This window comes from Streptomyces sp. NBC_00005, from assembly GCF_045160215.1.
GTDB lineage: Bacteria > Actinomycetota > Actinomycetes > Streptomycetales > Streptomycetaceae > Streptomyces.
On sequence record NZ_CP108316.1, the window covers coordinates 3,009,119 to 3,066,789 of the forward strand.

The 57,671-nt window shown below is 69.4% G+C and carries 42 protein-coding genes (2 of these 42 running past the window's edge); 16 read left to right on the top strand and 26 right to left on the bottom strand.

The genetic code is table 11. From position 1 onward, the window contains the following. On the bottom strand, positions 1-820 hold the 5' portion of the coding sequence (hemG, locus tag OG303_RS14025; RefSeq protein WP_405868403.1) for a protoporphyrinogen oxidase. It extends 698 nt beyond the left edge of the window; only the first 820 of its 1,518 coding nucleotides appear in the window; the start codon lies at positions 818-820; its stop codon lies off the left edge, out of view. Positions 821-978: 158 nt separating this feature from the next. Here hemG and OG303_RS14030 point away from each other — a divergent pair, with 158 nt between their 5' ends. After that, on the top strand, positions 979-1,956 hold the full coding sequence (locus OG303_RS14030) for a DUF4349 domain-containing protein (protein ID WP_405868404.1): 978 nt from the start codon (positions 979-981) through the stop codon (positions 1,954-1,956). 39 nt (positions 1,957-1,995) lie between these two features. Beyond that, positions 1,996-3,381, top strand: coding sequence for an FAD-dependent oxidoreductase (locus OG303_RS14035; protein ID WP_405868406.1), 1,386 nt, complete (start codon positions 1,996-1,998; stop codon positions 3,379-3,381). Between the two features lie 3 nt (positions 3,382-3,384). Here OG303_RS14035 and OG303_RS14040 read toward each other — a convergent pair whose 3' ends face one another. Then, complete coding sequence (locus OG303_RS14040; RefSeq protein WP_405868408.1) at positions 3,385-3,723, bottom strand: hypothetical protein; 339 nt, start codon at positions 3,721-3,723, stop codon at positions 3,385-3,387. Between the two features lie 125 nt (positions 3,724-3,848). Here OG303_RS14040 and OG303_RS14045 point away from each other — a divergent pair, with 125 nt between their 5' ends. Beyond that, complete coding sequence (locus OG303_RS14045) at positions 3,849-4,673, top strand: rhomboid family intramembrane serine protease (protein ID WP_405868410.1); 825 nt, start codon at positions 3,849-3,851, stop codon at positions 4,671-4,673. A 213-nt stretch (positions 4,674-4,886) separates the two neighbouring features. Here the strand turns inward: OG303_RS14045 and hemE are convergent, their stop codons facing one another. Next, positions 4,887-5,954, bottom strand: a complete 1,068-nt coding sequence (gene hemE, locus OG303_RS14050; protein ID WP_405868412.1) for a uroporphyrinogen decarboxylase — start codon at positions 5,952-5,954, stop codon at positions 4,887-4,889. Positions 5,955-6,115: 161 nt separating this feature from the next. On the opposite strand from hemE, the gene OG303_RS14055 reads away from it, so the two are divergent. The 3 genes from OG303_RS14055 to OG303_RS14065 all read left to right on the top strand — a co-directional run bounded on the left by OG303_RS14055 (position 6,116) and on the right by OG303_RS14065 (position 9,136). Then, on the top strand, positions 6,116-6,784 hold the full coding sequence (locus tag OG303_RS14055) for a DUF3000 domain-containing protein (protein WP_405868414.1): 669 nt from the start codon (positions 6,116-6,118) through the stop codon (positions 6,782-6,784). Between the two features lie 198 nt (positions 6,785-6,982). Continuing rightward, the gene (locus tag OG303_RS14060) at positions 6,983-7,645 is read left to right on the top strand and encodes a response regulator transcription factor (protein ID WP_030939825.1); all 663 of its coding nucleotides are present in this window, start codon (positions 6,983-6,985) and stop codon (positions 7,643-7,645) included. Positions 7,646-7,843: 198 nt separating this feature from the next. Further along, positions 7,844-9,136 carry an HRDC domain-containing protein gene (locus OG303_RS14065; protein ID WP_405868416.1) on the top strand — a complete coding sequence of 431 codons (1,293 nt, stop codon included), beginning with the start codon at positions 7,844-7,846 and terminating at the stop codon, positions 9,134-9,136. Between the two features lie 58 nt (positions 9,137-9,194). Here OG303_RS14065 and OG303_RS14070 read toward each other — a convergent pair whose 3' ends face one another. The 3 genes from OG303_RS14070 to OG303_RS14080 are packed head-to-tail and all read right to left on the bottom strand — an operon-like array spanning position 9,195 to position 12,288. After that, positions 9,195-10,025: a carbohydrate ABC transporter permease gene (locus OG303_RS14070; RefSeq protein WP_405868418.1), complete on the bottom strand. Its 831-nt coding sequence runs from the start codon at positions 10,023-10,025 to the stop codon at positions 9,195-9,197. Further along, positions 10,022-10,975, bottom strand: coding sequence for a carbohydrate ABC transporter permease (locus OG303_RS14075; RefSeq protein ID WP_405868420.1), 954 nt, complete (start codon positions 10,973-10,975; stop codon positions 10,022-10,024). Before OG303_RS14075 ends, OG303_RS14070 begins: the two co-directional genes overlap by 4 nt. Then, complete coding sequence (locus OG303_RS14080) at positions 10,975-12,288, bottom strand: ABC transporter substrate-binding protein (RefSeq protein ID WP_405868422.1); 1,314 nt, start codon at positions 12,286-12,288, stop codon at positions 10,975-10,977. Before OG303_RS14080 ends, OG303_RS14075 begins: the two co-directional genes overlap by 1 nt. Positions 12,289-12,439: 151 nt before the next feature. On the opposite strand from OG303_RS14080, the gene OG303_RS14085 reads away from it, so the two are divergent. The 4 genes from OG303_RS14085 to OG303_RS14100 all read left to right on the top strand — a co-directional run bounded on the left by OG303_RS14085 (position 12,440) and on the right by OG303_RS14100 (position 19,418). Beyond that, positions 12,440-14,839 carry a glycoside hydrolase family 2 protein gene (locus tag OG303_RS14085; RefSeq protein WP_405868424.1) on the top strand — a complete coding sequence of 800 codons (2,400 nt, stop codon included), beginning with the start codon at positions 12,440-12,442 and terminating at the stop codon, positions 14,837-14,839. Beyond that, on the top strand, positions 14,836-15,864 hold the full coding sequence (locus OG303_RS14090; protein ID WP_405868426.1) for a LacI family DNA-binding transcriptional regulator: 1,029 nt from the start codon (positions 14,836-14,838) through the stop codon (positions 15,862-15,864). The genes OG303_RS14085 and OG303_RS14090 overlap by 4 nt, the downstream gene beginning before the upstream one ends. Before the next feature lie 204 nt (positions 15,865-16,068). Then, positions 16,069-17,295: a thiolase family protein gene (locus OG303_RS14095; RefSeq protein ID WP_405868428.1), complete on the top strand. Its 1,227-nt coding sequence runs from the start codon at positions 16,069-16,071 to the stop codon at positions 17,293-17,295. Continuing rightward, positions 17,292-19,418, top strand: a complete 2,127-nt coding sequence (locus tag OG303_RS14100) for a 3-hydroxyacyl-CoA dehydrogenase NAD-binding domain-containing protein (protein ID WP_405868430.1) — start codon at positions 17,292-17,294, stop codon at positions 19,416-19,418. The genes OG303_RS14095 and OG303_RS14100 overlap by 4 nt, the downstream gene beginning before the upstream one ends. A 188-nt stretch (positions 19,419-19,606) precedes the next feature. On the opposite strand, the gene OG303_RS14105 is transcribed toward OG303_RS14100, so the two are convergent. After that, on the bottom strand, positions 19,607-20,623 hold the full coding sequence (locus tag OG303_RS14105) for a hypothetical protein (RefSeq protein ID WP_405868432.1): 1,017 nt from the start codon (positions 20,621-20,623) through the stop codon (positions 19,607-19,609). Positions 20,624-20,785: 162 nt separating this feature from the next. On the opposite strand from OG303_RS14105, the gene OG303_RS14110 reads away from it, so the two are divergent. Together OG303_RS14110 and OG303_RS14115 are read left to right on the top strand one after the other, a co-directional pair. Further along, on the top strand, positions 20,786-21,676 hold the full coding sequence (locus OG303_RS14110; protein ID WP_405868433.1) for an NAD(P)-dependent oxidoreductase: 891 nt from the start codon (positions 20,786-20,788) through the stop codon (positions 21,674-21,676). A gap of 35 nt (positions 21,677-21,711) precedes the next feature. Continuing rightward, positions 21,712-22,086, top strand: a complete 375-nt coding sequence (locus OG303_RS14115; RefSeq protein WP_405868435.1) for an NTP pyrophosphohydrolase — start codon at positions 21,712-21,714, stop codon at positions 22,084-22,086. 124 nt (positions 22,087-22,210) lie between these two features. Here OG303_RS14115 and OG303_RS14120 read toward each other — a convergent pair whose 3' ends face one another. The 9 genes from OG303_RS14120 to ngcE all read right to left on the bottom strand — a co-directional run bounded on the left by OG303_RS14120 (position 22,211) and on the right by ngcE (position 34,198). Beyond that, entirely contained in the window at positions 22,211-23,707 is a 1,497-nt protein-coding gene (locus OG303_RS14120) for an amino acid permease (RefSeq protein WP_405868437.1), read from the bottom strand. A gap of 138 nt (positions 23,708-23,845) precedes the next feature. Continuing rightward, on the bottom strand, positions 23,846-25,771 hold the full coding sequence (gene dxs / locus OG303_RS14125; RefSeq protein ID WP_405868439.1) for a 1-deoxy-D-xylulose-5-phosphate synthase: 1,926 nt from the start codon (positions 25,769-25,771) through the stop codon (positions 23,846-23,848). Positions 25,772-25,960: 189 nt separating this feature from the next. Further along, entirely contained in the window at positions 25,961-27,253 is a 1,293-nt protein-coding gene (locus OG303_RS14130; RefSeq protein WP_405868441.1) for a sugar ABC transporter permease, read from the bottom strand. Then, complete coding sequence (locus OG303_RS14135) at positions 27,250-28,041, bottom strand: ATP-binding cassette domain-containing protein (protein ID WP_405868443.1); 792 nt, start codon at positions 28,039-28,041, stop codon at positions 27,250-27,252. The genes OG303_RS14130 and OG303_RS14135 overlap by 4 nt, the downstream gene beginning before the upstream one ends. A 187-nt stretch (positions 28,042-28,228) precedes the next feature. Beyond that, a complete protein-coding gene (locus OG303_RS14140; protein WP_405877257.1) occupies positions 28,229-29,326 on the bottom strand; it encodes a sugar ABC transporter substrate-binding protein in 1,098 nt (365 codons plus the stop codon). A 133-nt stretch (positions 29,327-29,459) separates the two neighbouring features. Further along, positions 29,460-30,659 carry an ROK family protein gene (locus tag OG303_RS14145; protein ID WP_405868445.1) on the bottom strand — a complete coding sequence of 400 codons (1,200 nt, stop codon included), beginning with the start codon at positions 30,657-30,659 and terminating at the stop codon, positions 29,460-29,462. Positions 30,660-30,839: 180 nt separating this feature from the next. Next, on the bottom strand, positions 30,840-31,763 hold the full coding sequence (locus OG303_RS14150; RefSeq protein WP_405868447.1) for a carbohydrate ABC transporter permease: 924 nt from the start codon (positions 31,761-31,763) through the stop codon (positions 30,840-30,842). Positions 31,764-31,767: 4 nt separating this feature from the next. Then, positions 31,768-32,694, bottom strand: coding sequence for a carbohydrate ABC transporter permease (locus OG303_RS14155; RefSeq protein ID WP_405868449.1), 927 nt, complete (start codon positions 32,692-32,694; stop codon positions 31,768-31,770). Between the two features lie 49 nt (positions 32,695-32,743). Beyond that, entirely contained in the window at positions 32,744-34,198 is a 1,455-nt protein-coding gene (gene ngcE, locus OG303_RS14160) for an N-acetylglucosamine/diacetylchitobiose ABC transporter substrate-binding protein (protein ID WP_405868451.1), read from the bottom strand. A gap of 439 nt (positions 34,199-34,637) precedes the next feature. Here ngcE and OG303_RS14165 point away from each other — a divergent pair, with 439 nt between their 5' ends. Beyond that, complete coding sequence (locus tag OG303_RS14165) at positions 34,638-38,381, top strand: GH92 family glycosyl hydrolase (protein WP_405877259.1); 3,744 nt, start codon at positions 34,638-34,640, stop codon at positions 38,379-38,381. Between the two features lie 20 nt (positions 38,382-38,401). Further along, positions 38,402-40,372, top strand: a complete 1,971-nt coding sequence (locus OG303_RS14170; protein WP_405868453.1) for an alpha-glucuronidase — start codon at positions 38,402-38,404, stop codon at positions 40,370-40,372. Positions 40,373-40,419: 47 nt separating this feature from the next. On the opposite strand, the gene OG303_RS14175 is transcribed toward OG303_RS14170, so the two are convergent. The 6 genes from OG303_RS14175 to OG303_RS14200 form a co-directional block, all read right to left on the bottom strand. Then, positions 40,420-42,456, bottom strand: coding sequence for a beta-galactosidase (locus OG303_RS14175; RefSeq protein WP_405868455.1), 2,037 nt, complete (start codon positions 42,454-42,456; stop codon positions 40,420-40,422). Further along, entirely contained in the window at positions 42,453-43,136 is a 684-nt protein-coding gene (locus OG303_RS14180) for a hypothetical protein (RefSeq protein WP_405877261.1), read from the bottom strand. The genes OG303_RS14175 and OG303_RS14180 overlap by 4 nt, the downstream gene beginning before the upstream one ends. A gap of 452 nt (positions 43,137-43,588) precedes the next feature. Beyond that, a complete protein-coding gene (locus OG303_RS14185; RefSeq protein ID WP_405868457.1) occupies positions 43,589-45,106 on the bottom strand; it encodes a GH39 family glycosyl hydrolase in 1,518 nt (505 codons plus the stop codon). Further along, entirely contained in the window at positions 45,103-46,773 is a 1,671-nt protein-coding gene (locus OG303_RS14190) for an extracellular solute-binding protein (RefSeq protein ID WP_405868459.1), read from the bottom strand. Before OG303_RS14190 ends, OG303_RS14185 begins: the two co-directional genes overlap by 4 nt. Positions 46,774-46,826: 53 nt before the next feature. Further along, positions 46,827-47,708 carry a carbohydrate ABC transporter permease gene (locus tag OG303_RS14195; protein WP_405868461.1) on the bottom strand — a complete coding sequence of 294 codons (882 nt, stop codon included), beginning with the start codon at positions 47,706-47,708 and terminating at the stop codon, positions 46,827-46,829. Then, positions 47,702-48,688 (bottom strand): ABC transporter permease, encoded by a 987-nt coding sequence (locus tag OG303_RS14200; protein ID WP_405868463.1) that lies wholly within the window; start codon positions 48,686-48,688, stop codon positions 47,702-47,704. The genes OG303_RS14195 and OG303_RS14200 overlap by 7 nt, the downstream gene beginning before the upstream one ends. 226 nt (positions 48,689-48,914) lie before the next feature. Between OG303_RS14200 and OG303_RS14205 the strand changes: the two genes are divergently transcribed. Beyond that, positions 48,915-49,907 (top strand): acetylxylan esterase, encoded by a 993-nt coding sequence (locus OG303_RS14205; protein ID WP_405868465.1) that lies wholly within the window; start codon positions 48,915-48,917, stop codon positions 49,905-49,907. Positions 49,908-49,916: 9 nt separating this feature from the next. On the opposite strand, the gene OG303_RS14210 is transcribed toward OG303_RS14205, so the two are convergent. Further along, on the bottom strand, positions 49,917-53,192 hold the full coding sequence (locus tag OG303_RS14210) for a GH92 family glycosyl hydrolase (RefSeq protein WP_405868466.1): 3,276 nt from the start codon (positions 53,190-53,192) through the stop codon (positions 49,917-49,919). 665 nt (positions 53,193-53,857) lie between these two features. On the opposite strand from OG303_RS14210, the gene OG303_RS14215 reads away from it, so the two are divergent. Continuing rightward, positions 53,858-54,874 (top strand): hypothetical protein, encoded by a 1,017-nt coding sequence (locus OG303_RS14215; protein ID WP_405868468.1) that lies wholly within the window; start codon positions 53,858-53,860, stop codon positions 54,872-54,874. Positions 54,875-54,950: 76 nt separating this feature from the next. On the opposite strand, the gene OG303_RS14220 is transcribed toward OG303_RS14215, so the two are convergent. The 3 genes from OG303_RS14220 to OG303_RS14230 all read right to left on the bottom strand — a co-directional run. Then, positions 54,951-56,036 (bottom strand): lytic polysaccharide monooxygenase, encoded by a 1,086-nt coding sequence (locus tag OG303_RS14220; protein ID WP_405868470.1) that lies wholly within the window; start codon positions 56,034-56,036, stop codon positions 54,951-54,953. Positions 56,037-56,247: 211 nt separating this feature from the next. Continuing rightward, a complete protein-coding gene (locus OG303_RS14225) occupies positions 56,248-56,850 on the bottom strand; it encodes an HD domain-containing protein (RefSeq protein WP_405868472.1) in 603 nt (200 codons plus the stop codon). Positions 56,851-56,897: 47 nt separating this feature from the next. Further along, positions 56,898-57,671, bottom strand: partial view of an ATP-binding protein gene (locus tag OG303_RS14230; protein WP_405868474.1) — the 3' portion only. It continues 762 nt past the right edge of the window; 774 of the gene's 1,536 nt are visible here — the last part of the coding sequence; the start codon falls outside the window, past its right edge; it ends in the stop codon at positions 56,898-56,900.

The window sequence follows — 57,671 nt, forward strand, 5'->3', positions numbered from 1 at the left end:
CACTTTCACCGGCGCCTACTGCGCTGCCGTCCTGCTCCGTCCGCTCGATGCGGCGAAGCTCCTTGACCGGCATCCCGGTCAGGATCTCGCCGCCGCGCGCCCGCACCGACTCCGCCACCGCGAGCGGCAGGCTGCCCACGCCGCCCTCGATGCCCATGAAGACCGGGCCGGTCTGCTGAGCCGCGGCCGCCTTGGCCTGGATCTCGCGGACGCCCTCCGTGAGCGAGTCGTGCGTCTTCGCGACCTGGTAGAGCTGCGGGACCGCCGAGCGCATCGAGATGCGGTACGCGTCGCCCGCGTACACACCGCCGAGGAGCGGTTCCACCAGGCGGTCGACGACCTCGCGGCCCAGCCGCGCCGCCACGAACTCCCCGACCGCCACGTCGTCGCCGACCTCCGTGCGGGGCAGGTCGGCGTCGCGCTCGATGCGGGCGAGGCCCTCGTCGGACAGGACTCCGGCCAGGGCGGCGGAGGTGCCCGGGACGCCCATGACGTGGCCCTTGGGCATGGGGCGCAGGGCGCCGCGGGTCCAGATCGAGGCCGTCGCGGTGGACGGCGGCTGGAGGCGGTCGTCGAGGCCCACCTCGCGCGCGAGGGCGACGGCTTCCGGCCTGCGGGCGAGCATCGACTCGGCGCCGAAGTCCACGCGCGCGCCCGCGATCTCGCCGGGCAGCAGCTTGCCGCCGACACGGTCCGACGCCTCGAGCACGGTCACCCGCGCACCGCGCTGCAGCAGCCGGTGGGCCGCGGCCAGCCCGGCGATTCCGGCTCCGATGACGACGACCTGCCCGGTGCCCGTACGGGTCTCCACTTCGCGCATGTCCCCAGCCTCTCAGACCCCACTGACAGCCCGTCCGCACCCCGGTGTCCTTCACGAGTCCCGACCGTGACCGCATCGGGACCGTCCGGATCCAACCTCCGGGCCCCTCCCGGCGTCGAAGGAGCGTCAGTCGTCACGACCCTCGGGGGTAGGCCCACATGCGCGCACGACGTTCCGTACGACCCGTCCCGGCCCTGGCCGGGATCCTGCTGGCCACCGCGCTCGCGCTGACCGGATGCGGCGGGAGCAGCAGCTCCGATTCCGGAAACAAGTCCGCCGCCGACGGCGCCGCCGCCCAGAGCGACGCGAAGGGGGCCGCACCGGGCGGAGAGCAGGACGCGAGCGGCGCCAGGGCGACCCGGGCGCCGAAGCTGACCGCGAGCCACATCATCCGCACCGCCTCGCTGACCGTGCAGGTCAAGGAGGTACCGAAGGCCCTCGACGACGCCCGCACCACCACGGAGAACGCGGGCGGCTACGTCGGCAACGAGACCACCAGCCGCGACGAGGAGGGCCACGAGCGCACCCGTGTCGTGCTGCGCGTGCCGGTCGACAAGTACGACGAGGTGCTCGCCGACCTGCAGGGCGCGGGCAAGCTCCTGGACCGCACCGCGAAGGCCGAGGACGTCACCGACCAGGTCGTCGACGTGGACAGCCGCATCAAGTCGCAGCGCGCCAGCGTGGCCCGGGTCCGCGAGCTGATGGACCAGGCGACCAAGCTCAGCGACGTGGTGGAGCTGGAGGGCGAGTTGAGCACCCGGGAGGCGGACCTGGAGGCGCTGCTCGCCCAGCAGGCGTCGTTGAAGGACCGCACGAGCCTCGCCACGATCACCCTCTCGCTGTCCGAGACGCCGGTGAAGAAGGCGGCCAAGGACGACGATCCCGGGTTCCTGGACGCCCTGGCCGGTGGCTGGGGCGCGTTCGTGACGATGCTGCGCTGGCTCGCGGTGGCGTTCGGCGCGGTGCTGCCGTTCGCCGCGGTGGCGGCCCTGATCGTGCTGGTGTGGCTGCGGCTGATCCGGCCCCGGCTGCCGCGCCGCCCGGCCCACGTGCCCGCGGCGAGCGCACTGGGCCCGCTGCCGACGGCTCCTCCCGCGCCGCGGGACCCGAGCACTCGCGAGGGCGACAAGGACTGACGACGGGCCTGAAATGCCCTGCCCCCGTAGCGTGTTCACATGGACATGAGCACTGCGCGGGAACGACTGGTCGTGATCGGCGGCGACGCCGCGGGGATGTCCGCGGCGTCGCAGGCACGCCGGCTGAAGGGCCCCGACGAGCTGGAGATCGTGGCGTTCGAGCGCGGCCACTTCACCTCCTACTCGGCGTGCGGCATCCCGTACTGGGTGGGCGGCGACGTCGAGGAACCGGACGAGTTGATCGCCCGTACGCCCGAGGAGCACCGCGCGCGGGACATCGATCTGCGCATGCGGACGGAGGTCACGGAGATCGACGTGGCGGGCGGCCGAGTACGCGCGCGTGACGTCGATTCCGGCGCCGAGTCCTGGACGTCGTACGACAAACTCGTGATCGCGACCGGCGCGCACCCGATCCGCCCGGACATGCCCGGTGCCGACGCCCCCGGTGTGCACGGGGTGCAGACGCTGGACGACGGCCAGGCGCTCATCGACTCGCTCACGCGCACGCGTGGCCGTCGCGCGGTGGTCGTCGGGGCGGGCTACATCGGCGTGGAGATGGCCGAGGCGCTCATCAACCGCGGCTACGAGGTGACGGTCGTCAACCGCGGCAGCGAGCCGATGGCCACGCTCGATCCGGACATGGGCCGCCTGGTGCACGAGGCGATGGAGGGCCTGGGCATCACCATGGTCAACGACGCCGAGGTGACCAAGCTGCACACCGGTGAGGACGGCCGGGTGCGGGCGGTGGCCACGGAGGATGCCGAGTACCCGGCGGACGTGGTCGTGCTGGGCATCGGCGTCCGTCCGCAGACGGCGCTCGCCAAGGCTGCCGGACTCCCCCTCGGCGCCCACGGCGGTCTGCTCACCGACCTGTCGATGCGGGTGCGCGGGTACGAGAACATCTGGGCCGGCGGTGACTGTGTCGAGGTCCTCGACCTGGTCTCCGGCCAGGAGCGCCACATCGCGCTGGGCACCCACGCCAACAAGCACGGCCAGGTCATCGGCACCAACGTCGGCGGCGGCTACGCCACGTTCCCCGGCGTCGTCGGCACCGCGGTGTCCAAGGTGTGCGACCTGGAGATCGCCCGTACCGGTCTCCGCGAGAAGGACGCCCGCCGGGCCGGCCTCCAGTTCGTGGCGGTCACCATCGAGTCGACCAGCCGCGCCGGTTACTACCCCGGCGCCTCCCCGATGACGGTGAAGATGCTCGCCGAGCGACGGACGGGCCGTCTGCTCGGCGTGCAGATCGTCGGCAGGGAGGGCGCGGGCAAGCGGGTCGACATCGCGGCAGTGGCGCTCACGGCCCGCATGACGGTGGAACAGATGACAGCCCTGGACCTGGGCTACGCCCCACCGTTCAGCCCCGTCTGGGACCCGGTACTGGTAGCGGCCCGCAAGGCCGTGGCCAAGGTGCGGGCTTCCTGACGGCTACGCCGACCCGTTGATCCGCTCGATCGCCTGCCGGGCCTGCTCCGCCGGCGGCCGCGCCGGCAACGAGGACACCGACGCACTGGTGGACACGGCGGCACCGGACGACACGGCGACCGGCTGCTCCCCCGCCGGCTTCGCATGCGAGGCACTCCGCACGGACCGCAGACGGTGGCTCACCGCCTCGTCGAGGGTCACCGGCCGCTGCATCTGCGCAGCCAGTCGTCCGGCTTCCTGGCCGAGCCGGGCGACGTCCTCCCACGGCAACTTCACCACCAGGGAGATCTCGGCCTCACCGTCCGGTGTGGCCTGCATCGGAGGAGTAACTCGGTCGTTCATCGCCTGTTCCTCACGTCGTCCCCGCGACCCGCCTTCCCCGTGCCGCGGGCGGTTGAGGAGTCATACGCACGCGCGCGTGCCCGTGTTCACCGATTCGCCCGGCCCTCCGGGGGCACTAATTCCTTGTGGTCATCCCCGTCCATGACGTGAACCCGGTGCGCCGCACCCCCTGGGTGACGTATGCGCTGATCGCCGCGAACTTCCTCGTCTTCCTGTCCACGCCGGGCCTCGCCGGTTCCGTGGCGGGCGACAGCGGCCTGTCCCAGCTGTGCCATCTGCAGGCGTTCCTGGACCACTACGCGGCGGTACCGCGGGAGTTGATCCACCATCAGCTGCCGTCGGCCGTCCCCACGGGCGCGGTCGGCGCGGGCACGCACGGAGCGGGCTGCGTGGTGGCCCCGCCGAGCTACGACAAGTCCCCGGCCGTCAGCGTCTTCACCGCGATGTTCCTGCACGGCGGCTGGCTGCACCTGCTCGGCAACATGCTCTTCCTGCTGATCTTCGGCAACAACGTCGAGGACCGCATGGGTCACATCAGGTACGCGCTGTTCTACGTCGTCTGCGGCTACGCGGCGGCGTACGGCTTCGCGCTCCTCAACGCCGACTCGGGCGACCCGCTGATCGGCGCGTCCGGGGCGATCGCGGGTGTCCTGGGCGCGTATCTGGTGCTGTATCCGAAGGCCAGGGTCTGGGTCCTGGTGCCGTTCCTGATCTTCCTGCCGCTGAGACTGCCGGCCTGGCTGGTGCTGGGCTTCTGGTTCGTGCTCCAGGCCGTGTACTCGTCCGGCGAGGGCATCTCCGGCGCGGGGACGGTGGCGTACGCGGCGCACGTCGTCGGCTTCCTCGCCGGCATGCTCCTCGCCTGGCCACTCAAGCCGGGCACTCCCCCACCGCCGGAACCGCGCGGCCTGCTGTTCGGCAGGCGGGCACGGCCCCGGCACACGTGGTGAGGCGCCGGAAGCGGATCTAGTGCCCCGGCAGGCAACGTTTGCCCGAAAGGAGCGGCGTCCGGTGCGTGCTCTCGGCGTGCCGGCTGGAAGCCCTCGTACTGGACGTACTTGGGCTTTCGGCCGGTGCGGCGAGTGGGGGCACCTCCCACGCCCTTAAGGCAGTGGGGGAGCGTGCCGGGCGTCGCGACCGGGCGAACGTTGCCTGTTGGGGCACTAGCGGGCGGTCTGCGTGTGGACGTACTCCACGAGGCGGGTCAGCGCGTCCGGGTCGGTGGACGGCATGACGCCGTGGCCGAGGTTGAAGACGTGGCCCTCCAGGCCGGTGGCCGAGTCGAGGACCTCGCGGGTCTTGGCCTCGACGGCCTCCTTGGAGGCGAACAGGACGGTCGGGTCGAGGTTGCCCTGGAGCGCCTTGCCGGGGCCGACCCGACGGGCCGCCTCGTCGAGCGGGACGCGCCAGTCGACGCCCACGACATCCGCGCCGGCCTCGCCCATGAGCTTGAGCAACTCGCCGGTGCCGACGCCGAAGTGGATGCGCGGGACGCCGTATCCGGAAACGGCCTCGAAGACCTTGGCGGAGGCGGGAAGCGCCGAGCTGCGGTAGTCGACCGGGGCGAGGGCGCCGGCCCACGAGTCGAACAGCTGGACCGCCGAGGCGCCGGCCTCGATCTGCACTTTCAGGAACGCAGCGGTGATCTCCGCGAGACGGTCGAGCAGGTCGGCCCACAGCTCGGGGTCGCCGTACATCATCGACTTGGCGTTCTCGTACGTGCGCGACGGACCGCCCTCGACGAGGTAGCTCGCGAGGGTGAAAGGCGCGCCGGCGAAACCGATGAGCGGGGTGGCGCCGAGCTCGCCGGTGAGCAGGCCGATGGCCTCGGTGACGTACGAGACGTCCTCGGGGGTGAGGTCCCGCAGCTGGGCCAGGTCGGCGCGGGTGCGGATCGGGCGCTCGACGACCGGGCCGACGCCGGGTTTGATGTCGAGGTCGATGCCGATGGCCTTGAGCGGGACGACGATGTCGCTGTAGTAGATCGCCGCGTCCACGCCGTGCCGGCGCACCGGCTGAAGCGTGATCTCGGCCACCAGCTCGGGCCGCGTGCAGGACTCGAGCATGGGGATGCCCTCGCGCACCTTGAGGTACTCGGGCAGCGAGCGCCCGGCCTGCCGCATGAACCAGACCGGGGTGTGCGGCACGGGCTCACGCCGGCAGGCCCTGAGAAAGGCGGAGTCGTACGTCGCGGTCGGCGGCTGGCCCACGGGGCTCTCGTTGGAACTCACGGGGAAAGTCTCGCACGGTGCCGACCCCGCGTTTCGACCCCGGTCGTCACGCCCGGCCCGGCAGCGGGGGGCCGGGGCGGCAGCCCCCGGCGACGGCCACCCCCACGCCGGTCACGGGGTGTCTGGCCCGCACCGAGCCACCGTTCCCCTAATCTTCCCGCATGGCTGCGGCTCAGGGACGACTGTCGGACGGCGCTGACGGAATGGACGACTCCAAGGAGGGGGACCGGGATGGGAGCGGTACGGCTCCGCCGGCTTTCCAGGCCGCGGTCCAAGCCCTGCGCAGCAGCCGACTGAGGCCGCAGATCGAGGTCGAGGCGACGCGCGCGCCACAGCGACTCGCCCCCTTCGCGTACGCACTGGAGGCCACGGTCGTCGACGGCGACCAGGACCTGGCCGACGGCCGCCTGGTGCTGCTGCACGACCCGGACGGGCACGAGGCCTGGCGGGGCGCCTTCCGGCTGGTGACGCTGGTGCGCGCGGAGCTGGAGCCGGAGATGGCCGCCGACCCGCTGCTGCCCGACGTGTGCTGGTCGTGGCTGACGGGCGCGCTCCAGGCCCGCGGACTGTCGTACGGCGAAGCGAGCGGCACCGTCACACGGGCGAGCTCCCACTACTTCGGCGGTCTGTCGGAACGCCCGGCCGCCTCACAGATCGAGATCCGCGCCTCCTGGACGCCCCGCGAGGGTCTGGGCGGTGTCCCGGACACGGCGGCGCACCTGACGTCCTGGTGCGATCTGCTGGCCCAGGTCGCGGGTCTGCCGCCGGCCGGTCCGGGCGACGCGTCGATCGTGACGCTGCCGCAGCGGCGGGACCCGCAGTCACGCTGACCGTCACTTTGTCGATACGGCCACTTTCAGTCACGAACAGGGCCTCGAACGAAACGAATCGTTCAGCAATTGATCGATCGCGCGTCCGAATTGCACTGATTGTTACTCACTAAATCGTGATCTTTCCCTAAAGGACTTCGGGTTTGATGCCGAAGACGACTGTGACCTTGAAAGTCGTCCCACACCCCAGGAGGCCTGGTGTCCGTTCTCCTCGAGCAGCCCGCAAGCCTGGTCGCCTACCGCCCGAACAAGCCGACCGCCATGGTGGTCGTGGCCGACCCGCGCGTCCGCTCCACCGTCACCCGCCACCTGTGGGCGCTCGGTGTGCGCGACGTCATCGAGGCCTCGTCCATCGCGGAGGCTCGTCCCCGCATCGGCAACCCTCGCGACATCTGTGTCGCAGACGTCCACCTGCCCGACGGCTCCGGACTCACCATCCTCTCGGAGACCCGCGCGGCGGGCTGGCCCAACGGCCTGGCCCTGTCCGCCGCCGACGACATCGGCGCCGTACGCAACGCCCTCGCGGGCGGAGTCAAGGGCTACGTCGTCACCGGCACCCGTACGAACGTCGGGCTCCCCACCCGGCCGGGCGCCGCCCCCATCGGATCCGCCGCCGCCCGTATGCACCGCCGCCCCCCGGGTGCCCCGAGTCACCCGGGTGGCTATCGCGAACTCTCCGGCCGTGAGGTCGAGGTGCTGCGACTGGTCGCGGAGGGCCAGTCGAACAAGGCGATCGGCGTCTCGATGGGCCTGTCCGCACTGACCGTCAAGAGCCACCTCGCCCGCATCGCCCGCAAGCTCGGCACGGGTGACCGCGCCGGGATGGTCGCGGTGGCTCTGCGGACCGGCATCATCCACTGACCCTTACCCCACACACACACTGACCCGTACATCACTGCCATTCACGGACGTGAACAGGATCGGCCGCTGGTTCCTCGTCCGTGTCCCACCTGTCGTGAACCGGATCTTTCACCGACCTGACTGGTTTACGACCCCCAGGCGCCCGTCGACGGAACGTTACGTCGGCGGGCGCTGTCCATACACAGATACCCTTGACAGGTGACCGACGCCCAAGACACCGCAGCAGACAGCTCACTGCGAACCGCCGGAGGCGCCCCTCCGGAAGACGGCGGAACTTCTGTTACGGGGGCGCCCGATCCGGAGCCGATCCCTTTGCTCGAGCCGCGCGAGGGCATTCCGCCCGTGATCGCCGACGCGGACGCGCTCGCGGAGGTGGTCGCCGCCTTCGCGGCCGGTTCCGGCCCAGTAGCCGTCGACGCCGAACGCGCGTCCGGCTACCGCTACGGTCAGCGCGCGTATCTCGTGCAGCTGCGCCGCGAGGGTGCGGGGACCGCGCTGATCGATCCCGTGGCCTGCCCCGATCTGTCGGGGCTCGGTGAGACGCTCTCCGGCGTCGAGTGGGTGCTGCACGCGGCCACGCAGGACCTGCCCTGTCTGCGCGAAATAGGCATGGTGCCGACGCGACTGTTCGACACCGAGCTCGCGGGACGCCTCGCCGGGTTCCCCAGGGTCGGCCTCGGCGCCATGGTCGAGGGCGTCCTCGGCTTCGTACTCGAAAAGGGGCACTCCGCCGTCGACTGGTCGACGCGTCCGCTGCCCGAGCCGTGGCTGCGGTATGCGGCGCTGGACGTCGAGCTCCTCGTCGATCTGCGGGACGCGCTGGAGAAGGAGCTGGACCGGCAGGGCAAGCTCGAGTGGGCGCGGCAGGAGTTCGACGCGATCGCTTCGGCTCCGCCGCCGGAGCCCCGTAAGGACCCCTGGCGGCGTACGTCCGGGATGCACAAGGTGCGGCGGCGCCGGCAGCTCGCCGTGGTGCGCGAGCTGTGGCAGACGCGGGACCGGATCGCCCAGCGGCGGGACGTGTCGCCGGGGAAGGTGCTCAGCGACGCCGCCATCGTGGAGGCCGCGCTGTCGCTTCCGGCCAACGCGCACGCGCTGGCCGCCCTGACCGGGTTCGGGCATCGCATGGGGCGCCGCCAGCTCGAGCAGTGGCAGGCCGCGGTGGATCGCGCCAAGGAGCTGGCCGAGACGCAGTTGCCGGCGCCTGGGCAGCCGCTCACCGGTCCTCCGCCGCCGCGGGCCTGGGCCGACAAGGACCCTGCGGCCGCGGCTCGCCTCTCGGCGGCGCGGGCTGCGGTTTCGGCGCTGGCAGAGCAGGTGAACATGCCGCAGGAGAACCTGATCACGCCGGACACCGTGCGGCGGGTCTGCTGGGAGCCGCCGAGTGTTGTCGATGCGGAGTCCGTGGGGGCTGCGCTGGCGGGGTTCGGTGCGCGGCCCTGGCAGGTCGAGCAGGTGACGCCTGTGCTGGTGGCCGCGCTGTCCGCCTAGCCGCCGTCGGGTCCCCCTCGTGCGACGGCCGCGGGTTCGTCGTGGCCTGTCGCGCCCCTTACCTCGTCGCTCCTCTCGTGAAGCCGTTGTAGATGTAGCGCTGCAGGCACAGGAAGACGATCAGGGTCGGCAGGATGACGAGGATCGCTCCTGCCGAGATCGTTTCCCAGTGGGCGCCGAAGGGGCCCTTGAAGCGGAACAGCGACGTCGAGATCACGCCAAGATCCTGGGACGGCATGTAGAGGAAGGGGATGTAGAAGTCGTTGTAGACGGTGATCCCCTTCACGATCACCACCGTTGCGATCGCCGGTTTCAGGAGCGGGAAGATGATCTTTCGGTAGATCGTGAAGGCGTTGGCGCCGTCGATGCGGGCCGCCTCGTCGAGGGAGGTCGGGATGGATCGTACGAACTGCAGGAAGATGTAGATCGAGACGATGTCCGTGCCCATGTAGAGCGCGATCGGCGCCCAGAGGGTGTTGAACATCCCGAAGCTGTTGACGATCTGGAAGGTCGCCACCTGCGTGGTGACGCCCGGGACGAGGGCCGCCAGCAGGAAGAGTGCGACCACCAGCTTCTTGAAGCGGAAGGTGAAGCGGTCGATGGCGTATGCCGTCATCGAGCCGATGAGGACCGTGCCGCCGACGGCGAACACCAGGATGAAGGCCGTGTTGCCGAAGGCCGAGAGCATCCGGCCGTCCTGGAAGGCCGTCACGTAGTTGCGCAGGTTGAACAGGTCGTCGGGGAGCGTGAGGGCTCCGCTGCCGTTCGCCATCTCCTTGTCGGACTTGAGGGACGTCAGCAGGACCACGCCGAGGGGCAGCAGGACGACCACGGCCGCGGCGATCAGCGACAGGTACATCAGGGTGCGGGCAACGGCTCGGCGTGTCATACGAGGTCCACCTTGTCGTCGGGGACGAGGCGGCGCTGCAGCCAGGTCACCGCCAGGATGATCAGCAGCAGCACGACGGCGGCCGCCGAGGCGAGCCCCGTCTTGTTGAACTGGAAGGCCAGCTTCACGGTCTGGATCACGAAGGTCTCGGTGCCGGTCGCCCCGCCGGTCATGATGTACGGGACCTCGAAGGCCGACAGCGAGCCCGAGATGGACAGGATCACGGTCAGGGCCAGGACCGGCCTGATGCCGGGCGCGATGATGTGGCGGAACTGCTGCCAGCGGCCCGCGCCGTCCAGTTCGGCCGCCTCGTACAACTCCCCCGGGATGGACTGGATCGCGCCCAGGAACAGGACGAAGTTCAGGCCCATGTAGCGCCAGACCGAGACGCCGGCCAGGGAGACGTTCGCGGAGACCGGGGTGCCCAGCCAGGCGTGGTCCGAGTGGTGGCCGACCAGGCTCAGCACCGAGTCGAGGGTGCCGCCGTCCTGGAAGAAGTAGAGGAACACGAAGCCGATCGCGACCCCATTGATCAGGTACGGGAAGAACAGCACGCCCTTGAAGAAGTTACGGAAGCGGACGTTGAAGCTCAGGACCGTCGCGAAGTAGAGGGCCGCGACGATCTGGACGACCGAGGCGGCCAGGTAGTAGCCGCTGACCCAGAACACCTCGAAGAGTTCCGGGCGGGTGAAGAGTTCGGAGTAGTTCTGGGCGCCCGTGTAGTGCAGTTCGGGGCTCACTCCGTCCCAGTCGGTGAAGCTGTACGCGACCATGTTGGCGATCGGCGCGTAGGTGAAGGTGATCAGCAGGGCCAGCGGGGCGAGCAGGAACAGCCAGGGGGTGAGGCCCCGCCACACACGCGTGCGGCGCGGGGCGGGGGCCGCCGCCGGGCCGGTCGGCGGCGGCCCCGCGACGGCCCCGACGGCCGCCTTGTGCGTGGTGTCCGTCATCAGGACCCCACGGTCTTCTGCGCCTCGGTCCACTTCTTGCCGAGGTCGGCCAGGAAGCCGTCGAGGCTGCCCTTCCTGGCGCCGCGCGCGAGGTCGACCAGGTCCTGGCGGTAGTCGGGCTTGTAGATGCCGACCTCCGACTGGTTGTCGATCTCCTTGACCTGGGCGCCCTTGGCGTCGTTGACCTCGATGAACTTCACGCCCTCGTCCTCGTACGGCTTCAGGACGGAGGGCAGGGGCGCGTCCTTGAGCGGTGAGATCGCCAGGTTGTCCTTGTCGTAGCCGGACTTGTCGGTGAACCAGTCGATCCAGGCGCGGGCCGCTGCCTTGTGCTGGGAGTTGACGTTGACGGCCTGGTTGTAGTCAGGTGCCACAACTGCGCAGAATTTTCCGCCCACTTGGGCCGGGAACGGCATGAAGCCGATGTCGTCGGGGCTCACGCCGGCCTTCCTGGCGGCGTCCTGGAACTGGATGATCGCCCAGGTGCCGAGCCACTCCGTGGCGATCCGGCCCTTGGCCAACTGGGGCTTGGACAGCTCCCAGTTGGTGGTCGCCGGGTCCTTCTCGACCAGGCCCTGGTGCACGATGTCGTACAGCAGCGTGTCGCCGACGCGCAGGTCGGTGCCCTTCGCCCACGGGTCGCCCTCGGCCAGTTTGGTGGTGGCCTGGGTGTCGCAGTTGACGGAGCCGTTGACGTACGTCCAGGAGGTCAGCGGCCACTGGGCGGCGAAGTTGGTGTAGTACGGGGTCGCGTCGGTCCTGGACTTGATGGCCTTCAGATCGGCGAGGAACTCGGCAGGTGTGGTGGGCCACTTGGTGACGCCGGCCTGCTGCCAGACCTTCTTGTTGTAGACGAAGCCGGGGGTCACGCCGATCGGGCTCTGGCCGTAGACCTTGCCGTCGACGGTGGTGAAGTCGGTGAAGCGGTACTTCTTGCTGCGTTCGGCTTGAGTGCCGAGCGAGGCGAAGAACTTGGGGTAGTCGTTCTTCTTGATGACGGCCGGGATCAGCAGGACGTCGCCGTAGTCCTTCGTGTTCATCCGGATCTTGACGTCGGCCTCGTAGTTTGTGAGGGCCTCGAACTCGACCTTGACCTTCGGATACGTCTTGTTGAACGCGGCGGCGTACTTCTTCATCGTGCCGTCCTGCACGAGGTCGGTCCGCTGGGTGAGGACCTTGATGGTGCCGGTCACTTTTGATGGATCGTCAGGGGCCTTGGCCTCCGCGCCCTTTGACGTTCCTCCGGTGCCGGTGCATCCCGAGAGCAACAGGGCGGTTCCGGCGGCGATGGCGAGGACTGTACGGCGGTTCATGTGCATCAGCTCCGTTCACGGGACGGACGAGCACGAGCGGGTTGGCTGGTTCGGAACTCTGACAGCGCTTCCTTAACCGGTAAAGTCCCTATTCCGCCAAGGCTGGAGAAAACTTCTCGCTGACTGGGCTGAAACGGTTTAGGGAGTGTGCATGCTGGAGGCGACACCGCTCACCGAGGGATGGGTCCTGCGGCACGAGGGGGACGGGCTCGCGGCCGTGGTGCCGGGCTGCGTGCACACCGATCTGCTGGCGGCCGGGGTGATCCCGGATCCCTTTCTCGGGCGGAACGAGGCCGAGGTGGCGTGGGTGGGGCGCCGGGAGTGGACGTACGAGACCGTCCTGCGGGCCGGTTCGGGGCACGGTTCGGGGCACGGTTCGGGGCGCGGGCATGAGCAGACCGATCTCGTCTTCGAGGGGCTCGACACCGCCGCAGAGATCCTGGTCGACGGTCAACTCCTGGGCCGGACACGGAACATGCACCGGTCCTACCGCTTCGACGTGACCGGAATGGGGGGCCGGCTGTCGGTGCGGTTCGTCTCCGCGTACGCCGAGGCCGAGGCGGTGCGCGGGCGGGTCGGCGAGCGGCCCGCCGCCTACGCCGAGCCGTACCAGTACCTGCGCAAGATGGCCTGCTCGTTCGGCTGGGACTGGGGGCCGACGCTGGTGACGGCCGGAATCTGGCGGCCGGTGCGGCTGGAGCGGTGGTCGACGGCCCGGATCGCGCGGGTGCGTCCTGTCGTGACCGTCGAGGGCGGCGAGGGGGTGGTCGAGCTGCACGTGGAGGTGGAGCGGACCCGGGTCGAGGCGCCGCTCACCGTCGAGGCGACCGTCGGCGGGGTGCGGGCGCGCGCGGAGCTCGACGGGACGGCGGGGGTCGTACGGCTTCGGGTGCCTGACGTACGGCTGTGGTGGCCGCGCGGATACGGTGAACAGCCTTTGTACGACGTCGAGTTGACGCTTCTGCACGGCCACGAGCCGCTGGATGCGTGGCGGCGGCGGGTCGGCTTCCGGACTGTCGAACTGGACACCTCGGCCGACGCGCACGGCACGGGATTCACCCTCGTCGTCAACGGCGAGCGGCTCTTCGCCCGGGGCGTCAACTGGATCCCGGACGACGTGTTCCCGTCCCGGATCACCCGCGAGCGGTACCGGGAGCGGCTCGGGCAGGCCGCCGGAGCGGGTGTCGATCTCGTACGGATCTGGGGCGGCGGGATCTACGAGAGCGAGGACTTCTACGACGCCTGTGACGAACTGGGGCTGCTGGTCTGGCAGGACTTCCCGTTCGCGTGCGCGGCCTACCCGGAGGAGCAGCCGCTGCGGGGCGAGGTGGAGGCCGAGGTGCGCGAGAACGTCGTACGGCTGATGCCGCATCCCTCGCTCGTGCTGTGGAACGGCAACAACGAGAACCTGTGGGGGTTTCGGGACTGGGGGTGGGAGGAGCGGCTGGGCGGGGACTCGTGGGGCGAGGGGTACTACCTCGGCGTACTGCCGCGGGTGGTGGCGGAGTTGGATCCGACGCGGCCGTACACGGCGGGCAGTCCGTGGTCGGGATCCTGGGACCGTCATCCGAACGATCCGGCGCACGGCACGCACCACTCGTGGGAGGTGTGGAACCGGGAGGACTACGCCGAATACCGGAGTGAAGTGCCGCGGTTCGTCGCCGAGTTCGGGTGGCAGGCGCCGCCCGCGTACGCCACGCTGCGGCGGGCGCTGCCCGGTGAGGAGCTCGCGGCCGGCTCCCCCGGCATGCTGCATCACCAGAAGGCGGACGACGGCAACGGGAAGCTGGAGCGCGGGCTCGCGCGTCATTTCGCCGTGCCCGAAGGAGACTTCGACCGGTGGCACTACCTCATGCAGGTCAACCAGGCGCGTGCCGTCGCCGCCGGGATCGAGCACTGGCGGTCGCACTGGCCGGTGTGCGCGGGCACGGTGGTGTGGCAGCTCAACGACTGCTGGCCGGTGACGTCGTGGGCGGCGATCGACGGCGACGGGCGGGAGAAGCCGCTGTACCACGAGCTGCGGCGGCTCTACGCGGACCGACTGCTGACGCTCCAAGTGCGGGATTCCGGGCTGGTGTTGGCGGCCGTCAACCAGGCTGCCGAGGCATGGACGGGCACGCTGGTCCTGCGGCGGATGTCGGTCGAGGGTGCGGTGGTCGGGGAGGCGAGCGTGGGGCTGACCGCCGAGGCGCGGGCGGTGGGCGTCGTCGGCATTCCCCGGGAGCTGGAACCGACCGGTCCCAAGGAGTTCCTGGTGGCGGACGCGGACGGGCTGCGCGCCGTGCACTTTCCCGTGCCGGACCGTGAAGTCCCTTATCCACGGGCCGAGTTCAACGTGACGGTGTCGCCGGGTGCCATCACGGTGACGGCCCACACCCTCGTACGGGATCTGCTGTTGCAGGCCGACCGGCTGGACCCGCGGGCGCGCGCCGATCGCGGGCTCGTCACGCTGCTGCCCGGGGAATCGGTCACGATCGGCGTGCGGGGCTGGGAGACTCCTGATCCGGATGCCGCCCGATCCGCCCTGTACTGCCTGGAGACCGCCCCATGACCACGTCCCGCGTCACCATCAAGGACGTCGCCGCGCGCGCCGGGGTGTCCAAGGGTGCCGTGTCGCTCGCCTTCAACCACAAGCCGGGGCTGTCGGACGCGACCCGGGACCGGATCTTCAAGGCGGCCCGGGAGCTGGGGTGGGCGCCGAACCTCACCGCGCGGACGCTGGCCGGGTCGCGGGTGGACGTGGTGGGCCTCGCGATTTGTCGCCCGGCGCGGCTGCTCGGGCTGGAGCCCTTCTACATGGAGTTCGTGTCGGGGGTGGAGAGCGTGCTGACCGAGCACTCCTGCTCGCTGCTGCTCAGGCTCGTACGCACGGTGGAGGAGGAGGTCGGGCTGCAGGAGGCGTGGTGGCGCGGGCGGCAGGTCGGCGGATCGATCCTCGTCGACTTCCAGGCGAACGACGACCCCCGGGTGGCGGCGGCCGAGCGGCTCGGGATGCCAGTGGTGGCCGTCGGGCACCCTTCGCTGACCGGCTCCCTCACCTCCGTGTGGACCGACGACGCCACCGCCGTGACGGAGGCCGTGCGGTACCTCGCGGCGCTGGGGCATCGGCGGATCGCCCGGGTGGGCGGGGCGGCGGCGCTCGGGCACACGGCGATGCGGTCCGCCGCCTTCGACGAGGCGGCACGGATCCTTGAACTGGCCGGCGCCTGGCAGGTGACCACCGACTACTCCGGGGAGGCGGGAGCGCGGGCAACCCGGTCGCTCCTCGCTTCCGCTCCGCCGGACCGTCCGACGGCGATCGTGTACGACAACGACATCATGGCGGTGGCGGGGCTTTCGGTGGCCGCGGAGATGGGGCTGTCGGTGCCGGGGGATGTTTCGTTGCTGGCGTGGGACGACTCGCAGTTGTGCCGGCTCACGCATCCGACCCTGTCTGCCATGAGTCATGACGTGCACGGATTCGGGGCGGATGTGGCGCGGACCTTGTTCGGGATGATCTCCGGGGACGGGGCCGGGTCGCATCCCGTGCCGACGCCTGTACTGACTCCTCGGGGGTCCACGGCGCCGCCTCGGTGAGGGTTTGTCCGGGGTGCGGGTCCGATGTGGCTTGTCGGGCAGTCCCCGCGCCCCTGAAAAGTCCGCCCTGCCCGATGTGACGTTCGCCGCTCCAGGCGTCAGGGGTGTGCAGCTACGTTACCCGTAAGTAGCATGGGTCCTGAGCGCGCGCTCAGTGCAGCGCATCGCAGCAGTGCAGATCCCGCACCCTGGAGGAGAGCCATCGTGCCTCGTACCGTCAGGGACGTCGTCTTCGTCGACGGCGTCCGCACCCCGTTCGGCAAGGCGGGCCCGAAGGGCATCTACCACGAGACCCGGGCCGACGACCTCGTCGTGAAGGCGATCCGGGAGCTGCTGCGCCGCAACCCCGGTCTCGACCCCAAGAAGATCGACGAGGTCGCCATCGCCGCGACCACGCAGATCGGTGACCAGGGCCTGACCATCGGCCGCACGGCCGGGATCCTCGCCGGCCTTCCGCAGTCCGTCCCGGGCTACTCCATCGACCGCATGTGTGCCGGCGCGCTGACCGCCGTCACCGCGGTCGCCGGTTCCGTGGCCTTCGGGGCGTACGACATCGCCGTCGCCGGTGGTGTCGAGCACATGGGCCGCCACCCGATGGGCGAGGGCGTGGACCCGAACCCGCGGTTCGTCAGCGAGAAGCTGGTCGACGAGTCCGCGCTGTTCATGGGCATGACCGCGGAGAACCTGCACGACCGGTACCCGCAGATCACCAAGCAGCGCGCCGACGAGTACGCCGTGCGCTCGCAGGAGAAGGCCGCCAAGGCGTACGCCGACGGCAAGATCCAGGCCGACCTCGTTCCGATCTCCGTGCGTCGCACCAACCCGGAGGCCGGTGAGACCGGCTGGGGTCTGGTGACCGCCGACGAGCCGATGCGGCCGGGGACCACCCTGGAGAACCTCTCGGGTCTGAAGACGCCGTTCCGTGTCCACGGGCGGGTCACCGCCGGTAACGCGGCCGGTCTGAACGACGGCGCCACCGCCTCGCTCATCGCCTCCGAAGACTTCGCCCGTGAGAACAACCTGCCGGTGAAGATGCGCCTGGTCTCGTACTCCTTCGTGGGTGTCGAGCCCGAGGTCATGGGCTACGGCCCGATCCCGGCCACGGAGAAGGCCCTCGCGCAGGCGGGGCTCAGCATCTCCGACATCGGTCTGTTCGAGATCAACGAGGCGTTCGCCATCCAGGTCCTGGCGTTCCTGGACCACTACGGCATCGCCGACGACGACGCGCGCGTCAACCAGTACGGCGGCGCCATCGCGTTCGGTCACCCGCTCGCCTCCTCGGGTGTGCGTCTCATGACGCAGCTGGCCCGCCAGTTCGAGGAGCAGCCCGAGGTCCGCTACGGCCTCACCACCATGTGCGTCGGCTTCGGCATGGGCGCCACGGTCATCTGGGAGAACCCGCACCACAAGGACGCCGGAGGCGACAAGTGAGCACCACCGAACTCCTGAAGGGCGCGGCCGAGCTGTTCCCCGACGAGGTCGTGACGTCCGCGCACGTACGCCACCTCGACCTGCCGTTCGGCGCCGGGCGCTTCGCCCTGGTCACGCTGGACAACGGCTTCGACCACACCAAGCCGACCACCTTCGGCCCGGCCTCGCTGGCGAACCTGAACACCGCCATCGACCAGGTCGAGAAGGAGGCCGCGGCCGGCGAGATCGTCGGTGTCGGCATCACCGGCAAGCCGTTCATCTTCGCGGTCGGCGCCGACCTCAAGGGCGTCGAGCTCCTCAAGGAGCACAAGGACGCGCTCGCCATCGGCAAGGGCGGCCACGAGGTCTTCAAGCGCCTCGCCGGCATCGCGGTCCCGACCTTCGCGTACTACAACGGCGCGGCGATGGGCGGCGGCGTCGAGGTCGGTCTGCACTGCGAGTACCGGACCGTCTCGAAGGCGCTCCCGGCCTTCTCGCTCCCCGAGGTCTTCCTCGGTCTGGTCCCCGGCTGGGGCGGCTGCACGCTGCTGCCGAACCTGATCGGCGCCGACAAGGCCGTCTCGGTGATCATCGAGAACAGCCTCAACCAGAACAAGCAGCTCAAGGGCCAGCAGGTCTTCGACCTGGGCATCGCCGACGCCATCTTCGAGGGCGCCGACTTCCTGGAGCAGTCGCTGCTGTGGACCGCCCAGGTGCTGAAGGGTGACGTCGAGGTCGAGCGTCCGGTGATCGACCGTGGTGAGGCCTGGGACCAGGCCGTCGCCAAGGGCCGTTTCATCGCGGACTCGAAGGTGCACGGTGCGGCCCCGGCCGCCTACCGCGCGCTCGACATCATCGCCGCCGCCAAGAACGGCGACCTGCAGCAGGGCTACGACGCCGAGGACGTCGCGCTCGCCGACCTGATCATGGGTGGCGAACTGCGCGCCGGCATCTACGCGTTCAACCTGGTGCAGAAGCGCGGCAAGCGCCCGGCCGGCGCCCCGGACAAGTCCCTGGCGCGTCCGGTCACCAAGGTCGGCGTCGTGGGCGCGGGCCTCATGGCCTCGCAGCTCGCGCTGCTGTTCCTGCGCCGCCTCGAGGTACCGGTCGTGCTGACCGACATCGACCAGGAGCGCGTCGACAAGGGTGTGGGCTACGTCCACGCCGAGATCGACAAGCTGCTCGGCAAGGGCCGTATCAACCAGGACAAGGCCAACCGCCTCAAGGCCCTGGTCAGCGGTGTGCTGGACAAGGCCGAGGGCTTCTCCGACGCGGACTTCATCATCGAGGCCGTCTTCGAGGAGATCGGCGTCAAGCAGCAGGTGTTCGCCGAGGTCGAGGCGGTCGCCCCGGCGCACGCGATCTTCGCGACGAACACCTCCTCGCTGTCGGTCACCGAGATGGCGTCGAAGCTGAAGAACCCCGAGCGGGTCGTCGGCTTCCACTTCTTCAACCCGGTCGCGATCCTGCCGCTCCTCGAGATCGTCCGCGGTGAGCAGACCGACGACGCGTCGCTCGCGACCGCGTTCGCCGTCGCCAAGAAGCTGAAGAAGACGGCGGTTCTGGTCAAGGACGCCCCGGCGTTCGTCGTGAACCGCATCCTCACCCGCTTCATGGGCGAGATCCAGAACGTCATCGACGAGGGCACCCCGGTCGACATCGCCGAGAAGGCGGTGGAGCCGCTGGGCCTGCCGATGTCTCCTCTCGTCCTCCTGGAGCTGGTCGGTCCGGCCATCGGCCTGCACGTCTCGGAGACCCTCAACCGGTCCTTCCCGGACCGCTTCACGGTCTCCCCGAACCTCGCGGCCGTCGTCAAGGCGGGCAAGCGCGGCTTCTACGTCTACGACTCCGGCAAGCCCGAGCTGGACCCCGAGGTCGCCGCGCTCCTGAAGCAGGGCGACAGCGTCCTGACGGAGGAGCAGGTCCGCGACCGCGTCCTGGACGCGGTGGCGCAGGAGATCGGGCTCATGCTCGACGAGGGCGTCGTCGCCGAGGCCCAGGACATCGACCTCTGCCTGATCACGGGCGCCGGCTGGCCCTTCCACCTGGGCGGCATCACGCCGTACCTGGACCGCGAGGGTGTCTCGGAGCGCGTGAACGGCAAGAAGTTCTTGGCTCCGGGTGTGGCGTCGGTTCCGGCATAACGGCGTAGCACGGCAGCACAGGTGAAGAGGGGCCTCCGCCGGCGGGCGGAGGCCCCTCTCTCGTGCACGAAGGGCGGCTACGACCGCCAGGGCCCCAGCGGGGCGCCCGTCGCGTCGTAGGCCATCGCCGGGGCCGGGCGACCCGGCAGGCACCGGCCGGCCCTCACGCGGCCGCCGCACGGGCCCCGTCACACCTCCCGCCACGCCTCCAACGCCAGCCCCGGCTCGTCCTTGCGGCGAGTCAGGAGCAGTTGTCCGGTCGACGGGGACAACGTTGCCGCCACCACTCGGCCGTCCTCGTCCACCGCCAGTGACACCCCGGCGTCCAGGGGGAGTTGGGGTCCCGACTCGGTCCACCAGGCGCCCGCCGACTCCTGTTCGGTGGGATACGCGGCGAAGGCCACTCGGCCGCTTGCCGAGCGTTGGGCGAGCAACGTGCAGTCGTGGCCGTCGAGTTCGCAGCGGACGGCGGAGACGGGGCCCGGTCCGGCGGACGGCAGGAGCGCGACCGGCTTGCCACCGGGGCGCCAGGCGCACAGGTCGCCCGAGTCGTCGGTGTAGAAGAGGGTGGTGCCGTCCGCGGAGGTGGCGAGGGCACGCAGGGTGCCGGGGCGGACCGGGGCCTCCATCGCCTCCTCCAGGGCGGGCTGCGCCCCCGGCTCCTCCTGCCGCCAGTGCAGGATGCCGCCGGGGACGGCCGCGTACACCTCGACGCGTCCGGACTCGCCCGTCACGGCCGCCAACTCCTCTTGTACGTCACGCCCCTTGAGGTCGCGCCAGGGATCCCAGCCGCCCTTCTCCCGCTGGGCGAGCATGCTCACCCCGCCGCCCTTGTTGCGGACGAAGACATGGGCGCGCCCCTCGGCGTCGACCGCGACGGCGGGAGTGCCGGTGTGCTCGCCCTTCTTGTCGGGGTGCCCGACGGAGGCCCAGTCGAGGGCCGCGAGGCGGGGCCGGAAGTGGGTGGAGTGGACGAGGCCGGACTCGCCGGAGGCGGTGGGCCGCCAGGAGACCAGATGGGCGTAGGAGTCGCTGCCCTGCCCGACGGCGGGTGCGAGGCGCAGCTTCTGGTCGCCGCCGACCTTGTGCGGGGGTGACCAGGGGCCGCCGGGTCCGCGTTCCGCGCGGCACAGGACGGCGTCGTCCGTCGGCAGGTAGACACTGAGCCGGCCGTCGCGGCCGCGTATGAGCCAGTCGCCGTTCACCGGTTCACTCTATGCGGGACGGCATCGCGACCGCGGCTCGGCCCCCGGGTGACGCGCACCTCCACGCGGGTCCCTTGAGCACGGTGGGGCGCCGAGCGGGCAGGCTGTTCCCAGCAATCACCGCACGCGTGCGGCCACCGCACGAGTAAGGAAGCCGACCTCATGACCGACAAGCTCACCGTGAGTGTCCTCGGCACGGGCATCATGGGCGCCCCGATGGCCCGCAACCTCGCCCGCGCCGGACACACCGTCCGCGCCTGGAACCGCACCCGCGCCAAGGCCGAGCCGCTCACCGCCGACCGCGTCCACGTCTATGACTCCCCCGCCGAGGCGGTCCAGGGCGCCGACGTCGTCCTGACCATGCTCTACGACGGTCCGGCCGCCCTGGACGTCATGCGCGAGGCGGCCCCCGCCCTGCGCCCCGGCGCCGCCTGGGTGCAGTCGACCACCGCCGGCATCGAGGCGATCGACGACCTGGCCGCGTTCGCCCGCGAGCACGAACTCGTCTTCTACGACGCCCCCGTGCTCGGCACCCGCCAGCCCGCGGAGGCCGGTCAGCTGACCGTGCTGGCCGCCGGGCCCGTCGAGGGCCGGAAGGCGGTGGAGCCGGTGTTCGACGCGGTCGGCACCCGCACGGTGTGGACCGGTGAGGACGGGGCGGCCGGCAGTGCGACCCGGCTGAAGCTGGTGGCCAACAGCTGGGTCCTCGCCGCCACCGCGGCGACCGGCGAGGTGCTGGCCCTGTCGCAGGCCCTCGGCGTCGACCCGCAGGACTTCTTCGACCTCATCGCCGACGGCCCGCTCGACATGGGCTATCTGAAGGCCAAGGCGGGCCTGATCCTGAACGACCGGCTCTCTCCGGCCCAGTTCGCGGTGGGCACGGCGGCGAAGGACGCCCGTCTGATCGTCGAGGCCGGCCGGAACAACGGCGTCCGGCTGGACGTCGCGGCCGCGAGCGCCGCACGTATGGAGCGGGCTGCCGCGCAGGGCCACGCAGACGAGGACATGGCGGCGGCGTACTTCGCAAGCTTCGACGAGAAGCGGGACGACTGACCCGGCGCCGGCACCGGCTGTGCGAGCCTTGCCGCATGGACGAGACCTCCCCCCTGCTGGTGATCGTCGACGCCGCGAACGTCGTCGGGTCGGTCCCCGACGGCTGGTGGCGCGACCGGCGGGGGGCCGCGGAACGTCTCCGCGACCGGCTCGCGGCCGACGGTCTCCCGGGCCGCTCCGGCCCCGTGGAGATCGTCCTCGTGGTGGAGGGGGCGGCGCGCGGGGTGGAGTCGGTACCCGGCGTCCAGGTCGAGTCGGCGCCGGGCAGCGGGGACGACCACATGGTCGACCTGGTCGCCGGGGCGGGCGAACGCTCGGTACTGGTGGTGACGGCGGACCGCGAACTGCGCCGGAGGGTGGCGGAGTTGGGGGCGGAGGTGACGGGACCGCGGTCCGTCAGGCCGGCGTGAGCACCGCTCCCACCGCGCCCGGAACGCCGACCGGCCCCGCGGCCCCGCCGGAGCGGGACATACGGGGCCGGAGTGTCGGGGCGTGGCGAGAAGGTCGGCTGCTTCTCGTTGCCGCCCGGCGGGTTCAGGAGTTCGCCGACTCCGCGGCCTGCTGGCGTCCGAGGCGGCTGTGGGAGCGGCCGTAGAAGAAGTACACGACGAAGCCGATCACCATCCAGATGCCGAACCGGAGCCAGGTCTCGGCCGGCAGGTTCAGCATCAGCCACAGCGAGGCCAGCACCGACACGATCGGCAGGAACGGCACCAGCGGGGTGCGGAAGGTGCGGGGCAGGTCGGGACGGGTGTTGCGGAGGATGATCACGCCGATCGCGACGACGATGAACGCGAACAGCGTGCCGATGTTCACCAGTTCCGCGAGTTCGCTCAGGCTGGTGAAGCCGGCCAGGATCGCGATGACCACGCCGAGCAGGATGGTCGGCCGGTGCGGGGTCTTGAACCGCGGGTGGACGTGGGAGAAGAACCGCGGCAGCAGTCCGTCGCGGCTCATCGCGAAGAAGACCCGGGTCTGGCCGAGGAGCAGGATCATGCAGACCGTGGTCAGGCCGACCGCGGCGCCGAAGCTGATGAAGCCGGCGAACCAGGGGTGCCCGGTGGCCTTGAACGCGTCGGCGAGCGGGGCGTCCACGGACAGCTTGGTGTAGTGCTGCATGCCGGTCACGACGATCGACACGGCGACGTAGAGCGTGGTGCAGATGATGAGCGAGCCGATGATGCCGCGCGGCATGTCCCGCTGCGGGTTCCTGGTCTCCTCGGCGGCGGTGGCGACGACGTCGAAGCCGATGAAGGCGAAGAAGACGACGGACGCGGCGGTGAAGATGCCCATCACGCCGAAGTTGGAGGGTGCCCAGCCGAACATCAGCTGGATGAGCGGCGACTGGAGACTGTCACCGGCCGGGACCTCCTGCGCCTTCGGGATGAACGGGTCGTAGTTGTCGCTCGTGATGAAGAAGGCGCCCGCGATGATCACGGTCAGGACGACGGTCACCTTGATGGCGACCACGACGGCGGTGACCCGCGCGGAGAGCTTCGTGCCGACCACGAGGACGGCGGTGAGCACCAGCACGAGAGCGGCGGCGAGGATGTCGAAGCCGAAGCCGTCGGCGCCCTCTCTCCCGGTGAGCGACGCCGGCAGGTGCCAGCCCGCGTTGTCCAGCAGCGAGGCGATGTAGCCGGACCAGCCGACCGCGACCACCGCGGTGCCCAGCGCGAACTCCAGGACCAGGTCCCAGCCGATGATCCAGGCGGGCAGTTCGCCCAGAGAGGCGTACGAGAAGGTGTACGCCGAGCCGGCCACCGGGACGGTGGAGGCGAACTCGGCGTAGCAGATCGCGGCGAGCGCGCAGACGACGCCGGCCACGACGAAGGCCAGGGCCACGGCGGGGCCGGCGTTGTTCTTGGCCACCGTGCCGGTGAGAACGAAGATGCCGGTGCCGATGATGACGCCGACGCCGAAGACCGTCAGATCGAGTGCGGACAGGGACTTCCTGAGCGCGTGTTCGGGTTCCTCGGTATCGAGGATGGACTGCTCGACCTTCTTCGTCCGGAAGAGGGTGCTGCTCACGGGCTTACCTCCCACGCTTTGTCGTCCTCGACATGATCGAGAGGGGGCGTGGTACGTATGCCCCGACGCGGGCGGATTCACGCGAACGGGCCGGTTTCACCACTCTTGGCAGTGGTGGAACCGGCCCGTTCGGGCGTGTCAGTCGCGCGCGGGCTCCACCGAATCGACCTGAGCCGCGGCCCGGTTGAACCGGCCGTCCAGCTTGGAGACCAGCCCGGTGACCTGGCGGGCGATGTCGGGCGCCGTGAGCCCGATCTCCGTCATGACCTCGGCGCGGGCGGCGTGGTCGAGGAAGCGCGGCGGGATGCCGAAGTCGCGCAGTGGTACGTCGACGCCCGCGTCGCGCAGGGCCTGCGCGATCGAGGAACCGACGCCGCCGACACGGGAGTTGTCCTCGACGGTGACGACCACGCGGTGCCGCTCCGCCAGCGGCGCCATGGCCTCGTCGACGGGCTTGACCCAGCGCGGGTCGACGACCGTGGTGGAGATGCCCTGCTTGTCGAGCAGCGAGGCGATCTCGAGGCACATGGGGGCGAGGGCACCCACGGAGACGAGGAGCACGTCCGGGGTGTCCGTCCCCGGCTCGCGCAGGATGTCCATGCCGCCGACGCGACCCACGGCGGGTACGGCGGGGCCGACGGCGCCCTTCGAGAAGCGCACCACGGTCGGCGCGTCCTTGACCTGGACGGCCTCGCGCAGCTGGGCACGGACCTGGTCGGCGTCGCGCGGGGCGGCGAGCCGGAGTCCGGGCACCACCTGCAGGATCGACATGTCCCACATGCCGTTGTGGGAGGCGCCGTCGGTGCCGGTGACGCCGGCCCGGTCCAGGACGAAGGTGACCCCGCACTTGTGCAGGGCCACGTCCATCAGGACCTGGTCGAAGGCGCGGTTGAGGAAGGTGGCGTACACCGCGAAGACGGGGTGCAGTCCGCCGGTGGCGAGGCCCGCGGCGGAGACGGCGGCGTGCTGCTCGGCGATGCCGACGTCGTAGATCCGGTGCGGGAAGGCGTCCGCGAACTTCTTCAGGCCGACCGGCTGGAGCATCGCCGCCGTGATCGCGACGATGTCCGCCCGCTCCTTGCCGAGCCGGACCATCTCGTCGCCGAAGACCGAGGTCCAGTCGGCGCCCGAGGCCTTGACGGGCAGGCCGGTGTCGGGGTGGATGGGGCCGATGCCGTGGAAGCGGTCGGCCTCGTCCTGGAGGGCGGGCTGGTAGCCGCGGCCCTTCTCGGTGAGGCAGTGCACGATCACCGGGCCGCCGAAGCGCTTGGCGCGCGCGAGCGCCGACTCCAGCGCCTCGATGTCGTGGCCGTCGATCGGGCCGACGTACTTCAGGCCCAGGTCCTCGAACATGCCCTGCGGTGCGATGAAGTCCTTGAGGCCCTTCTTCGCCCCGTGCAGGGTCTCGTAGAGGGGCTTGCCGACGACCGGAGTGCGCTCCAGGAGGTCCTTGCCGCGGGCCAGGAAGCGCTCGTAGCCGTCGGTGGTCCGCAGGGTCGCCAGGTGGTTCGCGAGGCCGCCGATGGTCGGTGCGTAGGACCGCTCGTTGTCGTTGACGACGATCACCAGCGGGCGGTCCCCGTCGGCGATGTTGTTCAACGCCTCCCAGGCCATGCCGCCCGTCAGCGCGCCGTCACCGATCACGGCGACCACGTGGTCGTCGCGCTCGAGGATCTGGTTGGCCTTCGCGAGGCCGTCGGCCCAGCCGAGCACCGTGGACGCGTGGCTGTTCTCGATGACGTCGTGCTCGGACTCGGCCTGCGAGGGGTAGCCGGACAGGCCGCCCTTCATCTTCAGCCGGGAGAAGTCCTGGCGGCCGGTGAGCAGCTTGTGGACGTAGGACTGGTGGCCCGTGTCCCACAGCACCTTGTCCTTCGGGGACTCGAAGACGCGGTGCAGGGCGATGGTCAGCTCGACCACACCGAGGTTGGGGCCGAGGTGGCCGCCGGTCTTGGAGACCGCGTCGACGAGGAAGGTCCTGATCTCCTCCGCCAGCTGGTCCAGCTGCTCCAGGCTGAGCCGGTCCAGATCGCGCGGTCCCCTGATGCGGGTCAGCAGCGGCACCCGTGCCTCCTTGCAGTAGAGCTGATCGAGCTGTTGCCGGGCTTGTCGAGTCTAATGTTCCGCCTTTGCGGACGACGCCCGGGCGGTGCGTGATACGTCACGCGATCGGCTGTACCCAAGATGTGGCGTTCCTACGACATGACTGTGCCCGGTACCGCCGTTGGCACCGGGCACAGGTCTTCAGGGGCGTTACGCGCGTCCGGCCGTCTTCTGCGTCTTACGGGTGATCGCGTCGATGACGACGGTCGCCAGCAGAACACCACCGGTGATCATGTACTGCACCGGGGAGGCGATGCCCTGCAGGGCCAGCCCGTACTGGATCGAGACGATCACCAGCACGCCGAGCAGCGCGTTCCAGGTGCGGCCACGGCCGCCGAACAGGGACGTGCCACCGATGACGGCCGCGGCGATCGCGTTCATCAGCAGGTCACCGCCACCGGCGCCCTGGTTGGCCGAGGCGATCTTCGAGGCGATGAACAGACCGCCGATCGCCGCGAACGTACCGGAGATCGCGAAGACCGAGATCCGGACCATCTCCACGTTGATACCGGCACGCCGGGAGGCCTCGACGCTGCCGCCGAGCGCGAAGATCTTGCGGCCGTACGAAGTGCGGCGCAGCACGAAGTCCGTGATCAGCAGGACGCCGACGAAGATCACGACGGCCAGCGGCAGGCCCTTGTACTGGTTGTAGAGGATGGCCACGGCGAAGGAGACGATCGCCAGCAGCGCCGTGCGCAGGATGGTTTCGCTCAGCGGCCGCGACGGCACCCCGGCGGCCTCGCGGCGACGGTTGCCGAAGAAGGAGCTGAGGAAGAACAGCGCGGTCACCGCGATGGCCAGACCGTAGGCGGCGGCCACGTCGCTGAAGTAGTACGTCGTCAGCTTGGCGACCATGCCGTCGCTGTTGAGGTTGATCGTGCCGTTGTCGCCCAGGATCTGGAGCATGAAGCCGTTCCAGAAGAGCAGACCGGCCAGCGTGACCGCGAACGCGGGCACACCGATCCTGGCGAAGACGAAGCCTTGGATCGCGCCGGCCGCGGTACCGGTGAGGATGGCCAGCACGAAGGCCAGCCATTCGCTCATGCCGTGGGTGACGTTCAGGACGGCGAAGGCGGCGCCCGCGAGACCGGAGACCGAGCCGACCGACAGGTCGATCTCACCGAGCAGCAGCACGAAGACGATGCCGACGGCGATCATGCCCGTGCCCACCATGGTGATGGAGATGTCGGACAGGTTGTTCGCGCTCAGGAAGTTGGAGTTCAGGCTCTGGAAGATGATCCAGATGATCACCAGGCCGATGACGACCGGGGTGGACCCCAGGTCGCCGGCCTTGATCTTGCGCTTGAACTCGGTGAGGTAGCCCGCGAATCCCTGTTCGCGCACCAGCAGCCGGGGGTCGACGACGGTCGCGGCTCCGGCCGCCGCTTCGGGGTTCTCCACCACGTGGTCCCCGGGAGGCGTGGAGGTCTTGTCGATGCTCACTTCTTGATCTCCCCAGTGGTGCGCGCCGCACGACGGGTCACGGCGTTGTCCGTGGCACCGGTGATGGCGGAGATGATCTCTTCCTGCGAGGTCGACTTGACCTCGAAGACGCCGTTGTTACGGCCCAGACGCAGGACCGCCACCTTGTCGGCGACAGCCTTCACGTCGGCCATGTTGTGGCTGATGAGGACCACGGCGTGACCACGCTCCCGCAGTCGCTCCACCAGGTCGAGGACCTGGGCGGTCTGCTCGACGCCGAGGGCGGCGGTGGGCTCGTCGAGGATGACCAGCTTGGGCTCACCCAGCATGGAGCGGGCGATGGCCACGGTCTGGCGCTGACCGCCGGAGAGCGAGGCGATCGGGATACGGACGCTGGGAATGCGGATGGACAGCGTGTCCAGCAGTTCGCGCGAGCGGCGCTCCATCTCGACCTCGTCGAGGACGCCGTACCTGCGGACCTCACGGCCCAGGTACAGGTTGCCTACGACGTCGATGTTGTCGCACAGCGCGAGGTCCTGGTAGACCGTCGCGATGCCCAGGTTCTGGGCGTCGTGCGGCCGGTTGATCGACACGGCCTTGCCATCCCATTCGATGACGCCCTCATCGATGGGGTGCACGCCGGCGATCGTCTTGACCAGCGTGGACTTTCCGGCGCCGTTGTCGCCCACCAGGGCGACCACTTCACCGGCGTGGACCTCAAGCTCTACGTCGGTGAGCGCCTGAACGGCACCGAACCGCTTGGAGACCCCGCGCAACGCCAGCACGGGCGTAGCGGACACGTGAACCATCTCCTTCGCCGCCTGACCCGGCGGGAGGTTGTGCAGAAAAAGGTGGGGGTGCTGTTCCGTCCGGCGCCCCGCGACGAGCTTGCGGGGCTGTCTGATGTGCGGGGCGCCGGAGGAGCCTTCGGAGCGTGCGTCCCCGTAGGGGAATTCAAGAGCGAATCCCCCTACCTGGGAAGGGACGCGTCGCTGCTTACTTCAGGCCGATCTTGTCGCAGGCGGCCTTGTACTGGGCCGTGCAGATGTCGGCGACCGTGTAGACGCCGTCCTTGATGACGGTGTCGTTGATGTTGTCCTTGGTCAGCGACTGGACCGGGACCAGGACGGACGGGATCTGCTTGGTGGTCGGGCTGTCGACCTTGTCCTTGGCCACGGAGTCGAGCGACTTGCCCTGAGCGAGGTCCACGGCCATCTCGGCAGCGGCGTCGGCCTCGGGGGCGTACGGCTTGTAGACGCTCATGTACTGCGTACCGGCGACGATGCGCTGGACACCCGCGAGCTCCGCGTCCTGGCCGGTGACCGGGACGTTGGAGATACCGGCGGCCTTGAGGGCGGTGATGATACCGCCGGCCATGCCGTCGTTGGCGGAGTAGACGCCGACGAGGTTCTTCTTGCCGATCGCCGAGATCGCCGCGTCCATGTTGGCGTTGGCGTTCTCCGGCTTCCAGTCCTTGGTGTCGTAGGACTTGCCGATGGTGACCTTGCCCTTGAGCACGTCGAGCGCGCCCTGCTTGAACTGGGCGGCGTTCGGGTCGGTGGACGACCCGTTCATCATGACGATCTTGCCGGACTTGGCCTTGGAGCCGAGGGCCTTGAGGAGGGCCTCACCCTGGGTCTTGCCGACGGTCACGTTGTCGAACGAGGTGTACGCGTCGATCGGGCCCTGTGCCAGGCGGTCGTAGGCGACGACCGGGATGCCGGCGTCCTTGGCCTTCTGGACCGAGTTCTTGATGGCGGCGGAGTCGACCGCGTCCACGATCAGGACGTCGACCTTCTGGGTGACCATCGTGTCGACCTGCTGGGCCTGCAGGCTGGCGTCCTGCTTGGCGTTGGCGTAGACGAGCGTTCCCTTGTCGTTCGTCAGCTCCTTGACCTTCTTCTCGATCAGGGGCTTGTCGAACTTCTCGTAACGCGCGGTCTGGTTCTCCGGAAGCAGGAGACCGACCTTGATGTTGTCGCCCTTCTTGGCGGACGACTCGGAGGAACCACCGCCGGATTCCTTCGCACTGCCACAGGCGGCGAGGGAAACGGCCATCGCACTCGCCGCAACGGCAAACGCGGCACGACGCATACGCGTGTTCACTTCAGAAACCTCCCTGACGAGGCCGCGTCGTTGCGGCCGAGGTGGCTGGAAGTCAACTCGGCCGCACGTGCGACGTCAAGAAGTAAATCCTTAACGAGATGGCAACGGTGCCATCCGTTCTCTAAGTGAAGGCAGGGGTCGCTGCTGACAGCGAACCATCCAAAAGGGTCGAATCGCCCATCTCGCTGAGTGCGAGAGCGAGCGCTCCGAGCACTTCCGCACGGCCCCCAAGTGCCCCCGGGAGAACGGACAGTTGGCGCGCGGCGCTGGGAATGGCGTAGCGGCCGACGGACTCCCTGATCGGCCCGAGCACCAGCTCACCGGCCTCGGCGAGATCACCGCCCAGGACCACTCGGCTCGGGTTCAGCAGATTGCAGAGATTGGCGACTCCACTGCCGATGTGACGGCCGACGTCGGCGATCACCCGACGACAGCCCGGGTCTCCGTCCCTTGCCAGCCGTACGACGCCTTCCATCGTGAGGTCGGTGCCGTGGCTCGACTGGAGCAACGGAAGCACATAGCGCGCTGCGGCAAAGGTTTCCAGGCATCCCCGGTTCCCGCAGCGGCAGACGGGACCGGATTCGTCGAGTGTAATATGTCCGATTTCGCCTGCGGTGCCCCCGGGGCCCCGGTAGATCTTCCCGTTGATCACCAGACCGGCGCCGACACCGCTCGCGACCTTGATGTACGCCAGGTCCCTGACCCCCCGGCCACTGCCCCAGACCAGCTCGCCCAGGGCGCCGAGGTTGGCGTCGTTGTCCACGTGCACCGGCACTCCGAGGCGCCCCCGCAGCTCCTCGGCGGGCCTGGTGCCGGTCCAGCCCGGCAGGATCGCGGTCGAGCCCAGGGTGCCGGACTCGACGTCGATCGGGCCGGGCACGCCGAGGCCCACGCCCGCGATCTTGGAGCGGTCGACCCCGGTTGCTGCAATCAGGCGATTGACCAGCTCTTCCGCCCGGTCGAAGCCCTGTGTCGAGGAGGCGTCCACGTCCAGCGGCTCGGACTCCTCGGCGAGCACCTGGTGGGCGAGGTTGCCGACCGCCACGCGCAGGTGCGTGTGCCCGAAGTCCACGCCGATGACGATGCCGGCGTCGCCGCTCAGGGAGACGCTGCGGGCCCTGCGGCCGCCCGCCGAGGTGGGCGTGACCTCGACCGTTCCGCCGTCCTTGAGCTCGCGGACGATGTTGGAGACCGTCGCGGCGGACAGGCCCGTGGTCCTGGCGATCTCCGCCTGCGTGAGCGACCCGGCCAGCCGGACGGCCCGTACGACCCGTTCCAGGTTGGCTCGGTGCAGTGACGACTGCGACCCCGGAGTCTCCACGACGACCTCCTGCGCGCGGGACCGCCTCAATGAGGTCCCGTCTATGTCCAACTAGTGAACTCTAAGCTGAGCCGTTCGGGTCGCCTCCCGTCAAGAGGTTGAACCGTATCCGCGTTCGTGTACACATGGCGACGCGCCGCCCCCGAGCCGGGAGCGACGCGTTCGGAAGCGGTCGGGCCGCTACTTCAGCGCGCCCGCCGTCAGTCCCTGCACCACCTGCCGCTGGAAGATGATGTACGCCGCCAGCACCGGCAGCATCGCCATCACCAGACCGGCGAAGAGGCCGGACCAGTCGCCCTTGTAGCCCTGGCTGGCCGCGAGCTGCACCAGGCCCTGGGTGAGTACGCGCTTGTCCGGGTCGGTGTTGAGCACCGTCGGGAGCATGTACTGGTTCCACTGCCCCAGGAAGTTGAAGATCCCCACGCTGATCAGGCCGGGCTTGGCCATGGGCAGCATGATCTGGAAGAACGTCCTGCTGTGCGAGGCCCCGTCGACGAAGGCCGCCTCGGCGATCGAGGTCGGCAGGGTCCGGAAGAACGCGGTCAGGAAGAAGACCGTGAACGGCAGCGAGTACGCGATGTAGACGAGGATCAGGCCGTGAATGGTGTTCAGGAGGCCCATGTTGTTCACGACGTAGAACAACGGGACCAGCGCCAGCATGATCGGGAAGCTCATGCCGCCGATGAAGAGGAAGTAGATGAAGCGGTTGCCCGGGAAGTCGAACCGGGCGAGCACATACGCCGCCATCGAGCCGAGCACCAGCGTTCCGATGAGTGAACCGCCCACCACCAGAATGGTGTTGAGGAAGTAGTCGCTCATGTTGGCGTCGGTCCAGGCCCGCGCCCAGTTGTCGAAGTGCAGCTTGTCCGGCAGCGCCCAGGGCGAGCTGAAGATGGAGTTGTCGTCCTTGAAGGACGTCATCACCGCCCACACCAGCGGCATGACGACCATGAACGCCCAGAGGATGAGCATCCCGTGGGAGAAGGCGTTGAGGACGTTTCCTTCCTTCTTCTCCTTCACGGGCGGGTCGGCCGGGACGTCGACCTTGCTGATGGTGGCGCCGGACTCGGCCGGCACGGGGGCGGGGGTCTGTGTCGTCTTCATCTGATCAGTACTCCAGCCGCTCGCGCCGGCCCAGCCGCATCACGATCGCCGCGAAGGCCAGCGTGACGACGAGCAGGGCGACGCCGATGGTGGTCGCGTAGGCGGCCTGCCCGTCACGGAACGCCTTCTGGTACACGTACAGGACCATGACGGTGGTCGAGTAGTCGGGACCGCCGGGCCCGGTCGTCATGATCTGCACGACCGCGAACGACTCGGCTCCCAGCGCGAGGATGCCCATGTAGACCCAGCCGGACTGCACGGTGTCCCAGAGCAGCGGCAGGGTGATGCGGAAGAACGTGGCGAACCGGCTCGCCCCGTCGAGCAGCGCGGCCTCGTACAGGTCCGCCGGGATGGAGGCCATCCCGGCGGAGAAGAGGACCACGAAGAAGCCGACCGAGGACCAGACGAGCACGGCCATCACGCACCACAGGGCGAGGCTCGGGTCGCCCAGCCAGAGCGGCTGGACGCTGTCGAGCCCGATCCCGCGCAGCAGGGAGTTGATCGCGCCGCTGTCCGGGTTGTACGCGAAGGCGAACAACAGGGCGACGATCGCGATCGAGAGCACCTGCGGAAAGAAGTAGACGATTTTGTAGAAGGACGAACCGCGGACACCGGAAATCACCGGGCCGCCGCGCCTTCTCCGTCCGCCCACATTGATCATGAAGGAGAAGAACAAGGCCAGACTGATCGTCACCACCGGCAGCACCAACGCGAACAGCAGGCTGTGCTGCAACGACTTCCAGAAGATCTCGTCGTCGAGCATCCTTTTGTAGTTGTCGAAGCCGACCATCTTGAATTCGGGGCTCAGGCCGGTCCAGTCCGTGAACGAGTAGTAGATGGACTGGATGAACGGCCAGACGACGAAAAGCGCGTACAGCCCCAGGGGCAGTGCCAAAAACCCCACGATGAACCGGTACTTGCCGTGCTGCATTACTACCTACCCCGATCTCTGGGCGGGTGCTGCCGCTGGTGACGGACCCTCACTGGTGCTTGTAGTGCTTGATCGACGTGTCCTTGGCGGCCGCGTCGGCGAAGCCCTGGATCTTCTTGATGGTCTCGGCCGGGGTGGCCCGGCCGGCCATCATCTCGCCGAGGCCCCCCACACCAATCTGCTCCTTCTGCAGCTGCACGTACCAGTCCTGGAGACGCGGGTTCAGGACGTTGTCCCCGGCCAGCTTGAGCGCCGCGACACCGGAGGTGAGGCCCGGAGTCAGGGTGATGCCACTGGTGCCGCCGTTGAACGCGGTCAGCGACTTCACCTTGCTGGTGAAGTTCTTCGAGGACGCCTCGCTGAGCATGATGCGCAGCTGCTCCATGCCGCCCTCGGGGTTCTTCGCCTTGGCCGGCACGATGAAGGGCTCGCCGCCGGACGCCCAGATGGTGCCGAAGGGCATCTTGTCGGAGCTGTCGATGCCGGTGGGCGCGGAGACGGCGAGGTTGAAGTCCTTGGGGATGACGTTCGCCGACTCGTTCTCCACCCAGGAGCCGTTCGGGATGAACAGCGCCTTGCCCTTGGCCCACGCGGTCTGCGACTGGATGTGGTCGAGGCCGGGGGTGCCCTTGAGGATGTAGCCCTTCTTGTAGAGCTCGTAGTAGGCGTCGAAGCAGGCCTTGACGGCCGGGTGCTTCCAGGCGTTCGGCTCGAGGTTGTCAATGGCGTCGAGGACCTCGCGGCCGCCGACCTTGCCGATCATCGGGTACAGCGAGAAGGGGATGTAGTACGGGTACTTGCCCGCGTACGTCCAGCCCGCCATGCCCTTCTTCTTGGCCTTCTCGCACACGGCGAGCATCTCGTCCCAGGTCTTGGGGTACTCCGCGTCGAGCGAGTCCAGGGCCTTCTGCGAGTACCAGACGCCGTACACCGTGTAGGCGTAGTACATGATCCAGACCGGGTCGCCGTCGAACTGGCCCATCTCCACGATGCCGGGGCGCAGCGTGTCGCGGACCTTCTTGTTCGGGTCGTCGTAGGACGGCGCGTCCAGGAGCGGGGTGAGGTCGGCGAGCTGCTTCTTGCCGACCAGGACGCCCATGTCCATCTGCTCGGCGCCGGAGTTGTCGATCAGGTCCGGCGGGGTGCCCTGGTTGAAGCGGGGCTGGAGCGTGGACTGGATCTTCTGGGTGGCGGAGAACTTCACCTTCACCTTGGGGAAGTTCTTCTCGTAGATCTTGACGGCGTCCTGGGCGTACTCCTTGCCGAAGCCGCCGTCGAAGAGGACGAACTCCATCCCCGCGGTGTCGTTCACGCCCAGCGGGTTCTTGGCGGTCTTCTTGCCCGCCTTGGCCTTGTCGCCGCTGTCGTCGCCGCCGCTGCTGGCACACGCCGACAGGAAGCTCATCGTGGGTACGGTGATCAAACCGAGCGCGGCGGACCGCTTGATCAGATCGCGGCGGCCGACACCCGCGGTGCCGTTGTTCTCGGCGGAAGTGGATCCCATGCTCAAGTCCTCGCCTTCTCCAGGACTCAGGCGGTGAACCGGATCCTCCCCGGCACCGCGGTCAGGTCAAGCAGGGTCGTGCAGGCTGTGCGGATCGTGAAGAACGGATCGGGTGAATTGCCGACAGGTATAGTCCACTTCCCGCCAGCGGAGCAAGATCGAATGCAAGGTTGGCCAATGGTCTTATCCGAGTTGAGACCTCCAGGAAATATGGGCCACCTGTGACCACCTTGCCGGATAAATCCGCGACATAGGCCCCGAATGCCACAGGCAACACCCTTGACATCACTGACCACTTGGCCCACTACTGGTCTCTGCGCGTCGAAATTGACAACGTTGTCCGTGAGCGCAGGGAGGGTGCTGGCGTATGCGGCACAGAGCTCAGCACAGATGGGGTCACAGATGGGGTCCGGCGGTCGTGTTGGCGGCCGCTTTTGCTTTGGCGGTGGGCTCCCAGGGAGCAGCCACCGCACTGCCGGAAAAGGCGCCGGCCCCGGACCAGGACTTCGCGTCCTCGTTCGAGGCGGGCGATCCGGCGCCCGACTGGCTCAACACCGTCGACACGACACCGGACGGCACCAACCGGTCCTCGGGCGTCGACGGCGGCTACAGCACCGGCATCCCGGGCAACGTGACCGACCACGTCACGGACGTACGGGCCAGCGCCGAGAACACCGACGGCGGCGAGGTGAAGGAGAACCTCGTCGACGGCGAGTCCGGCACCAAGTGGCTGACCTTCGAACCCACCGGCTGGGCCGAGTTCGACCTGGACAAGCCGATCAAGCTCGTGACGTACGCGCTCACCTCGGCCAATGACTTCGCCGAACGCGACCCCAGGGACTGGACCCTGCAGGGCTCCACGGACGGCAAGGACTGGAAGACCCTCGACACCCGCTCCGGCGAGTCCTTCTCCGAGCGCTTCCAGACGAAGTCGTACGACCTGGCGGAGCCCGCCGAGTACCAGCACTTCCGGCTCGACATCACCAAGAACAACGGCGCCGACGACATCCTGCAGCTGGCCGACGTGCAGTTCTCCACGGGCGGCAGCGGCGGCCCGGTCCCGCAGGACATGCTGTCGCTCGTCGACCGCGGCCCGAGCGGATCGCCCACCGCGAAGGCGGGCGCCGGGTTCACCGGAAAGAGGGCCCTGCGCTACGCCGGACGGCACACCGCCGACGGGCGGGCGTACTCGTACAACAAGGTCTTCGACGTGAACGTCGCCGTCGGCCGGGACACGCAGCTGTCGTACCGGCTCTTCCCGTCGATGGCGGACGGGGACCTCGACTACGACGCCACGAACGTCTCCGTCGACCTGGCCTTCACGGACGGCACCTATCTGAGCGGCCTGGGGGCGACCGACCAGCACGGGTTCGCGCTGTCGCCGCAGGGGCAGGGCGCCTCGAAGGCGCTCTACGTCAACCAGTGGAACAACGTGGTCTCGCGGATCGGGTCGGTCGCGGCCGGGAAGACCGTCGACCGGATCCTGGTGGCGTACGACTCCCCCAAGGGCCCGGCGAAGTTCCGCGGCTGGCTGGACGACGTGTCGATCAAGCGCGTCGCGCCCGAGAAGCCGAAGGCCCACCTGTCCGACTACGCGCTCACCACCCGCGGCACCAACTCCAGCGGTGGCTTCTCGCGCGGCAACAACTTCCCCGCGACGGCCATGCCGCACGGCTTCAACTTCTGGACGCCCGTGACCAACGCGGGCTCGCTGAGCTGGCTGTACGACTACGCGCGGGCGAACAACGACGACAACCTGCCGACGATCCAGGCGTTCAGCGCGAGCCACGAGCCGAGCCCGTGGATGGGTGACCGGCAGACCTTCCAGGTCATGCCGTCGGCGGCCTCCGGCACTCCGGACACCGGTCGTGAGGCCCGCGAGCTGGCCTTCCGGCACGAGAACGAGACCGCGCGGCCGTACTACTACGGGGTCAAGTTCGAGAACGGCCTGAAGGCCGAGATGACCCCGACCGACCACGCGGCGGCGCTCCGCTTCACCTACCCCGGCGACGACGCGAGCGTCGTCTTCGACAACGTGACGGAGCAGGCCGGGCTCACGCTCGACAAGGACAACGGGATCGTCACCGGCTACTCGGACGTGAAGTCCGGGCTGTCGACGGGCGCGACCCGGCTCTTCGTCTACGGCGTGTTCGACAAGCCCGTGAAGGACGGGTCCTCCAGCGGCGTCAAGGGCTTCATGCGGTTCGACGCGGGCAAGGACCGTACCGTCACCCTCCGCCTCGCCACCTCGCTCATCAGCGTCGACCAGGCCAAGGACAACCTGCGCCAGGAGATCCCGGACGGCACGTCCTTCGACACAGTGAAGAGCCGTGCCCAGCGCACCTGGGACAAGCTGCTCGGGAAGGTCGAGGTCGAGGGTGCGACGCCGGACCAGCTGACCACGCTGTACTCCAGCATGTACCGGCTGTACCTGTACCCCAACTCCGGCTTCGAGAAGGTGGGTTCGACGTACCAGTACGCGTCCCCGTTCTCGCCGATGCCGGGACCGGACACCCCGACGCACACCGGCGCGAAGATCGTGGACGGCAAGGTGTACGTCAACAACGGCTTCTGGGACACCTATCGGACCACCTGGCCGGCGTACTCCTTCCTGACGCCCTCTCAGGCGGGCGAGATGGTCGACGGGTTCGTGCAGCAGTACAAGGACGGCGGCTGGACCTCGCGCTGGTCCTCCCCCGGCTACGCGGACCTGATGACCGGTACCTCCTCGGACGTCGCCTTCGCGGACGCGTACGTCAAGGGCGTCCACTTCGACGCCGAGGCGGCGTACGACGCGGCACTGAAGAACGCGACGGTCGTGCCTCCGGCGTCGGGCGTCGGCCGCAAGGGCATGGCCACCTCGCCCTTCCTCGGCTACACGAGCACGGACACCGGCGAGGGCCTGTCGTGGGCGATGGAGGGCTACGTCAACGACTACGGCATCGCGGAGATGGGCCGGTCTCTCTACAAGAAGACGGGCGAGAAGCACTACAAGGAGGAGTCCGAGTACTTCCTCAACCGCGCCCAGGACTATGTGAATCTCTTCGATTCCAAAGCGGGCTTCTTCCAGGGGAAGGACGACAAGGGCAACTGGCGTGTGGACTCGTCCAAGTACGACCCGCGCGTGTGGGGCTACGACTACACGGAGACCGACGGCTGGGGCTACGCCTTCACCGCTCCGCAGGACAGCCGGGGCCTCGCCAACCTGTACGGCGGCCGCAGCGCCCTCGCGGACAAGCTCGACAAGTACTTCGCCACCCCCGAGACGGCGTCTCCGGACTTCGTCGGCTCGTACGGCGGTGTCATCCACGAGATGACGGAGGCGCGGGACGTGCGGATGGGCCAGTACGGACACTCCAACCAGGTCGCCCACCACGTCAACTACATGTACGACGCGGCGGGCGAGCCCTACAAGGCGCAGAAGAACGTCCGTGAGGTGCTGTCGCGCCTGTACACCGGCAGCGAGATCGGGCAGGGCTACCACGGCGACGAGGACAACGGCGAGCAGTCGGCCTGGTACCTCTTCTCCTCGCTCGGCTTCTACCCGCTGGTGATGGGCAGCGGCGAGTACGCCATCGGATCGCCGCTGTTCAAGAAGGCGACGGTGCATCTGGAGAACGGCCACGACCTCGTCGTCAAGGCGCCGAACAACAGCGCGAAGAACGTGTACGTACAGGGGCTGAAGGTCAACGGCCGTACGTGGACGAAGACTTCGCTCCCCCACGAGCTGCTCGAGAAGGGCGGGGTCCTGGACTTCGACATGGGGTCGAAGCCCTCGTCCTGGGGCACGGGCAAGAACGCGGCACCGGTGTCGATCACCCAGGACGACAAGGTGCCGACGCCCCGTGCGGACGTGCTGAAGGGCGAAGGGGCACTGTTCGACAACACCTCGGTGACCGAGGCGACCGTGACCTCCGTGGACCTGCCGGTCTCCGGGCCGGTCAAGGGGCTGCAGTACACGGTGACTTCGGGAGCAGACCACACCAAGGCGCCGACCGGCTGGACGCTCCAGGGCTCCACCGACGGCACCACATGGAAGACCCTCGACGAGCGGTCCGGCGAATCCTTCAGATGGGACCGGCAGACCCGCGCGTTCACCGTGGGGTCTGCGGGTACGTACGGGAAGTACCGTCTGGTCCTCGACGGCGAGGCGGTGGTCTCGGAGGTCGAACTGCTCGCCTGAGCAGCCGAGTTGGAGGTCTCATGCCGCTTCCCGTGCCCGTCCCGCCCGAGGGTGTCGATCCGGCCTGGCTGCCGGACGAGGCGTTCCGGCCGATCGGCACCCGGCGGACGCTGGTCCGCGGATCGGGTCCACTGGTGGACACGGTGCACGGGGAAGTGGCACGGGCCTGTGAGCGGTTCGGGGGCCGCGTCGAACGCGACGCGGCCCCCGGGCCGTTCGACCTGGTGCTGGAGCTGACCGGCCCCCAGGAGCTGGGGGACGAGGGCTTCACGTGCCGGCGCGAGGACGGTCGTACGACCGTCGGCGCGTACGGCGGGGCCGGGCTGCTGTACGGCCTGCTCCACGTCGTACGGCTCGGGGAGGCCGCGTTCCACGGGGAGCGTCAACGGGAGTACCACGAACCGGCGTTGGCCCTGCGGATGCTGGACCACTGGGACAACGTGGCCGTGCACCCGGTCATGGGCCAGGTGGAACGCGGGTATGCGGGCGGGTCGCTGTTCTGGGCGGACGGGCGGGCGCGCGGCGAGTTGGAGCGAGTGCGGGCGTACGGACGGCTGCTGGCGGCCTGCGGGATCAACGCCGTCGCGGTGAACAACGTCAACGTCCACGAGACCGAGGCACACCTGCTCACCGACCGGATCGGTGAAGTGGCGGCCATCGCGGGCGCGTTGCGCCCCTACGGCGTCCGGACGCATCTGTCGGTCACCTTCGCCGCGCCGGTGGTGCTCGGCGGCCTGGAGAGGGCCGACCCGCTCGACGCGGGCGTGCGGGAATGGTGGGCCGAGACGACGGCACGGGTGTACGAGGCCGTCCCCGACTTCGGCGGGTACGTCGTGAAGGCCGACTCGGAGGGGCAGCCGGGGCCGTTCGCGTACGGTCGCAGCCACGCCGACGGAGCGAACATGCTGGCCGCCGCGCTCGACCCGCACGGCGGGACCGTGCACTGGCGGGCGTTCGTCTACAACCACCACCAGGACTGGCGGGACCGGACGACGGACCGGGCACGGGCCGCGTACGACCATTTCGTGCCGCTGGACGGGGAGTTCGCCCCCAACGCGGTGCTCCAGGTGAAGCACGGGCCGATGGACTTCCAGGTGCGCGAGCCCGTCTCGCCGCTGATCGGCGCGATGCCGGACACGCGGCTCGCGGTGGAGCTGCAGGCCACGCAGGAGTACACCGGGCAGCAGCGGCACGTGTGCTGGCTCGGGCCCATGTGGAGCGAGGTGCTGCGGTTCCGGCTCGAAGAGGGCGCCTGCGCGGGGGAGTTGGCGCGCGGCGGACTCGTGGCGGTGTCGAACGTCGGGGACGACCCGTTCTGGACCGGGCATCCGCTGGCCCAGGCCAACCTCTACACCTTCGGCAGGCTCGCCTGGCAGCCTGACGCGGATCCGCACGAACTCCTGGACGAGTGGCTCGGGTTGACGTTCGCCCCGGTCCCGGAGGGGCTGTGTGACCTGCTGAGCGGGTCCTGGCGGACGTACGAGAAGTACACCGCACCGCTGGGCGTGGGCTTCATGGTGCAGCCGGGGCACCACTACGGCCCGAGCGTCGACGGCTACGAGTACAGCCCCTGGGGCACCTACCACTTCGCCGACCGGGACGGCATCGGCGTCGACCGGAGCGTGGCGGGCGGTACCGGGTACGCCGGGCAGTACGCCAAGCCGTGGGCCGAGATGTACGAGTCACCGCAGACCTGCCCGGACGAACTGCTGCTGTTCTTCCACCATGTGCCGTACGGGCACGTGCTGAAGAGCGGGAAGACCGTGATCCAGCACATCTACGACACGCACTTCGAGGGCGTGGCGGAGGTGGAGGAGGCCGTGGAGACGTGGGCCTCACTGGCCGGGCAGGTGGAGCCCGGGCGCCACGCGCGGGTGGCGGAGCGGTACGCGGAGCAGCTCCGCAGCGCCCGCGAGTGGCGCGATCAGATCAACAGCTACTTCTTCCGGAAGTCCGGAGTGCCGGACGAGTCGGGGCGGACCATCTTCTGACGCGGCGCCTCGAACGCGTCGGCGTCCGGTCTGAAGGGGCGCACCGTTCAGTGGAGGCGCAGGACCGCGACGCCGAGCGGGTCGAGGGTGAGGGGCTCGCCCTCCTCGGTCCGCTTGCCGGTGAGCAGGTCGGTCGCGGTGGTGTGGGCGTCCAACCGGGCTGGTTCCGGGGCGTGGTTGAGGAGGAAGAGGAGTCGGGTGCCGTCGGGGGCGGCTCGGTGGGCGGTCTCGACGGTCGGGTGGTCGGCGTACGGTCCGAGGAGGTCGTGGCGGGCGAGGACGCGGCGTACGACCTGGTCGACGCCCGGCTGGTCGAGGGCGGTGGCGACGTACCAGCCCTCGCCCTCGCCGTACGGGTGCCGGGTGACGGCCGGGGTGCCCGCGTAGAAGTCGGCGCCGTACGTGGCGACGGGCTCGGCGCCGCGCGGCAGCACGATCTCGAAGACGAGACGGGCCTCGCAGACCGACTCCCCCAGGTGGACGGGCTGTACGAACTCCGCCGGGCGGGAGTCCCACTCGTCGACGCGGATGCCCATCAGGTCGGCGAGCGGGCCGGGGACGTCGGTCAGGAACGCGCGGTCGTGCTCGTCGACCCGGCCGGAGAGGAACGTGGAGAGCACGGTGCCACCGCGAGCGGCCACGGCTTCGAGGCGGGCCGCCAGGTCGCCCTTGATCATGTGCAGGGCGGGGGCGAGGACCACGTCGTAGCCGGTCAGGTCGGCGGTCTGCGGTACGACGTCCACGTCGGCGCCGGCCTCGCGGGCGGCGCGGTAGTAGGCGTGGACGACATCGACGTAACGGACCAGCCGGGAGGGGCCGTCGGAGATCTCCAGGGCCCACCAGCTGTCCCAGTCGTAGACCAGGGCGGTGCGGGCGGGGGTGCGGGCACCGAGCGTGACGTTCTCCAGGAGCTCCAACTCCCGGCCTAGATCGGCGACTTCACGGAAGACCCGGGTGTCGTCGCGGCCCGCGTGGCCGATGACCGCGCCGTGGTACTTCTCGCAGGCTCCGCGGGAGGCGCGCATCTGGAAGTACAGGGCGGCGTCGGCGCCGTGGGCGATCGCCTGGAAGGTGGTGAGGCGGAGTTCGCCGGGCCGCTTGAGCGGGTTGACGTCACGGCAGGCCGTTGTGGAAGGGGTCTGTTCCATCAGCCAGAAAGGGGCGCCGTTTTTCAGCCCCCGCATCAGGTCGTGGGCGAGGGCGGCCCGGGTCGGCGGGGCGTCCAGGGGTGGGTAGTTGTCCCAGGAGGCGAAGTCGAGGTGGGGCGCCCAGCGGTGGTAGTCGAGAGGGCGGAACATGCCCATGAGGTTGGTGGTGACGGGTGTCTCGGGGTCGTGCCGGCGGATCGCCTCCTTCTCGGCGAGGAAGCAGCCGAGCAGTGCGTCGGTGGTGAAGCGGGAGTAGTCGAGGGTGGTGCCCTGGAAGGCGGTGTGGTCGGGGCCGCGCCAGTGTTCGGTGAGGGCGCTCGGCGGCTCGATCTCGGCCCAGCCGGTGTAGCGGTGCGACCAGAAGGTCGTGCACCAGGCGTCGTTGAGGGCGTCGAGGGTGGCGTACTTGTTCCGCAGCCAGGTGCGGAACGCGTCGGCGCACAGCTCGCAGTAACAGACGCCGCCGTACTCGTTGTTGATGTGCCAGGCGAGCAACGCCGGGTGGTGGGCGTACCGTTCGGCGAGCCGGTCCGCCAGCGCGGTCGCGAGGCGGCGGTACGCGGGTGAGCTGGGGCAGAAGTTGTGCCGCTGGCCGTAGCGGTGGCGGCGGCCCTCGAAGTCGGTGCGGTTGGCCTCGGGGTACTTCTTGGCGAGCCAGGGCGGGAGGGCGGCGGTGCCGGTGGCCAGGCAGACCTGGCGGCCCTCGGCGGCGGCGCGGTCGAGGATGCGGTCGAGGATCGTGAAGTCGTAGGTGTCCTCGGCGGGTTGGGTGAGGGACCAGGAGAAGACCCCGACGGTGAGGGTGTCGATGCCGGCCACCGTGAACAGGCGGTGGTCCTCGTCCCAGACCTCGTCCGGCCACTGCTCGGGGTTGTAGTCGCCGCCGTAGGGGATCTTGGCGGTCGGCGGGAGCTTGCCGTCGTTTCGGAAGGTCATGCGGTGAAGTCCTCCTGGGTCTCGGCGATCACCGGGCGGCTGCTGTGCAGCAGGGAGAGCAGCAGCGGGGCGGCCAGCAGGGCGGGCAGGGCCTCGGTGAGCAGGGCGGTCGCTCCGGCGGCCAGCACGAGCAGCGAGGCCGCGGCGAGGGAGGCCCTGCCGTGCCGGAACAGGAAGTACGCGGCGAGGCGGGCGGTGTCTCGGGTACGGAAGGCGAAGAGCGAGGTCAGCACGAGGGCGTGGGCACCCCAGAGGAGGGACGCGAACCCGATGCCGGCCAGCAGCAACGCCCACCAGCCGGGCAGTCCGGTCGCGGAGAAGTGGGTGAGCGTGAACGCGATCACGGTGAGCCAGGCCAGCAGAGGGGTCCAAAGTCTCAGGGCCGCAAGGGCGTTGAGGCGCCAGCCGCGCGCATAGGTGCGGGCCGGGTGGAGGTCGGCGAGGTCGCGGCTGCGGTGGTGCAGGGCGTACAGCGCGGCAGAGAGGGCCGGACCGAGCGGGAGCAGGCATACGGCCGCGAGCGGGAGGTTGGAGGGCTCGGGGCCCAGCAGAAACAGCGCGGCCAGCCCCGGCGAGGCGGCCGCCAGCAGGAGGGCCTCGACGGTGACGAGGGTGTGCACCAGGGCGGCGGCGCGGGACAGGGGGCCGTCGCCGAAGGAGGTGGAGGTGGGGGTGGCAATGGAGGCGGGGGTCGCAATGGAGGTGGAGGTAGAGGTGCGGGTGGATGTGCGGGGGGAAGCGCCGGCGGGGGTATAGCTGTGCGGCGGCTGCTGTCGTCCGGCTCGGACGCCGGGTGCCGGGCCGGGGCGACCGGCGTGGAGAGCGGCCTCCGCACCGGACGGACCGGCGTGAAGGGTGGCTTCCGCACCGGGCCGACCGGCCTGAAGGGTGGCCTCCGCACCGGACGGACCGGCCTGAAGGGCAGCCTCCAAACCGGGCCGACCGGCAGGGAGAGCAGCCTCCGCACCGGACGGACCGGCCTGAGGGGCGGCCTCCGCACCAGGCCCACCAGCCCGAAGGACACCCCCCGCACCCGACCCACCAGCACCCGCCGACGCCAGGCCCAACCCGCTGACGCTCGGCGCGACACCGCGCCCCAATCGCGTGCCCCCTGCTGCTTCGCCTGCGGTGCTCATCGCAGCCCCTTCCCCAACAGCCTGCGCTCGTCCCACCATTGCGGTGCCTCCTCCTCGACGGGGCTGAGCTCGACGAGGGTGATCTCGTGTCTGGTCAGGGTGAGGTCCAGCGTCAGTCGGCCGTCCTCGACCGGCAGACGTCGGTGTCCGCGGGCGGGTTCGGCCGCTTCGTGGAGTACGTCGAGTTGGTGCGGGCGCGGCGAGCGCGGGCTGCCCATGCGCTGCCAGGCCGTACGGGCGTTGCCGTGCTCCTCGTCCACTGTGGACCGGCGTACGAACACCTCCGCCGAGCGCATCGGGACGGACAGGCGCAGGACGTGCCGTTCGGGGCCCGCGGTCTCGCCGCTCGCGTCGACCGGCGCCCAGGCCAGGACGGTGACGCGGCCGTCGGTGTGCCGGGTGACCAGGTGGTCGTCGCCGCGCGTCAGCAGCTCCTCCCCCATCCGGGCCATGAACGCGTACAGGTGGTACGTCGGCTTCTTCACCTGCCGGTGCGTGAGCAGGCCGAAGCCGCCGTGGAACAGGGCGGTCGGGACGCCGACCTCCTCGAACATGTCGCTGAACGTCCAGTACGAGAAGGAGTCGGCGTGGTCGCCGCCGGCCGCCAGCACCGGTGCCAGGTACGCGGCGTGGAAGGCGGTGTCGTGGACGGGGTTGTCGGGTCGGTAGGAAGAGTTGAACTCGGTGATGTGGACCGGGAGTTCGGCCAGCCCGGTGCCCTTCAGGAGCTCGCGCGGCGAGGCGAACTGTTCGAGCAGGCGGGTCGCCGGGGCGAGGGTCTGGTGGACGCCGAACGGCACGTGCTGGGCCGGGCCGGAGGTGTAGGCGTGCTTGGAGACGAAGTCGACGGGCACGTCCCGGTGTTCGGCGAACTCGGCGAACCGCTCCAGCCACTCGTCGGCGCCGGGCGAGATCGCCGGGCCGCCGACCTGCAGCTCGGCGTCCACGTCCTTCACGGCGTGCGCGGTCACCTCGTAGAGCCGGTGATAGGCGGCCTCGTCCGCGCCCTCCCAGAAGTCGGGCAGGTTGGGTTCGTTCCACACCTCGATCGGCCAGGTCCGCACCTCGTCGAGGCCGTAGCGGTCGACGAGGTGGGCCACGGTGGCCCGCACCAGGCCGGCCCACTCCTTGTGCGAACGGGGCGGGGTCACATGGCCGTGCCACCAGAAGACCGTCCGCTCGCCCGACGCCAACTCCTGTGGCATGAAGCCGAGTTCGACGAACGGCCGGATCCCGAGCCCGAGATACGCGTCCACGACCTGATCCACGTAGGTGAAGGAGTGCCGGACCCGGTGCTCGCCCTCCCACTCGTAGGGCCGGTGCACTCCCATGCCGTCGCTGAGCAGCCCGTGCCCTCGGATGTGCCGGAAGCCGATGTCCCGTTGGAGCAGGGCGAGGGAGTCCTGGTAGTCGCGGCGCAGGGCGAGTTCGAGGCGGCCGGTGCCGACGCAGTGACGCCAGGCGTCGGACAGCCGGCCGCTCCCCTCCTCCGGTACGAGGACGGGGACGGTCACCCGTTCTCCTTCTTGAAGCGCTCGTAGGCCTTGTTGTGCAGATCGACGAGCTGCTGCATGTTCTTCGCCTTCAACTCTGTGACGTACGCGCCCCATTCGGACAGCGGGCGCTTGCCGAGAATGAACTGGAGGGTGTTCTGGGCGACGTGGTCCCTGAGCGGGGTGTCCCATAGCGAGGCCTGCTCCTGCTCGGCGGACTGGAGCGGGTGGGCCGGGGCGACGGGCAGCTGCTTGCGCTGGGACATCGCGTCCTGGAACTTCTTCTCGTCCGGGCTGAAGTTGGAGGAGACCAGGGCCCAGCTGCCGCCGTACGTGAAGACACCGTTGAAGAAGCCGTAGTCCTTCTGGAGGTCCTTCGGGGCGTCCGGGTCGGAGCCCATGAGGGTGATGCCGTCCTTGAGCTCGTACTTGCCGCCGGAGTAGGTGTACGTGACGCCCTCGACGCCCCACTTGCAGAACCGCTGCCCCTCGTCCGAGTACCAGAGCCAGTCGACGAACTGCATCATCGCGACGAAGTCGGTGCTCTTGAGGGCCTTGCTGGAGACCATGACGCCGTTCTCCAGCCGGATGCCGTCCAGCACGATCGGGCCCGCCGGGCCGAGCGGCACCGGGATCATCTCGATCTTCGCGCCCTTGACCTGCTTGGTGAGGTCGTAGCGGTAACTCTGCACCAGTTCCTGCGGGTTGGCGCTGATCGCGAAGGACTTCTCGCCCAGCAGCTTCTGTATCGCCTGGTCGTCGGTCTGGGTGAAGCTCTCCGGGTCCATCAGCTTCTCGGCGACCAGTTTTCTCAGGTACTCGATCATCGCCCGGTACTGGTCCAACGCACCGGTGAAGACGAACTTCTTCGCCGTCGAGTCGAAGCTGATGTTGTCGTAGGTCCAGCCGGCATGGACCCCGTACGCCTGGCCGAGGTAGCTCTGCAACGCCCCCACGGTGAAGGGGGTGTTGGTGCTCCAGCGGTCGGAGAAGGGGTAGCGGCCGGGGTACTCCTCCTTGATCGCCTTGAAGACGTCGTACACCTCGTCCCAGGTGGTCGGCAGGCTCAGGCCCAGCTTGTCCAGGACGTCCGTGCGCAGGGAGAGCGAGTAGCCGGACTTGGGCTTCTCGTGCAGGCCGGGCAGCAGGTAGTACTTGCCGTCGGACTGGCGGATGGAGTCGAGTTCGGGCTCGAGCTTCCATTTCTTCACCTTGGCCTGGAAGTTGGGCATCAGGTGCGCGTAGTCGCTGACCGGGAGGATGGCGCCCGAGGACACGAAGGCCACCTCCGAGGGGTGGTACGTCTTCGGGATCAGGAAGGGGGCGTCGCCCGAGCCGATGAGGACGCTGCGCTTCTTCTCGTAGTCGACGAGCGGCACGTCCACGGGCTTCAGGGTGACGCCGGTGAGCTTGGTAACCTCCTTCCAGAACAGCCAGTTCGTCTTCATCGGATAGCCCGGGTTGTCGTTGTGGAGCATCGAGAAGGACAGCGCCTTGGTCGCCTTGAACTGCTGGCCGGCGCGATACTCCTTCATCGCGCCGTTCTGCTTCTTCGACAGGTCCTTGCCGTCCCCGCCGCCGTCGCCGCTGCCGCAGCCGGTGAGAGTGGCGAGGCCGATGAAGCCGGCGGCGGCCAGGATCTGGCGCCGCGACAACTGGCCCGCGTTCTGCTGTCCTTCGGTCTTCACGGAGACTCCTTTGTTCCGTAAGTCGGTTGAGGGTGTGCGCCGGCCGCGGATCGTCAGCCCTTGACGGCGCCGAGCATCACGCCCGAGACGAAGTAGCGCTGGACGAACGGGTACACGCAGAGGATGGGCAGCGACGTCAGCACGATCGTGACCGCCTGGATGTTCGCCGCGACCTGGCTGAGCTGCTCCGTGGCGGCGCCCGCGTTGCTGCCGCCGGTGGCGCCCGCGATCATGTTGCGCAGATAGACGGTGACCGGCATGAGGTCGGACTGGTCCATGTACAGGAAGGCTCCGAACCAGGAGTTCCAGAAGGACACCGAGTAGAACAGCACCATGGTCGCGACGACCGCCTTCGACAGCGGCAGCACGATCCGCAGCAGGATGCCGTACGTACGCAGGCCGTCGATCTGCGCGGCCTCCTCCAGGTCGCTCGGCAGACTCTCGAAGAAGGCCTTCATCACGAGCAGGTTGAAGACGCTGATCGCGTTCGGGAGCGCCAGCGCCCACACCGTGTTCTTCAGGCCGAGGCTGGTGACCAGCACGTAGTTGGGGATCAGCCCGCCGGTGAAGAACATGGTGAACACGGCGGCACCGACGAGGACGCTGCGCCCCTTGAGATGCTTCTTCGACAGGACGTACGCGTAACAGATCGTCAGGACCATGGCCACGGCGGTCGAGACCACCGTGTAGAAGACCGTGTTGCCGTAGCTGCGCCAGAACACCGAGTCGTGGAAGACGATGCGGTACGTGGTGAGGTTGAACCCCTTGGGCCACAGGGTCACTTCACCGGCCCGGATCTGCCGCCCCCCGCTGAGCGAACGGGCGATGATGTTGAGAAAGGGGTACAGGGTGACGACCACGACGGCGGTCAGGATCACGCCGTTGACGCCCTGGAAGACACGGTGGCCCCGAGTGGACCGGTGCACATTCACCACAGGCTCGTCCCCACCGTGCGACGCGAGAGCTGGTTGGCGGTCGTGATCAGCACCAGCCCGATGACCGCCTCGAACAGCCCGATGGCGGCGGCGTAGCTGAAGCTGTTGGACTCAACACCCGCCCGGTACACGTACGTCGAGATCACGTCGGCGGTCGGATACGTCAACGGGTTGTACAGCAGCAGGACCTTCTCGAAGCCGACCGCCATGAACGTGCCGATGTTGAGGATCAGCAGCGTGACCATGGTGGGGCGGATGCCGGGCAGCGTGACGTGCCAGGTCTGCCGCCAGCGGCTCGCGCCGTCGATGCGCGCGGCCTCGTACAGGTCCTCGTCGATGGTGGTGAGCGCGGCGAGATAGAGGATCGTGCCCCAGCCCGCGGTCTGCCAGATCTCCGAGCCCACGTAGATCGTCCGGAACCATTCGGGTTCCTGGATGAAGCGGATCGGATCGTGTCCGAACCAGCCCAGTACGTGGTTGACCGGACCGTCGGAAGCGAGCATCTGCAGGGTGATGCCGGCGACGATCACGATCGACAGGAAGTGCGGCAGGTACGACACCGACTGGACGAACCGTTTCAGCGAACGCCGGCGCACCTCGTTGAGCAGCAGCGCCAGCACGATCGGGATCGGGAAGCAGAAGACCAGCGTCAGCCCGCCCATCCACAGCGTGTTGCGGAACACCTGCCAGAAGGTGGGATCGGTGAGGAACATGCGTACATAGCGCAGCCCCACCCACTGCTCACCGAAGATCGACCCACCGGGCTCGAACCGGCGGAAGGCGATCACGTTGCCGATCATCGGCAGATAGCGGAAGACGAGGAAGAACAGCAGCGGCAGCACGGCCAGCGAGTACAGCTGCCAGTCGCGGCGCAGCGCCCGCCGCCACCCGCCGCGCGGAGCCCGGCGCGGCGGGGGCGGAGCCGGCTTCGGTGGGTCCTGGGTGCCGGGCGGAGAGGCCGACGTGGTGGAGGTGCTCATGCTCGGGCCTCCCGTGGCAGAGAACTGGCCGAAACTTTCGAGCTCTTACCGGTAACTTTGCGGCAACCTATGGGCACTCAGAAAGCGCTGTCAATGGTTACTGCAGCGCTCTGTGGAGACCTACGTGGGAGAGTTGCAATCCGCTGCCGACGGGGTAGAACACGAAAACCGTCGAGCTGAACCCCGCAAGTTTCCAGCGTCCGACCGACTCCTGCGAGGTGCCCCCGTGCCCGCGTTCGACTTTCCGCTGCCCGAGCTGGAGCGCCATCGTCCGGCCCCCGAAGAGCCCGCCGACTTCGACGAGTTCTGGCGGGACACCCTCAAGGAGGCAGCCCAGTGGGACCCGTTGGTGTCCCTGCGACCGGTGGAGACCGGGCTACGGCTGACGGAGTCCTGGGACGTGACGTTCCGGGGCTTCGCGGGGGATCCGGTCCGCGCCTGGTTCAGCAGACCGGCAGGGGTGTCGGAGCCCCTCCCCGCCGTCGTCGAGTATGCGGGGTACGGCCGCGGCCGTGGCCTCCCGCACGAGCGGCTGACCTGGGTGAACGCCGGGTACGCGCATCTGCTGATGGACAACCGCGGCCAGGGCGACCAGTACGGCTGCGGCGGCGACACCCCCGACCCGCAGGCCGGGGCGACGGCGGGCGGCCCGGGCCCGGCGGTGCGCGGACTGACCGCCCCGCACGACTATCACTACCGTCGGCTGATCACGGACGCTGTCCGGGCGGTGGCGGCGGTGCGCGCGCTGCCGGGTGTGGACGCGGCGCGGACCGCCGCCGTCGGCAACAGCCAGGGCGGCGGACTCGCGCTGGCCGTCGCGGGACTGGTTACGGACCTGGCGGCGGCCCTGGTCACCGCCCCTTTCCTGTGCGGCATCCGGCGGGCACTCGACCTCACCGACGCGGGCCCGTACGGCGAGATCCCGGCCTATCTGGCCGTCCACCGGGGCGCCGAGACGGCCGCGTACCGCACGCTCTCCTACATGGAGGGGATCTCCTTCGCTCGCCGCGCGCACGCGCCGGCCCAGTTCGGGGTCGGCCTGCGCGACACCGTGTGCCCGCCGAGCGGGGCGTACGCCGCGTTCAACCGCTATGCGGAACTGACCGACGACGCCCCGCGCAAGGAGATCCACCCCTATCCGTACAACGGCCACGAGGGCGGCGACGCGGTGCACGTACGCCGCCAACTCGCTTGGCTGCGAGAGGTGTTGGACTCGTAGTTCCCGTTGTCAGCCGGTCGCGATGGTGAACACGTGCAGGTCGGTGTTCTCCGGCAACTTCACACTCGCGATCGTCTTCCCCTCGGGTGCCGCGAACGGCTTGGTGGCGAAGATGTACGTCGCCACCGGGTCCTTGTCCGCGCCGGCGACGTTGCGGTACGCGGTCTTGGCGACGACCTCGTTGCCGTACTGGACGGTCCCGGCGCCGCCGCCCACGGTCCAGTCGGTGAAGGAGAGGTCGACCGTGTCGGTGGTGCCGTCGCTGTAGGTGACGGTGGCCTTGGTCTGCTGGTTGCCGTTGACCGCGCTGCCGACGAACGACAACTTGGCCGCCGGGTCGGCGAGTTCGACGGTCTGCCCGGCCGCCGAGACGTTGTCCGGGCGGGCGGAGGGCGAGTCGGGCCAGCTGAAGGTCAGCCCGTCGACCGTGCCCTGCCCGCCGGGCGTGAGGCCGGCCGCCGCGAGGGCCTGGCGGGAGTAGCTCCAGCCGCCGCCGTCGTAGTCGGCCTCGTCGTGCTCGCCCTCGTCGTCCGAGACACCGGTGTTGTTGTAGGCGGCGAGGAGGGTTCCGGGGGCGGCCACCGTCAGGGCCACGGGCTGCTCGTACGAGGTGTCGTCCGACGTCACCGTGACCTTGGCGTCGTAGAAGCCCTGTTTCATGTCCTTGCCGGAACTCAGGGTGATCTCCTGCGAGCTGTCGACGACCGTTCCCTCGGCGGGAGTTGCGGTGATCCCGTCGGGCACCTCGACCTTGAACCGCACCTCGGGCCCGGTACCGCCGCTCATCGACAGGGCACGGATACCGACCTTCGCGCTCTCGCCCGGTGCGATCGTCGCCGTGGTCGGACCCACACCGATCTGGTACGGCTGCTCGCCCTCACGGAAGGAGGGCGGGGCGTCGGAGGGGTCGCTGCCCCACTCCTTGTCCGGCGTTCCGGAGAGCGTGTAGTCGAGCCGGCCGCCGTCCCGTACGAGGGAGGACGGGAGCCAAGAACGGTCGGCGGTACGGCCGTCGACCTTCAGGGACTGGATGTACGGGGAGTCGGCGGCGGCGCCGTCCGCGCGGATGGAGATGTCGTTGCCGTGCGGCCGGTCGATCTCGACGCGGGGGAACAGCGGTGAGGCGAGGGCGAGTTCGGCGCGGGACGGCACCTGCGGGTACATGCCGAGCGCGGAGAAGACGTACCAGGAGGACATCGCCCCGAGGTCGTCGTTGCCGGGGATGCCCGCGGGTTCGGTGGACCACAGCTGCCGCATCGCGGCGCGCACCGTCTCCTGCGCCTTGTACGGGGCGCCCGCATAGTCGTACAGGTAGGGCACGTTGATCGACGGCTCGTTGTCCAGTTCGGACTTGTCGCCGCCGCTACCGGTGAAGACCCAGCCGCCGTCGGCGTCGTGGAAGAAGGTGTCGAGGCGGGCGAGTGCCTTGTCCTTGCCGCCCATCGCCGCGAACAGGCCGGCCGGGTTGTGCTGCACCATCCAGGTGTACTGGGCGGCCGTGCCCTCGACGAATCCGTTGCCGGTCGACGGTGTGAACCCGGTGACCCAGCTGCCGTCGGCCTTGCGGTTGGCGATGTAGCCGCCGGTGGGGTCGGCGGCGGTGTTGAAGTTGTTCTGCCACCACTGGGAACGCTTGGCGAAGGTGGCCGCGGTGTCCTTCTCCCCTGCCGCGGTGGCGAGTTGGGAGAGGGAGAAGTCGGCGCCGGACATCTCGAGCGTCTCGGCCGCGCCGCCCCAGGCGTTGGAGACGGACGGCATGTAGTGCAGCTTCACGTACTTGTCGAGGGAGGGTCGTTGGCCCACCGAGAGCACCGGCTTCCCGGCGGCCGACAGGTCCTGTTCGGTGGGGACCGTGGCCGCCTCGACGAGCGAGTCCAGCGCGCCGTGCAGGTCGAAGTCCGTGCCGCCGAACGCGCGGATGCCCGCCAGGGCGGTGGGCGAGGGGTCGCCGTTCATGACGTGGGTGCCGCTCGCGCCGTGCAGCCAGCGGTCCCAGACGCCGCCGTTCTGCTGGGCGAGTTCGTACAGCGACTGCGCGATGTCGGAGCCCGTGCGCGGGCTGAGCAGGGTCAGCAGCTGCACCTGGTTGCGGTAGACGTCCCAGCCGGAGAAGGTGCCGTACTGGGCCTGATGGCCGCGTGCCACGGTGTGCACCTTGCCGTCACTGCCCCGGTATCCGCGGTCGGCGTCACTGATGAGGTTCGGGTGCAGAAGGGCGTGGTACAGCGCGGTGTAGAAGGTGGTGCGCTCGGCATCGGTTCCGCCGCCGACCCGGATGGCGTCCAGGCGGTCGCGCCAGGCACGGTGGGCCGCGTCCCGCACCGCGTCGAAGGAGCGGTGCGGCGGGTTCTCCGCCGCGAGGTTGGCGGCGGCGCCGGCCTGACTCACGTACGAGATACCGACCTTGACGTTCACGGGACCGGCGCCGGGCTCGAACTCGACGTAGCCGCCGGCGCCCTTGCCCGCGACGGGCTGCCCGCCCTTGGAGAAGCCACCGGTGCCGCCCGTCGCTTCACGGGACCCGGGGCTGAGCGTGTCGTCCTGCCAGGTGCCGTTCGCCTTGAAGTCACGGTCGAAGCGGGCGGTGAAGTACACGGTGTAGTAGGCGCGTTGGCCTTCCGGATCGAGGTAGCCGCAGAAGTCGCCGGAGGTGACGGAGCCGGAGACCGTGCGGGTCGCCGGGTCGATGCGGACCGACGAATCGGTGGAGCCCACCTCGGAGTTGGCGGTGCGGATGAGCAGGGAGGCGGGCTTGTCGGCCGGGAAGGTGAAGCGTCCGGAGCCCGTCCGGGCCGTCGCCGTGAGGTCGGCGGTGACCCCGGAGGCGAGCCCCACCTTGTAGTGCCCGGGCTCGGCGGTCTCGTCGGCGTGGCTGAAGTCGGACGCGTACACGGCGTCCTTGGTGTCGCTCGCGGGCGAGGAGGTGACCTCGCCGGCGTACGGGAAGAACGGGATGTCACCACTGCCGCCCGCGCAGCCCGTGCCGGACATGTGGGTGAGGCTGAAGCCCCGGATGCGGGTGGCGTCGTACTGGTAACCGCCGGGCGCGGCCGTGCGCGTGGCGTCGCCTCTGGTGTTCTCGGGACTCCAGGAGAGCATGCCGAAGGGCGTGACGGCGCCCGGGAAGACGTTGCCGCCGTTCCTGGTGCCGATGAGCGGATCGACGTATGAGGTCGGGTCCCGGACGAGATCCGGTGGGGCGGCGGCGGTCGCCGCGAGGGCAGGGGTGGCACCGCCGACCGCGAGTACCGCGGCCAGCAGCAGGGACGTGGGACGGAAACGCATGACGCGGCCCCTCCTCCTTCGGACGGGTCGCGCACCACAGGTCGCACAAGCCGCAGGGACAGTAGCGTGCGCCACGCGTACCACGGAAGAGTGCGTACGGGCACGGGGCTCGCGGGACCCGGCACCCGTACGGGCCACGGGACGACCACGATCGGACGGCACGGCCAACTGGCTTGACATCGTTGTCTGTTGACGCGGTACAGTCATGTGCAGACCAATCGACAACGTTGTCGCACAGCACGGCGTCGTCACAAGCCAGCACCATCCGGAACAGGTACTCCCCCGGCCTGCCCCGGCTCGCGGACCCGGTGGCCCGACACACCGCCACCGGGTCCGCCCCGAGCGGCGGTTCAGCCGACCGGCCCCCTTGCCTCCCTGCCGATGCCCTCTCGCTATGCTCGCGAGGCTTGCAGAAGGAAACAGAACGGGGGCAGACATCCATGGGCAGCGCCATGCCGTCGCGAATCTCCGGGCCACTCGGGTCAGACGCTTCCTGACGCCCGCCATCCGGCCAAGTCCCGGCAGGGCGACACCCGCCCGGCGAGTGCGCGAGCACGCGACTCCACGGTCCAGGACGAGAGACGGCGCCCACCCGCGCCCTGCCTTCCGTCCCCCTCCCCCCACGCACGGACAAGAGACCGCCCCAGCAGGAGGATCACCACCCCATGACCCGATCCACGACCGGGACCACGCGACTGCACAGCCTCACCACGCTGGCCATCGGCGTCACCGCGACGATGGCCCTCACCGCATGCGGTGCGGACGCGGACAAGGACTCGGCGGCCAGCCCACGGAGCAGCGCGAGCCCCACCTCGCAGGGCGTGGTGACGAAGGAGACCGCCAAAAAGGTGGTCGACGACTACGAGAGGGTCAACAACAGCGCCAACAAGGCCCGCGACGAGAAGCTACTGGCCACGGTCGAGGCCGGGCAGGTGCACGAGCAGTCGAAGGCGGACTACAAGCTGTTCAAGACCTGGTCCGCGAAGGACCAGAAGGAATACGGATCGCCCTTCTTCTACAAGAACCGCACCTACTACCTGCCCGCCACCGGCACCGCCACCTGGTTCGCGGTCAAGGCCAAGTCGTCCGGATCCGATGACGACGCCCTCTTGATCTTCGACAGGACCGGAGGCACCTACAAGCTCGTCGCGTCCGCCTACAGCGACGAGGCGCTGCCGGAGATCGCCGTCGACCGGAACGGGCTCGTCACGGCCGTCGACGCTTCCAAGAAGGTCGGAACGCTCGCCCCGGACCAACTCGGCACCGTCTACGAGGACCTGTTCGAGACCGGCGGCCAGAAGGCTGCGAAGCAACTGGCCACCACCAGCGCCACCAAGGACTCGGTGAAGGTCTACAAGGAGCGTGACACCGGCAACCTGGCCCGCTACGCGACCAAGAAGTACTTCGCCAAGGAACCCTCGCACCCGAAGGTGTACGCGCTGAAGCTCGCCGACGGTGGTGTGGTCACGGTCTTCCCGACCGCACACACCCAGGAGAGAATGCTGAAGCCCCAGTACATGAGCTCCTTCCAGATCGGTCCGAACGACGAGGAGGCCGTCTACAACTCCACGAAGCGAACCGTGATCACCGACTTGTTCCAGGGCCAGGGCCTTGCCGAACTGTCCACCAAGGGCAAGCCCAGGGTGACCGCCATCGGGTACCGGATGGTGGACTCCCACTGAGCTTCGCCCGACTGCCTGCTCGCGGGACCCGATGGGCAACGGCTCAGCGCCCACCGGGTCCGCCCCGAGCGGCGGTTCAGCCCACCTGGCAGGGCAGGCTCGTCGCCGTATCACCGCCGTCGCCCGAGACGACGTAGCCGAACGTCGTGCTCTCCCCCGGATCCAGCGAACCGTTCCAGTCGGCGTTGTGGACCATCACGTCCTGGCCGCTGTAGGTCGCGTTGCCGCTCCAGAGGCTGGCCACGGACTGGCCGCTCGGCAGCGTCCAGTCGACCATCCAGCCCAGCATCGGGACGTCGCCGCTGTTGGTGACGGTCACCTCGGACTGGTAGCCGCCGCTCCAACTGCCGGTCGTCCTGCGGGTCGCCTCGCACGTGCCCGGTACCGGGTCGGTCGGGTTGCCCGGGTCGTGAATGCCCGTCACCTCGCCGTTGCCGCCGTCGAAGACGACGTCGGAGCAGGAGTAGAAGGTCTCCGCGCTGTCCGAGCGCTGCCACACCATGTAGATGATGTTCCGCCCGGACTTGTTCGCCGGAAGCTGCCCCGTCCAGGAGTAGTTGGCCTCCACTGTGCCCGGGGTGCCGTTGAGCGGCGGGTGGTCGACCGAGAGGAACGGGGTGTCCTCCATGTCGTCCCAGGTGAGCGGCTTGGTCGGGTCGAAGCCGTCCTTGGTGATGTAGACGTAGAACCAACCCGGGTGCGCGGCCCAGGCGTTGTACGAGAAGTCGACGGTCGCGCCCGAGGTGAGGTGGGTCAACGGCCAGTCGGCGCTGGGGGTGTTGAACCCCGTGAAGTTGGTGTTGCCACCGCTGCACAGCTCGCCGTCCGGCACGAAGCCGCGGGTGCGGCCGGCGCCGTCGGAGCGCAGCACGGAGAACCAGTTGTAGAACGGCGTGGTGCCGCTGACCTGTTGGGCCGCCTTGCAGGCCGGGTTGACGGGCTTGATCTCACCGGTGTCGGTGAGCCCGTCCTGCCAGCACAGGAAGGTGCGGCTGCCGGGCTTCATGGGGGTGCCGTGGGCCTCAGCCTTGCCGCCCGCCGTGACGACGAGGGCTAAGGCCGGGAGGGTGGCGAGGAGGGAGACGAGGATGAGAAAGAGAGCTCTGGTGGGGGGCGTTAATCGGCGCGGCGGTCGGCTTGCCCTTGTTGTTGTCAGGATCATGACAGATGAGTTCCTTCAGTACGTCCGTGCGGATGGGGATGCGGGCACGCGGATGGAGGTGTGGAGGTGCGCAGGTACGGATGTGAGCGGGGTGGGGGCGACCGGGCGCGGCGGGTTCCGGTCCGCCGCCCCTATGGGAGCGCTCCCACCCCACCAGTGGGGAAGCTAGCGCCGGTTGGCCCACTTGTAAACGGCTGGTGCAACCGGGTGCTCAGGGCATCCGGTGCACCGGATAGGCCGACTGGAAGGCCAGCCGCCGGTCGGCGTCGTGGCCGATGGCCGTGAGCAGGTCGTCGAAGGCCAGGAACTCCTCCCAGGCCGGACGTCCGCTCGCCGCCGCGAGCCGCGCGACCACGAGATCCTCCAACTCCTGTACCCGCTTGCCCTTCCAGATCTTGTCGGCGACGCTCACCAGCAGGTCCTCGACGCCGAGGTCCGGCCGGGTCCACGCCGCGTGCGTCTCGGCGAACCGGGCCGACTCCGGGTCGACGCCCCTGGCCAGCAGCAGCGCACGCCCGGCCGCCTCGTGCGCGGAGCCGGGGCCGGACAGTTCGGTCGGGTGTGCCGTCTTGCCGATGTCGTGCGTGGCCGCCCCGAAGAGGACGGCGTCACGGTCGAGCCGGACCGCCGGGTGCTCCCGTGCCATCCAGTCGACGAGTTGATGCGCCACGTCGTGAACGGCCCGGAGGTGTGCCGCCAGCCGGGGCGAGGCGTCGAGGTCGCGCAGCAGTCGGGCCGCATCGTCCGGCAGCGGGCGCAGGGAGAGCTCGCCCGGGTCGTGGAGGGCACGTTGAAGGAGGTCGGTGGTGGCCACGCCGTCAGGGTAGGCGGGTGGACACGCGAACGCCGCCGGGCGTCCGGTTACACCGACGCCCGCCTCGTACGGACGACTTGGTCCCCTGCGGGCTGAAGCCCGGTGGCCGTTGCCCTTGAGGCCGGGGGCAGTTCGACGGTGAACTCCGTGCGGCCGGGAACGCTGTCCACGTCGATACGTCCGCCGTGAGCCCTCACGATCGCCACCGCGATGGCCAGCCCCAGCCCCGACCCGCCGGCCCCGCCCGGCGCGCGCGAGCGGGACGTGTCGGCGCGGGTGAACCGCTCGAAGACCCTCGGGAGGAGTTCCGGCGGAATCCCCGGCCCGTCGTCCCGCACCCGAATCACGCATCGCTCGGCCGTCGCCTCCACCTCCGCCACCACCGTCGTGCCCACAGGCGTGTGCATACGTGCGTTGGCCAACAGGTTGGCCACCACCTGGTGGAGCCGTGCCTCGTCGCCGGCGACCGCGGCCGGGGCGTCGTCGAGGGACAGGACGAGCTGCCAGTCGTGTCCGCCGCCCGCCGCCCGCGCGTCCCACAGCGCCTCGGCGACCACGGCCGCGAGATCGACCTCACCCGATTCCAGCGGCCGCCCCTCGTCCAGCCGGGCGAGCAGCAGCAGGCCCTCGACCAGGCCCGTCATCCGCGCCGACTCCGCCGACACCCGGCGCCACGCCAGCACCGGTTCGATGCGGTCCGTGCCGAGGTTCATCAGTTCCGCGTAGCCCGCGATGGACGCCAGTGGCGTACGGAGTTCGTGGCTCGCGTCGGCCAGGAAGCGCCGCATGCGTTCCTCGCTGCTGCGTACCTGCTCCTCGCT

Bases quoted from the DNA above. Each gene is read 5' to 3' on its own strand.
- OG303_RS14175 (WP_405868455.1), bottom strand. From the start codon at position 42,456: ATGACCTTCCGAAACGACGGCAAGCTCCCGCCGACCGCCAAGATCCCC.
- OG303_RS14070 (WP_405868418.1), bottom strand. From the start codon at position 10,025: ATGACACGCCGAGCCGTTGCCCGCACCCTGATGTACCTGTCGCTGATC.
- ngcE (WP_405868451.1), bottom strand. From the start codon at position 34,198: ATGGGATCCACTTCCGCCGAGAACAACGGCACCGCGGGTGTCGGCCGC.
- OG303_RS14055 (WP_405868414.1), top strand. From the start codon at position 6,116: ATGGCTGCGGCTCAGGGACGACTGTCGGACGGCGCTGACGGAATGGAC.
- OG303_RS14115 (WP_405868435.1), top strand. From the start codon at position 21,712: ATGGACGAGACCTCCCCCCTGCTGGTGATCGTCGACGCCGCGAACGTC.
- OG303_RS14035 (WP_405868406.1), top strand. From the start codon at position 1,996: ATGGACATGAGCACTGCGCGGGAACGACTGGTCGTGATCGGCGGCGAC.
- OG303_RS14110 (WP_405868433.1), top strand. From the start codon at position 20,786: ATGACCGACAAGCTCACCGTGAGTGTCCTCGGCACGGGCATCATGGGC.
- OG303_RS14220 (WP_405868470.1), bottom strand. From the start codon at position 56,036: ATGATCCTGACAACAACAAGGGCAAGCCGACCGCCGCGCCGATTAACG.
- OG303_RS14210 (WP_405868466.1), bottom strand. From the start codon at position 53,192: ATGCGTTTCCGTCCCACGTCCCTGCTGCTGGCCGCGGTACTCGCGGTC.
- OG303_RS14135 (WP_405868443.1), bottom strand. From the start codon at position 28,041: ATGGTTCACGTGTCCGCTACGCCCGTGCTGGCGTTGCGCGGGGTCTCC.
- OG303_RS14080 (WP_405868422.1), bottom strand. From the start codon at position 12,288: ATGAACCGCCGTACAGTCCTCGCCATCGCCGCCGGAACCGCCCTGTTG.
- OG303_RS14040 (WP_405868408.1), bottom strand. From the start codon at position 3,723: ATGAACGACCGAGTTACTCCTCCGATGCAGGCCACACCGGACGGTGAG.
- OG303_RS14090 (WP_405868426.1), top strand. From the start codon at position 14,836: ATGACCACGTCCCGCGTCACCATCAAGGACGTCGCCGCGCGCGCCGGG.
- OG303_RS14075 (WP_405868420.1), bottom strand. From the start codon at position 10,975: ATGACGGACACCACGCACAAGGCGGCCGTCGGGGCCGTCGCGGGGCCG.
- OG303_RS14215 (WP_405868468.1), top strand. From the start codon at position 53,858: ATGACCCGATCCACGACCGGGACCACGCGACTGCACAGCCTCACCACG.
- OG303_RS14085 (WP_405868424.1), top strand. From the start codon at position 12,440: ATGCTGGAGGCGACACCGCTCACCGAGGGATGGGTCCTGCGGCACGAG.
- OG303_RS14155 (WP_405868449.1), bottom strand. From the start codon at position 32,694: ATGCAGCACGGCAAGTACCGGTTCATCGTGGGGTTTTTGGCACTGCCC.
- OG303_RS14030 (WP_405868404.1), top strand. From the start codon at position 979: ATGCGCGCACGACGTTCCGTACGACCCGTCCCGGCCCTGGCCGGGATC.
- OG303_RS14150 (WP_405868447.1), bottom strand. From the start codon at position 31,763: ATGAAGACGACACAGACCCCCGCCCCCGTGCCGGCCGAGTCCGGCGCC.
- OG303_RS14200 (WP_405868463.1), bottom strand. From the start codon at position 48,688: ATGAGCACCTCCACCACGTCGGCCTCTCCGCCCGGCACCCAGGACCCA.
- OG303_RS14170 (WP_405868453.1), top strand. From the start codon at position 38,402: ATGCCGCTTCCCGTGCCCGTCCCGCCCGAGGGTGTCGATCCGGCCTGG.
- OG303_RS14140 (WP_405877257.1), bottom strand. From the start codon at position 29,326: ATGCGTCGTGCCGCGTTTGCCGTTGCGGCGAGTGCGATGGCCGTTTCC.